General features: G+C 62.6%; 40 protein-coding genes and 1 pseudogene (1 of these 41 running past the window's edge). 27 read left to right on the top strand and 14 right to left on the bottom strand.

From position 1 onward, the window contains the following. Window positions 1–2,741: the 5' portion of a membrane-targeted effector domain-containing toxin gene (locus tag B3397_RS07395; RefSeq protein WP_296248656.1), read on the bottom strand. It extends 139 nt beyond the left edge of the window; 2,741 of the gene's 2,880 nt are visible here — the first part of the coding sequence; it begins with the start codon at window positions 2,739–2,741; the stop codon falls past the left edge of the window. A gap of 263 nt (window positions 2,742–3,004) precedes the next feature. Here B3397_RS07395 and B3397_RS07390 point away from each other — a divergent pair, with 263 nt between their 5' ends. The 4 genes from B3397_RS07390 to tadA all read left to right on the top strand — a co-directional run bounded on the left by B3397_RS07390 (window position 3,005) and on the right by tadA (window position 5,720). Then, on the top strand, window positions 3,005–3,277 hold the full coding sequence (locus B3397_RS07390) for a hypothetical protein (protein WP_296248654.1): 273 nt from the start codon (window positions 3,005–3,007) through the stop codon (window positions 3,275–3,277). Window positions 3,278–3,281: 4 nt separating this feature from the next. Continuing rightward, window positions 3,282–3,797: a helix-turn-helix transcriptional regulator gene (locus B3397_RS07385; RefSeq protein ID WP_296248653.1), complete on the top strand. Its 516-nt coding sequence runs from the start codon at window positions 3,282–3,284 to the stop codon at window positions 3,795–3,797. A gap of 66 nt (window positions 3,798–3,863) precedes the next feature. Continuing rightward, window positions 3,864–5,237 (top strand): multicopper oxidase family protein, encoded by a 1,374-nt coding sequence (locus B3397_RS07380; RefSeq protein WP_296248651.1) that lies wholly within the window; start codon window positions 3,864–3,866, stop codon window positions 5,235–5,237. A 3-nt stretch (window positions 5,238–5,240) separates the two neighbouring features. Next, window positions 5,241–5,720 (top strand): tRNA adenosine(34) deaminase TadA, encoded by a 480-nt coding sequence (tadA, locus tag B3397_RS07375; RefSeq protein ID WP_296248648.1) that lies wholly within the window; start codon window positions 5,241–5,243, stop codon window positions 5,718–5,720. A gap of 48 nt (window positions 5,721–5,768) precedes the next feature. Here tadA and mltF read toward each other — a convergent pair whose 3' ends face one another. Continuing rightward, window positions 5,769–7,229, bottom strand: a complete 1,461-nt coding sequence (gene mltF / locus B3397_RS07370) for a membrane-bound lytic murein transglycosylase MltF (RefSeq protein ID WP_296248646.1) — start codon at window positions 7,227–7,229, stop codon at window positions 5,769–5,771. Between the two features lie 209 nt (window positions 7,230–7,438). On the opposite strand from mltF, the gene purL reads away from it, so the two are divergent. Both purL and cutA read left to right on the top strand, forming a co-directional pair. Beyond that, on the top strand, window positions 7,439–11,338 hold the full coding sequence (gene purL, locus B3397_RS07365; RefSeq protein ID WP_296248644.1) for a phosphoribosylformylglycinamidine synthase: 3,900 nt from the start codon (window positions 7,439–7,441) through the stop codon (window positions 11,336–11,338). A 4-nt stretch (window positions 11,339–11,342) separates the two neighbouring features. Next, window positions 11,343–11,654: a YqfO family protein gene (cutA, locus tag B3397_RS07360; RefSeq protein ID WP_296248642.1), complete on the top strand. Its 312-nt coding sequence runs from the start codon at window positions 11,343–11,345 to the stop codon at window positions 11,652–11,654. A 16-nt stretch (window positions 11,655–11,670) separates the two neighbouring features. Here cutA and B3397_RS07355 read toward each other — a convergent pair whose 3' ends face one another. The 7 genes from B3397_RS07355 to B3397_RS07325 all read right to left on the bottom strand — a co-directional run bounded on the left by B3397_RS07355 (window position 11,671) and on the right by B3397_RS07325 (window position 29,477). Then, on the bottom strand, window positions 11,671–16,203 hold the full coding sequence (locus B3397_RS07355) for a hemagglutinin repeat-containing protein (protein ID WP_296248640.1): 4,533 nt from the start codon (window positions 16,201–16,203) through the stop codon (window positions 11,671–11,673). 193 nt (window positions 16,204–16,396) lie between these two features. Then, window positions 16,397–18,865, bottom strand: a complete 2,469-nt coding sequence (locus B3397_RS07350; RefSeq protein WP_296248638.1) for a hemagglutinin repeat-containing protein — start codon at window positions 18,863–18,865, stop codon at window positions 16,397–16,399. 239 nt (window positions 18,866–19,104) lie between these two features. After that, window positions 19,105–23,508 (bottom strand): hemagglutinin repeat-containing protein, encoded by a 4,404-nt coding sequence (locus tag B3397_RS07345; RefSeq protein ID WP_296248636.1) that lies wholly within the window; start codon window positions 23,506–23,508, stop codon window positions 19,105–19,107. Window positions 23,509–23,679: 171 nt separating this feature from the next. Continuing rightward, window positions 23,680–26,274, bottom strand: coding sequence for a hemagglutinin repeat-containing protein (locus B3397_RS07340; protein ID WP_296248634.1), 2,595 nt, complete (start codon window positions 26,272–26,274; stop codon window positions 23,680–23,682). A gap of 78 nt (window positions 26,275–26,352) precedes the next feature. Then, entirely contained in the window at window positions 26,353–28,092 is a 1,740-nt protein-coding gene (locus B3397_RS07335) for a ShlB/FhaC/HecB family hemolysin secretion/activation protein (RefSeq protein ID WP_296248632.1), read from the bottom strand. 222 nt (window positions 28,093–28,314) lie between these two features. Further along, window positions 28,315–28,872, bottom strand: coding sequence for a L,D-transpeptidase family protein (locus tag B3397_RS07330; RefSeq protein WP_296248631.1), 558 nt, complete (start codon window positions 28,870–28,872; stop codon window positions 28,315–28,317). A 50-nt stretch (window positions 28,873–28,922) separates the two neighbouring features. Then, window positions 28,923–29,477 (bottom strand): NUDIX hydrolase, encoded by a 555-nt coding sequence (locus B3397_RS07325; protein WP_296248629.1) that lies wholly within the window; start codon window positions 29,475–29,477, stop codon window positions 28,923–28,925. Between the two features lie 133 nt (window positions 29,478–29,610). Here B3397_RS07325 and B3397_RS07320 point away from each other — a divergent pair, with 133 nt between their 5' ends. From B3397_RS07320 to purT, 5 genes are all read left to right on the top strand, one after another. Then, a complete protein-coding gene (locus B3397_RS07320; RefSeq protein ID WP_296248626.1) occupies window positions 29,611–30,210 on the top strand; it encodes a CoA pyrophosphatase in 600 nt (199 codons plus the stop codon). A gap of 55 nt (window positions 30,211–30,265) precedes the next feature. Then, a complete protein-coding gene (locus tag B3397_RS07315; protein WP_296248624.1) occupies window positions 30,266–30,790 on the top strand; it encodes a gamma carbonic anhydrase family protein in 525 nt (174 codons plus the stop codon). Beyond that, window positions 30,787–30,984 (top strand): DUF1289 domain-containing protein, encoded by a 198-nt coding sequence (locus B3397_RS07310; protein WP_296248622.1) that lies wholly within the window; start codon window positions 30,787–30,789, stop codon window positions 30,982–30,984. The genes B3397_RS07315 and B3397_RS07310 overlap by 4 nt, the downstream gene beginning before the upstream one ends. A gap of 732 nt (window positions 30,985–31,716) precedes the next feature. Beyond that, window positions 31,717–32,184: a preQ0 transporter gene (locus tag B3397_RS07305; RefSeq protein WP_296248620.1), complete on the top strand. Its 468-nt coding sequence runs from the start codon at window positions 31,717–31,719 to the stop codon at window positions 32,182–32,184. A 68-nt stretch (window positions 32,185–32,252) separates the two neighbouring features. Next, entirely contained in the window at window positions 32,253–33,434 is a 1,182-nt protein-coding gene (purT, locus tag B3397_RS07300) for a formate-dependent phosphoribosylglycinamide formyltransferase (protein ID WP_296248618.1), read from the top strand. A 105-nt stretch (window positions 33,435–33,539) separates the two neighbouring features. Here purT and B3397_RS07295 read toward each other — a convergent pair whose 3' ends face one another. Both B3397_RS07295 and B3397_RS07290 read right to left on the bottom strand, forming a co-directional pair. Beyond that, window positions 33,540–34,775, bottom strand: coding sequence for a transporter associated domain-containing protein (locus B3397_RS07295; RefSeq protein ID WP_296248617.1), 1,236 nt, complete (start codon window positions 34,773–34,775; stop codon window positions 33,540–33,542). Window positions 34,776–34,785: 10 nt separating this feature from the next. Next, window positions 34,786–35,598: a cytochrome C assembly family protein gene (locus B3397_RS07290; protein WP_296248615.1), complete on the bottom strand. Its 813-nt coding sequence runs from the start codon at window positions 35,596–35,598 to the stop codon at window positions 34,786–34,788. 165 nt (window positions 35,599–35,763) lie between these two features. On the opposite strand from B3397_RS07290, the gene ffh reads away from it, so the two are divergent. From ffh to B3397_RS07235, 11 genes are all read left to right on the top strand, one after another. Then, a complete protein-coding gene (ffh, locus tag B3397_RS07285; RefSeq protein ID WP_296248614.1) occupies window positions 35,764–37,143 on the top strand; it encodes a signal recognition particle protein in 1,380 nt (459 codons plus the stop codon). A gap of 315 nt (window positions 37,144–37,458) precedes the next feature. Continuing rightward, window positions 37,459–37,710 (top strand): 30S ribosomal protein S16, encoded by a 252-nt coding sequence (gene rpsP, locus B3397_RS07280; RefSeq protein WP_008366201.1) that lies wholly within the window; start codon window positions 37,459–37,461, stop codon window positions 37,708–37,710. A 5-nt stretch (window positions 37,711–37,715) separates the two neighbouring features. Continuing rightward, complete coding sequence (gene rimM, locus B3397_RS07275; protein WP_296248611.1) at window positions 37,716–38,252, top strand: ribosome maturation factor RimM; 537 nt, start codon at window positions 37,716–37,718, stop codon at window positions 38,250–38,252. Between the two features lie 3 nt (window positions 38,253–38,255). Further along, on the top strand, window positions 38,256–39,008 hold the full coding sequence (gene trmD, locus B3397_RS07270; RefSeq protein ID WP_296248609.1) for a tRNA (guanosine(37)-N1)-methyltransferase TrmD: 753 nt from the start codon (window positions 38,256–38,258) through the stop codon (window positions 39,006–39,008). Between the two features lie 42 nt (window positions 39,009–39,050). Next, on the top strand, window positions 39,051–39,401 hold the full coding sequence (gene rplS / locus B3397_RS07265) for a 50S ribosomal protein L19 (protein WP_296248607.1): 351 nt from the start codon (window positions 39,051–39,053) through the stop codon (window positions 39,399–39,401). A gap of 233 nt (window positions 39,402–39,634) precedes the next feature. Then, window positions 39,635–40,531 (top strand): site-specific tyrosine recombinase XerD, encoded by an 897-nt coding sequence (xerD, locus tag B3397_RS07260; RefSeq protein WP_296248605.1) that lies wholly within the window; start codon window positions 39,635–39,637, stop codon window positions 40,529–40,531. A gap of 142 nt (window positions 40,532–40,673) precedes the next feature. Beyond that, window positions 40,674–41,408, top strand: a complete 735-nt coding sequence (locus B3397_RS07255) for a thioredoxin fold domain-containing protein (protein WP_296248603.1) — start codon at window positions 40,674–40,676, stop codon at window positions 41,406–41,408. 109 nt (window positions 41,409–41,517) lie between these two features. Then, window positions 41,518–42,822: a homoserine dehydrogenase gene (locus tag B3397_RS07250; RefSeq protein WP_296248601.1), complete on the top strand. Its 1,305-nt coding sequence runs from the start codon at window positions 41,518–41,520 to the stop codon at window positions 42,820–42,822. Between the two features lie 25 nt (window positions 42,823–42,847). Next, window positions 42,848–44,257, top strand: coding sequence for a threonine synthase (gene thrC / locus B3397_RS07245; RefSeq protein WP_296248599.1), 1,410 nt, complete (start codon window positions 42,848–42,850; stop codon window positions 44,255–44,257). 172 nt (window positions 44,258–44,429) lie between these two features. Then, window positions 44,430–47,969, top strand: a complete 3,540-nt coding sequence (locus B3397_RS07240; protein WP_414704358.1) for an ATP-binding protein — start codon at window positions 44,430–44,432, stop codon at window positions 47,967–47,969. A gap of 108 nt (window positions 47,970–48,077) precedes the next feature. Further along, window positions 48,078–48,593 carry a response regulator gene (locus B3397_RS07235; protein WP_296248595.1) on the top strand — a complete coding sequence of 172 codons (516 nt, stop codon included), beginning with the start codon at window positions 48,078–48,080 and terminating at the stop codon, window positions 48,591–48,593. A 20-nt stretch (window positions 48,594–48,613) separates the two neighbouring features. On the opposite strand, the gene B3397_RS07230 is transcribed toward B3397_RS07235, so the two are convergent. Then, a complete protein-coding gene (locus B3397_RS07230; protein WP_296248594.1) occupies window positions 48,614–49,276 on the bottom strand; it encodes a response regulator transcription factor in 663 nt (220 codons plus the stop codon). A gap of 249 nt (window positions 49,277–49,525) precedes the next feature. Between B3397_RS07230 and B3397_RS07225 the strand changes: the two genes are divergently transcribed. Further along, window positions 49,526–49,816, top strand: coding sequence for a DUF3509 domain-containing protein (locus B3397_RS07225; protein ID WP_296248592.1), 291 nt, complete (start codon window positions 49,526–49,528; stop codon window positions 49,814–49,816). A gap of 159 nt (window positions 49,817–49,975) precedes the next feature. Here the strand turns inward: B3397_RS07225 and B3397_RS07220 are convergent, their stop codons facing one another. Beyond that, window positions 49,976–50,887, bottom strand: coding sequence for a TIGR02285 family protein (locus tag B3397_RS07220; protein WP_296248590.1), 912 nt, complete (start codon window positions 50,885–50,887; stop codon window positions 49,976–49,978). A 176-nt stretch (window positions 50,888–51,063) separates the two neighbouring features. Here B3397_RS07220 and B3397_RS07215 point away from each other — a divergent pair, with 176 nt between their 5' ends. The 3 genes from B3397_RS07215 to B3397_RS07205 all read left to right on the top strand — a co-directional run bounded on the left by B3397_RS07215 (window position 51,064) and on the right by B3397_RS07205 (window position 54,799). Further along, window positions 51,064–51,603 (top strand): YaeQ family protein, encoded by a 540-nt coding sequence (locus B3397_RS07215; RefSeq protein ID WP_296248588.1) that lies wholly within the window; start codon window positions 51,064–51,066, stop codon window positions 51,601–51,603. A 50-nt stretch (window positions 51,604–51,653) separates the two neighbouring features. After that, complete coding sequence (gene recJ, locus B3397_RS07210) at window positions 51,654–53,363, top strand: single-stranded-DNA-specific exonuclease RecJ (protein ID WP_296248587.1); 1,710 nt, start codon at window positions 51,654–51,656, stop codon at window positions 53,361–53,363. 329 nt (window positions 53,364–53,692) lie between these two features. Then, window positions 53,693–54,799, top strand: a complete 1,107-nt coding sequence (locus B3397_RS07205) for an NADH:flavin oxidoreductase/NADH oxidase (protein ID WP_296248584.1) — start codon at window positions 53,693–53,695, stop codon at window positions 54,797–54,799. Window positions 54,800–54,954: 155 nt separating this feature from the next. Here the strand turns inward: B3397_RS07205 and B3397_RS07200 are convergent. Then, window positions 54,955–56,567 (bottom strand): annotated as a pseudogene (locus tag B3397_RS07200) (glucan biosynthesis protein D). Between the two features lie 259 nt (window positions 56,568–56,826). Here B3397_RS07200 and B3397_RS07195 point away from each other — a divergent pair. Further along, complete coding sequence (locus B3397_RS07195) at window positions 56,827–57,567, top strand: tellurite resistance TerB family protein (RefSeq protein ID WP_296248583.1); 741 nt, start codon at window positions 56,827–56,829, stop codon at window positions 57,565–57,567. Window positions 57,568–57,671: the final 104 nt, after the last annotated feature.

The following is a 57,671-nucleotide window of genomic DNA, read 5'->3' as shown; positions in this document are numbered from 1 at the left end:
ACCAGGCTGCCGTCGCCGCTGCGATGCACCAGTTGTTTGCTGCCGCGGACGGTGTCCAGGGTGAACAGGCCTGGACGATTGAGTTGCTGATCCAGGTCTCGTTCGGCGGTGAGGGTGCCCATTTCGTAATGCAGGTCACTCTTGACGAACCCGGCGCTGCCACTGATATCCAGATCGGGAAGGTGGCGTCCAGCGTCGATGCGCACACCGTGCACAGCGTTGCTGGCCACGTCTTCGACCCGAATACCGATAGCGCCTTCCAGTTCGCTGATGCCGGGCACGCGGCGGAAGGTATTGGCGTGGGTGTTGCCCACCAGCGCGACCCATTTGCTACTGCCGCGTATGGCCTGGTCGGACTGGATTACGGTGTGGGCGAAGTAATTGAGCATCTGCGTGCGCACATTGCCTTGGGCATCGCTCAATCCGGCCTGACGATAGCTGGCAGCGCAGTCCAGCGCCTGAATACGGATGTGGTGCTGGTTGGCGCTGCGGACCAGTTCCAGAAAGGTGTAGCGGCCCTGGGGGTCGGTGTGGAAGCCGCGGTCGATGCGCTCCAGGTAGGTCTGCAGTCCTTCGGGCAGGGTCCCGGTGCGGGCGTAGGTGTCCAGGTCGACCTGGTGATAGTCGGTCAGCAGGTGCTCCATGAACAGTGTGCGCACGCGCTGCTTGGCCAGCAGTGCCATGTTGTCGATGAGGAATTTCTTGCTGGCAATGCTGGCGTGGCTTTCCCCGATCACCATGCCGTTGGCCTTGCCGTACACCGCTTTGATAAGGGTGGGCTCGGAAGCGACGCTGTCCAGTAGCGGCAGGGAGGGGCGGGGTGGGAGTTGGAAACTGGCCAGAAAATCCTCTGCATCGGTGCGCAGAGTCTGGCGGATGCTGCGCATTTGCTCGTAAGGATCGATTTCACCCGGTTGCAGCAAGTTGGCTCGTTCACCACTGAGCAGCTTGTCCTCCAGGCCTTGAGCCATGTTGCGCAGGCGCTCGCGCAGGCTCACCGGCACGTCGTAGCGAAAGGTGGGGGTCAGTGCGGTAACGACTTCGGCCACGGCGCGGCCCCAGGGTTTTTTGCCGAAGATGCCACCCCCTCCCTTCAGGCCACCGGTGGCCATGGGTTGCCATACGCCGTCCACATCCAGGCGCACGGGTACGCTGCCGTAGAAGGAGAATGGGTTGGCGGGGTCCACCACGGCCCAGCAGTTGAGATCCTTGACCCAGCGCACCTGATAGGCCATTTCGTCGATCTGGATGTGGGTCTGCCCGGCTTCATTAAGGTAGACGCCGCGCATCCTGCCCTGTCCTGCACTGAGCTGGCCCTCGAGCAGTTCATTGGTTTCCAGAGGCGCCAGGGCTTCGGCGGCTTCCAGTGGTGCCAGGGGCGCGGGCAGCAAGGGTTTGATCTCGGCCAGTTCGACGCGCGCCTTGAGGGGTTCGAAAGCATCGGCCAGCGCGCTGCCGGCCGGCCACAGGAACAGGGCGTTGAACAGCGTGTCGATGGCACTGGTGATTGCGCCCAGCACGCCCGCGCGCCGTTGGGCGGTGGTATGGCCGTTGACCGCCTGATCGATGTTCAAGCCCATGTCCGACAACCCCGAACCCACCAGCGCCAGTGCCACCGGCCAGTCCAGCGCGGCCATGCCGCCGGCCACCCGGCTGAAGGCGTTGAGATAGCCGATCCACATCTGCTTGCGCAGGTCCGCGTTGGAGGTCAGCGACAGATCCATGTCGGCGTACATGCGCTGTTCGGTGCTGTGGCGCAGGAAGGTGAAAGGATCCTCGCTCAGGGCGACGGCGTACTTGTTGACTGACTTGTTGTGGCCCCAGCCGTAGAACAGCAGGTCAAGGGTGTGGTTGAGGCTGTCATCGGGGTCGGCGGTGCTATCCGACAACGGCCAGTGGGACAGGAAGCGCGCGCGGTTCTGGGCCATGTTGGTTTCCGACAACACCCACCAGTACAAGTCCTGCGGGCGTTCGAAGGCATGGAACGCCGTGACTTCCCCTGGCACGTACAGGTATTGCCAGCCGTCCTGGTCGACGATGCGCAGGATGTCGCTGGCCAGGCGGCCACTGATGTCGAACGCATACACCTTCAGCGTCTGCGAGGGCAGTACCTCGGCACGTAAGGTGGCCAAGGTCACTGGCCATTGCACCTCGCCCGCCACCGCCTTGACCACGATCTGGAACTGGCTGTCGGACAGGCGCAGCGCTTGGCGGTCTTCGAGGGCCTTGGCCAGATAGTTGGCCTTGGCCAGCAACCGAAAATCGTCGGCATGCTCGGCCCAGAAATGGTCGAGCTTGGCGCGGTATTCCTGGGCAAAGTCGATCCCCCACAGGTCATTGAGAACGTCGGCGGGCATGAGCCTCACTTCGTTGCTTTCGTTGTAGAGGTGGGCCTCCGGGCCTGCGCTGTAGAAGCCGCCCATCTGCTTGAGGTTGTCGGCGTTGTCCTGGTCGCTGGCTTCGAACCGATGCATCACCAACTGCGGCAGGGTCATGGATTGCACCGGCCTGCCCCAGTGCTCCCAGCCGGTGAAGCTGCGGGGGTTGCTGTCGGCGTTTTTCCAGCGATGCCACCAGACATCGTCCGGGTTGCCGGCCCGACCGGTGTGCTTGATCAGCAAGCGGCTGGCAATGTCGGCGGCCAGTTGGCGAACGTCCGGGCAGCGTCCGGCGATCTGAGCGGCGATGGCTTTGAGCGCGGCGAGGTCGGTGTTGTCCGGCGTGGAGTGCTCGAGGGTCATGAGGAATAGCTCCTGTTAGTGAGCCTCAAGCATCGGATGAGCGCAACATCAGACCCGTAGCACTATGTACCACCCGTACTGCGTAGCGCGGTTTGGCGCAGTGCTGCACTTGTGCCTGTGCGGGCGAGAGGATGGAGAAATGTCTGGTAGTGGGTTTCAGACTGCGCCAATGCCGTTCGGGACGGCATGCTTGTGTGCCTCGCTGGAAGCGATAAGGTTGTCAGTTGACAACCTGGCAGATCCTGAGACACTGGAGATGAGCATTGAAGCGATCCGTACACCCAAAAAAGGAAGTAGAGAAAGCGATCCAACACGCTGAGTGCCAGGGTTGGCGGATAAAAGTCGGGGGTGGTCATGCCTGGGGACAAATGTATTGCCCGTTCAACGATCAGGAGTGCCGATGTGGGGCGTTCTGTATAGCGAGCATCTGGAGCACTCCGAAAAATCCCGAGGCCCATGCCCGAAGTATCCGGCGAGTGGTCGACAATTGCGCACAACAGCAGACAAGGCAGCGAGCGCAGCCTATTGGAGATTGAAACAATGGACTATGAATTTACCCTGACGTACCAACTCGATCCGCACGATTGTGATCAGGCGGAAATAGTGGAGCGTATGGGCGCAGCGGGCTGCACGGATGCGCTGGTCGGCATCGGCAAGGTTGGCAGGCTTGCACTGCACTTCACTCGCCGGGCGGGCACTGCCCGCGAAGCTGTCTGCACTGCATTGAGGGATCTGCAGGCGATCATCCCTGGCGCCCGGTTGGTGGAGGCATCGCCTGATCTCGTCGGCTTGACCGACATCGCCGAACAGTTGGGCGTCTCGCGCCAGAACATGCGCAAACTGATGCTGGCTCACGACGCCGATTTTCCGCTGCCGGTCCATGAGGGTACGAGCAGCCTCTGGCACCTGTGCGAGGTGTTGGACTGGTTGCACGCCAGAGGCACCTATCAGATCGGTCCACCGCTTCGGGAAATGGCCTGGGCCAACTTCGCGATAAACCGGGCCAAGGAAGCTCGTCGACCGGGTCCGGAGATGTCGGATTGTTTCAAGCCTTAATCTTTCTCGTTTGCAGGTGTATCGTGTCGGCCCCCGCGCCCATGATTCAACGAGGTACCTTTATCCATGTCCTTTACACGTCGACAGATGCTCGGTGGCCTGGCCGGCCTCGCGGTGGTTGGCTTGGGTGCAGGAGGAACGGCGCGCTACTGGTTGGGTCGGCGAGACGATGATGCCGGACATGACTACGAATTGATTGCCGCGCCATTGGACGTCGAGTTGGTGGCGGGACATCAGACTCCGGCCTGGGCTTTCGGCGGCTCGGCGCCGGGTACTGAATTGCGCGTGCGCCAGGGTGAATGGCTGCGGGTGCGGTTCATCAATCACCTTCCCGTGGAAACCACTATCCATTGGCATGGCATTCGCCTGCCGCTGGAAATGGATGGCGTGCCCTATGTGTCGCAGTTACCGGTCAAGCCTGGCGAGTATTTCGACTACAGGTTCCGGGTGCCGGATGCCGGCAGCTATTGGTATCACCCCCACGTGTCCAGCAGTGAAGAACTGGGGCGTGGGCTGGTAGGGCCGCTGATCGTCGAGGAGCGCGAACCCACCGGGTTCGCCCACGAGGTAACGCTCAATCTGAAAAACTGGCACGTGGACGAAGAGGGCGCCTTCCTGCCGTTCAGCATCCCGCGAGAGGCGGCACGCAATGGGACTCTGGGACGGCTGTCGACCATCAACGGCGTACCCAAGCCCACCATCGACCTGCCCGCCGGTCAGATCGTGCGGGTGCGTTTGCTCAACGTGGACAACACCGCCACCTATCGTCTGAATTTCCGCGGCGATGCCCAGATGCGTCTCTATGCACTGGATGGCAACCCCATCGAACCGCGGCCATTGGGGAAGGATTACTGGATGGGACCGGGCATGCGTGTGTGCCTGGCCGTGAAAATGCCTGCCGCCGGCGAAGAGATTGCGGTGCGCGACGGCCCGGTACGGCTGGGTACCTTGCGCGCGGTGGCGACGGCCGATGCGCCGGGTGACTGGCCTGCGCCACTGCCGCCCAATCCTGTCGCCGAACCGGACCTGGCGAACGCCGAGAAGCTCAACTTCAACTTCGAATGGGTTGGCCAGGTGTCCGAAGACATTGGCGAAAAGCCGCCCAGCCTATGGCAAATCAACGGCGTGGCCTGGGATATTACCGACAAGACCTGCGCCGACCGACCCATTGCCCGAATGCAGCTCGGCAAGAGCTACATTCTTGAATTCAAGAACATGACGCAGTATCAGCACCCGATTCATCTGCACGGCATGAGTTTCAAGGTGATTGCATCCAATCGCCGCAAGATCATCCCGTACTTCACCGATACCTTCCTGCTCGGCAAGAACGAGCGTGCCCAGGTGGCGCTGGTAGCGGATAATCCCGGCGTCTGGATGTTCCATTGCCATGTGATCGACCACATGGAAACCGGACTCATGGCGGCTATCGAGGTGTCCTGAAGAGTGAAGCAACCCAAGATCATCGATCGCAGCCGCGATCAGTTTTTCATGGCCCAGGCGCTGGCGCTGGCGGCCCAGGGTGCTGCCCTGGGCGAGGTACCGGTAGGGGCTGTGGTGGTGCAGGATGGCGAAATCGTCGGGCAGGGTTTCAATTGCCCCATCAGCGGCAGCGATCCCAGTGCCCATGCCGAAATGGTCGCGATCCGCAATGCTGCCCAGGCGGCGCAGAACTATCGGCTGCCGGGCAGCACCCTGTACGTCACCCTTGAGCCCTGCAGCATGTGCGCCGGGTTGATCGTGCATGCGCGCATTGCCCGGGTGGTGTTCGGCGCGCTGGAGCCCAAAGCCGGCGTGGCGCAGAGCCAGGGACAGTTCTTCAGCCAGGGCTTCTTGAATCACCGGCTGCTGGTGGAGGGTGGAGTGATGGCCGAAGAGTGCGGGGCGATCTTGAGCGAGTTTTTCAGGGCGCGACGCAAGGGGTAGGCGCGATTCGTTGTGCAGGGGTTGCGGGCTCTGGCGGTCATCCCGCGCCTACAACGGCGGGGTCTGTTCGACCGGCTTGGACTTGTCCACACCCGGCACATGCAGGCTGCTCTCGGCCACCTGGCTGCCCTCCAGCTGCGGCTGGGTCACCCAGGTAAGGATGTCGTAGTAACGGCGAATGTTGGCCACGAAGTGGACCGGCTCACCGCCCCGGGCATAGCCGTAGCGGGTCTTGCTGTACCACTTCTTCTGCGACAGGCGCGGTAGCATTTTCTTCACGTCCAGCCACTTGTTCGGGTTCAAGCCCTCGCTCTCGGCCAGCTTGCGGGCGTCGTCCAGATGTCCACCGCCAACGTTATAGGCTGCCAGGGCGAACCAGGTACGATCGGGCTCTTCGATCTTTTCGTCGAGTTGGTCTTTCACGTAGGCAAAATACTTGGCGCCGCCGCTGATGCTCTGCTTAGGGTCCAGGCGATTGCTCACGCCCATGGCCTGAGCGGTGTTCTGGGTGAGCATCATCAAGCCCCGCACGCCGGTCTTGGACGTGACGCTGGCCTGCCACATGGACTCCTGATAACCAATGGCTGCCAGCAGTCGCCAGTCGACCTTTTCCGCCTTGGCCGACGACTGGAAGTTCTTTTCGAATTTGGGCAGGCGCTGTTGCAGGTGCTGGGCGAAGGTGTAGGCGCCCACATAGCCCAGCACGTCGACGTGGCCGTAGTAGCGATCCTTCAGACGCTGCAGGGTGCCATTCTTCTTGACCTTGTCGATGAAGGCATTGACCTCGTTGAGCAGGCTGGCGTCGTCGCCGCTGGCCACGGCCCAGCGCTGATCGCGGCCATCGCCCAGATCGAAGGCGACCCGCACGTTGGGAAAGTACACCTGATTCATGGCCACTTCGTTGGAGTCCACCAGGGTCAGGTCGATCTGGCCTTCGTCGACCATGCGCAGCAGGTCGACCACCTCCACCTGGTCCGATTCCTCATATTCAAGCCCGGGATACTGCTTCTTCAGCGCAGCCAGTTGCTCGGCGTGGCTGCTGCCTTTGAGCACCATGATTTTCTTGCCCACCAGATCGCCAGCGTCGGTGGGACGATTCTGGCCGTTACGGTAGATCACCTGCGGGGTGACTTCGAGGTAGGGGTGGGAGAATCGTGCCTGTTTATCGCGCGCTTCGCTGGTCACCAAGCCGGCGGCTGCCAGCACCGGCCCCTGAGGTTTGTCCAGGCCGGCAAACAGGTCATCGAGGTTGTCAGCCGTTTCTATCTTGAGCTCTACGCCGAGATCGTCGGCGAAACGCTTGACCAGCTCATATTCGAAACCGGTTTCACCATTGCGATCCTGAAAATAGGTGGCTGGGCTGTTGCGGGTAATGACGCGCAGCACACCGTCCTCCTTGACGCGCTCCAGGGTGCTGGGTTTATCAACACAGCCATTGAGCAGCAGCAGGAGTCCGGTAGCGGCGAGCCATTTGGCACAGCGCGAGCGTAAGACGGTCTGAGTGAACATGGGGAGCAGTATACGCAAAGCACTGCGTCAGCCATATCTCGACAGCATGTAGGGACTCTGCTAGAGCGCCGTAGGAAAAGTCGGCACATGGCAAAAATCCCCGCTTCAGGGCCCCGTACGTCGATTTTCCACGCGTCGGGTGCCTAGCTGAACGGTTTGCGCTAGAATGCACGGCCTCCAAGCACACCCCTTTCGAGGCTGTCCCGAAGATGTTGATCCTGCGCGGCGCTCCTGCCCTTTCTGCCTTTCGCCACGGTAAGTTACTCGAGCAACTGAGCCAGAAAGTCTCCGCTGTCAGCGGTTTGTACGCTGAATTCGCCCACTTCGCCGAAGTCAGCGGCGAGCTTGCAGAAGGCGACCAGCAAGTCCTGGCCCGCCTGCTCAAGTACGGCCCCAGCGTACCGGTCCAGGAGCCCAGCGGGCGCCTGTTTCTGGTGTTGCCGCGGTTCGGCACCATATCGCCCTGGTCAAGCAAGGCCAGCGACATCGCTCATAACTGCGGCCTGAGCCAGGTACAACGTCTGGAGCGCGGCGTTGCTTTTTATGTTGCCGGTGATTTCAGCGAAGACGATGCCCAGACCATCGCTGCCGTCCTGCACGACCGCATGACCCAGGTCGTGCTGACTCGCCTGGAGGACGCCGCCGGGCTGTTCAGCCATGCCGAGCCCAAGCCGCTGACCGCCGTCGACATCCTTGGCGGCGGCCGCGCCGCGCTGGAAAAAGCCAACGTCGAGCTGGGCCTGGCCCTGGCCGAAGACGAGATCGACTACCTGGTCACCAGCTTCCAGGGGCTTGCGCGCAACCCCCATGACATCGAACTGATGATGTTCGCCCAGGCCAACTCCGAGCACTGCCGTCACAAGATCTTCAACGCCAGTTGGGACATCGACGGCCAGAGCCAGGAAAAAAGCCTGTTCGGCATGATCAAGAACACCTACCAGATGCACAGCGAAGGCGTGCTCTCGGCCTACAAGGACAACGCTTCGGTGATTGTCGGCAGCGTCGCCGGGCGGTTCTTCCCCAACCCTGAAACCCGTCAATACGGCGCGGTGCAGGAACCTGTGCATATTCTAATGAAGGTCGAAACGCACAACCACCCGACCGCCATCGCGCCATTCCCGGGAGCCTCCACCGGTTCCGGTGGCGAGATCCGCGACGAAGGTGCTACCGGCCGTGGCGCCAAGCCCAAGGCTGGCCTGACCGGTTTCACCGTGTCCAACCTGAACATTCCAGGCTTCGTGCAGCCGTGGGAAAAGCCCTACGGCAAGCCCGAGCGCATCGTCACCGCGCTGGACATCATGATCGACGGCCCCCTGGGCGGCGCGGCGTTCAACAACGAATTCGGTCGTCCGGCCCTGACCGGTTACTTCCGTACCTTCGAGCAGAGCATCGACACCCCCCACGGCGAAGAAGTGCGCGGCTACCACAAGCCGATCATGCTGGCCGGTGGCATGGGTAACATCCGTGCCGAGCACGTCCAGAAAGGCGAGATCACCGTCGGCTCCAAGCTGATCGTGCTCGGTGGCCCGGCCATGCTCATCGGCCTGGGCGGCGGTGCGGCGTCCTCGATGGCCACCGGCACCAGCTCGGCCGACCTGGACTTCGCCTCGGTACAGCGCGAGAACCCGGAAATGGAGCGCCGTTGCCAGGAAGTCATCGACCGTTGCTGGCAATTGGGCGACAAGAACCCCATCAGCTTCATCCACGACGTCGGTGCGGGTGGGCTGTCCAACGCCTTCCCGGAGCTGGTCAACGACGGCGGCCGCGGTGGCCGTTTCGAACTGCGCAATGTGCCCAACGACGAGCCGGGCATGGCGCCGCTGGAAATCTGGAGTAACGAATCCCAGGAACGCTACGTGTTGGCAGTCGATGCCGCCGACTTCGAGCGCTTCCAGGCCATCTGCGAACGCGAGCGCTGCCCGTTCGCAGTCGTCGGCGAAGCAACGGCCGAGCCGCAACTGACCGTGACCGACAGCCACTTCGGCAACAGTCCGGTAGACATGCCGCTGGAAGTCCTGCTGGGCAAGGCGCCGCGCATGCACCGCAGCGCCGTTCGCGAGCAGGCGCTGGGGGATGATTTCGATCCGGCGCAGCTGGACCTGAGCGACTCGATCCAGCGCGTGCTGCATCACCCGGCGGTGGCCAGCAAGAGCTTCCTGATCACCATCGGCGACCGCACCATTACCGGCCTGGTGGCTCGCGACCAAATGGTCGGCCCGTGGCAGGTACCGGTGGCCGACGTCGCCGTGACCGCCACCAGCTTCGACGTCTACACCGGTGAAGCCATGGCCATGGGCGAGCGCACGCCGCTGGCACTGCTCGACGCCCCGGCCTCGGCACGCATGGCGGTAGGTGAAACCCTGACCAACATCGCGGCCTCCAGCATCGCCAGGATCTCCGACATCAAACTGTCGGCCAACTGGATGTCCGCCGCCGGTCACCCAGGTGAAGACGCTCGTCTGTACGACGCCGTCAAGGCCGTTGGCATGGAGCTGTGCCCCGAGCTGGGTATCACCATTCCGGTGGGCAAGGACTCCATGTCCATGAAAACCAAATGGAGCGAAGAGGGCGCCGAGAAGAGCGTGACGTCGCCGATGTCGCTGATCATCACCGGCTTCGCGCCTGTGGTCGATGTGCGCAAGACCTTGACCCCGCAGCTGCGCATGGACAAGGGCGAGACCGACCTGATCCTCATCGACCTGGGCCGCGGCCAGAACCGCATGGGCGCCTCGATCCTGGCCCAGGCTCACGGCAAGCTGGCCAGCCAGGCGCCGGACGTCGACGATGCCGAAGACCTCAAGGCCTTCTTCGCCGTCATCCAGGGGCTCAACGCCGACGGTCATCTGCTGGCTTACCACGATCGTTCCGACGGCGGCCTGCTGGCCAGCGTGGTCGAAATGGCCTTCGCCGGTCATTGCGGCTTGAACCTGCAACTGGCCACCGTGGCCCATAGCCGCGAAGAAGTCGCGGCCGTGCTGTTCAACGAAGAGCTGGGCGCGGTGATCCAGGTCCGCCAGGACGCCACCCCGACCATCCTTGCGCAGTTCAGCGCTGCGGGCCTGGGCAACGACTGCGTGGCGGTCATCGGCCAGCCGATCAACAACGGTGCGGTGAACATCGGCTACCACGACGAGGTGCTGTTCAGCGGCGAGCGCCGTCTGCTGCAACGTCAGTGGGCCGAGACCAGTTATCAGATCCAGCGTCTGCGCGACAACGCGGTCGGTGCCGATCAGGAGTTCGACGCGCTGCTGGAGGAAGACAATCCCGGCCTGAGCGTGAAGCTGAGCTACGACGTCAATGACGACGTGGCCGCGCCCTACATCAAGAAAGGCGTGCGCCCACAAGTGGCGGTGCTGCGCGAGCAGGGCGTCAACGGCCAGGTCGAAATGGCCGCGGCCTTCGACCGTGCCGGCTTCAATGCCATCGACGTGCACATGAGCGATATCCTTGCGGGCCGTGTGGACCTCAACGCGTTCAAGGGCCTGGTGGCCTGTGGCGGCTTCTCCTACGGTGACGTGCTCGGCGCCGGTGAAGGCTGGGCCAAGTCGGCGCTGTTCAATGCCCGCGCCCGGGATGCGTTCCAGCAATACTTCGAACGTACCGACAGCTTTACCCTGGGCGTGTGCAACGGTTGCCAGATGATGTCCAACCTGCACGAGCTGATTCCGGGCAGCGAATTCTGGCCGCACTTCGTGCGCAACCGCTCCGAGCAGTTCGAGGCGCGGGTGGCCATGGTTCAGGTACAGGAGTCCAACTCGATCTTCCTGCAGGGCATGGCGGGTTCACGCATGCCGATTGCCATCGCCCACGGCGAAGGGCACGCCGAATTTGCTTCGGCCGACGCCCTGCTCGAAGCCGATGTATCCGGCTGCGTGGCTCTGCGTTTCGTCGACAACCACGGCAAGGTCACCGAGCAGTACCCGGCCAACCCGAACGGCTCGCCGCGCGGGATCACCGGTCTGACCAGCCGCGACGGGCGTGTGACGATCATGATGCCGCACCCGGAGCGGGTGTTCCGTGCCGTGCAGAACTCCTGGCGCCCGGAAGAGTGGGATGAAGATGCGGCCTGGATGCGCATGTTCCGCAATGCTCGCGTGTGGGTGAACTAAGGGCGTGTTCAAGCTCGCCTTCTTTGTTCCCGACAGCCATGTGGAAGCAGTCAAGAGCGCCGTATTCGCCGCCGGTGGCGGGCGGATCGGCGCTTACGACTGCTGCGCCTGGCAGGTGCTGGGCCAGGGTCAGTTTCGCCCGCTGGACGGCAGCCAGCCGTTTCTTGGGCAAACCGGCCAGGTCGAGCGGGTCGAGGAATGGAAGGTGGAACTGGTGGTCAGCGATGAGCTGATCGAAGAGGTGGTGCAGGCGCTCAAGCAGGCCCACCCCTACGAAACACCGGCGTACGAGGTATGGCGACTGCACGCAATGTGAGTCGCCCAACTCGGTTTTACAGCACTATTCCCTTTGCCTGCGATGTGATGTCCTGCACCTCGAAGCCGATCACGGGTTCGCCGGCGCCGACATCGATCAAAGCCGTGTAGGGATCCTCGGCAGACAGGCCCGCCTGCAGCTGCTTGGCGATTTCCAACACGCCGTTGGCCAATTGCACATCCATGCTGACTTTCATCGAAAGATGATGCTGGTCGCTCAGAGTCACCGGGCTGTTGCCCAGTTCGACTGCGCCACTGCCGGCCGTCAACACCGCGCCATTGAGGTGCGTGCCGTTGGCAACATTCAGTCGAAAATCTGCACTCGAACTGATCGTGCTGGTTTGCGCCACGCGATCGGCGTTTTCACGAGCCAGTTTCATCGACAGTGCGAAGGGCACCGAGGTGTCGTGATTGCGAATGATCTGGCTCAGCTGCTCCTTGCCTTTTTCACCCCATTTCCCCGCCAGCCCAGCGGCCTCACCGAGGAAGCCCAAGGGGTCGCCGACCTTGAGCCGGCCGTCGAAGTCCAGGTTCAGGCTGTCAGTCCGGTCGGCAACCGAACTCACCGCGAGGGTGCCACCCACCGTGCCTTCCAGGCGCTGCGCCTGCAGCACAGCGCCGGCCAGGCTCAGGTCTTTGCTGCTATCGAGCTGCAGATGACGGGCGAGCAGCTGCGTATTGGCGTATTTGCGGCTCTCCAGCGCGTCGACCGTGATCTTCGCTTCCAGGCCGAACTCGTTCACGGCGCTCGCCGCGTTGTCGGTGCCGAGGTTGGCCTTGGCGGTAATGCTCTTGTTGTTGCGTGACGCGGTGCTTTGTCCCGCGGCGATATCGATGCCACCCCGACGAGCGCGCAAGGTGATGCTATCGGCTTCCATTTCCACGCCTTCCAGGTGCAGGGCCTGGGCGTGGTCCGCATCGGCGGTCAGCGCCAGTCCGCCTGCGACCTGCCAGCGCGCAGCGGTGTGGGTAGTGGACGATTCATCAGTTTGGCCCAACGTGAACTCGCCCCCGACGCCGATGGGGCGGTGAGTGCTTTGACTGTCGGTCACACCGACGCTGAGCTTGCCGCTGCCCCCGTAGACCTGCCCTTTGGCGGTGCGCTGCGCGTGCTCACCTTGAACAATGAGCCGCCCGCCGCTGAGCACGTCAACGCTGGCAACCTTTTGCTCGACGCTGCCGATGTGGGTGCCGCGCAACGTGATGTCCTGCCCAGAGCGCAGGTTGACGGCGCCAGGAGTCTGGAAGCGTGCCGCCGTTGCCGTGCGCTCGCTGCTGTCGAGAAAACTGTACTTGCCGCCGCCACTGGCACTGCCGAAGCCACCCGCAGGTGAGGCTCCCAGCTTGGCGGCGCCCTGACCTTCGGTGCCGTCGTCGTATTTATCGATACGGTTGAAGGCCTGGGACACCAGCAAGTCGGCGCCGGCGGTCAGGTCGATGGGACCGGTCGTGCTGCTGAAGTGGGTGCCCAGGTAGCTTCCCGAGTCCCGCAGATTCACCCGGACCCCCTCGGCGCCGCTCAGGCTGCCGCCCACTGCAGTGGTCAATTGTTGCTGGCGGTGTTGGTTATGACCCTTGCCGGCGGCATGCACGGTGATGTCCTGAAAGGCCAGCGAGGTATCGCCGCGCAACAGTGCATCCAGGCCCCAGGCGTCCAGCGAAGTGGAGGTGCGGTCGTATGCCGCTTCCAGAACATGGGAGTGGGCGTCGATGGCGACGGTGCCGAGGCGAGCGGTGTAGTGGGTGCCGGCGTCGGTCAGGTCGCCCGCCTGAACACTGATATCACTCGCGCTGAACTGATTGGTTCGCGCCACCTCCTGCACGCTATCGGTACTGCGCTGCAGGTAGCCACCTTCCACGTTCACGCCAAAGCTCCAGGGGGCCAGACCTGGCTCCAGGTCATTCTGGTGGAAGCGGGTCTGGTCTACACCGGTCCATAATTTCTGCACGAAGCGGGTGATGGCGGTGTAGTCGAAACTGCCGCCGACCGCCGTGTGAAGTTTGCTGTAGTCCAGTGTGCTTTTGGTGATATCGCTCACCGCCTGATGGTTGATCGTCCGGGCCCGCATGTGCAAGCGCTGGCCGGCGTCGACGACACTGGCTTCGCTGGTGATGGTATCGGCGTCCAGGGTCACGTTGCCCTCGGCCTTTAGCCGGGTGGGGGCATGCAGGATTTCTTCCTTGCCGTCGGTCTGGATCTGTTGCTCGGCGAAAACAGCGGCCCCGATCCGATCGATGCCGCCGGTCCATTGCATGCCCACGGTCCGATCGGTCGCGGCGTTGCTGAACCGTCGGCTGGCCTGGTTGGCGATCAGCTTCAGATCGCGGGCCTGCAAGCTGATATCGCCCTTGCTCTCCAACTGCGTGCCTTCGAGCTCGATGGCGGCGGCTCGCTGGCCAGGGTCGGATCGACGACCGCCGATGGCGATATCGGCAGCGGAGGCGGTGGTCACCTGTTGCGTGGTCAGGGTCGCCTTGTCCACCGTGTCGCTGCGGCGGATGCCCGCTCCGGCGCTCCATTGTCCATCACCTTCGCCCGTCTCCCTGGCGAACGTGCTCAGCTTCCAGCCGTCGCCGTTGAGGGTGGTGCTCTGCTGGTCGCGTGTGGCGCCCAGATGAATTCGATCGCTGGCGGTCATCTGCAGGCGATTGCCTGCCTTGAGCTGGGCGGCAGTGGCAACGATGGAAGTGTTCGCGTCCATCGACAGGTTGTTGTGGGCGGTCAGTTGCGCACCGCGATGGCTGACGCGGTGATGGTCCAGTGAGGCATTCGCCCCGGCGGTGTCGTGAATGTAGCTGTTGCGCAGGTTGCGCCTGCTCTCGGTCTGCCGGCTGGCGTCCAGCCTCAGGTCGCCCTGGCTGGTCAGGGATATGTCGGTGGCAGTCAGTGCGCTGGCATCGATGGTCAGTCGCTCGCCACGGATGTCCAGTGCGCCCTTGGCCGAAAGATAACTGCCCTCGGCACGGGCCATCTCCTCGGTGTCCTGATACTCGCCTGTGCTGAGCCACAGCAGGATTTTGTAGGCGTCGTCGGCCTGAACCCGGTCCGTGTAGAGCACCGAACCAATCCGCACCTCGGCGCCGCGTACACGGATATCGCCCGTACTGTAGATGTCGCTGGCCTGGACCACGACGTCTTTCTCGGCCTCGAGCTGCACCTGGCTGCCGTGCAGTTCGCTGCCGTTGGCGCGCACCCGCTGCTGCTCCAGGTGGCTGGTGGTGATACTGGTGTTGTGCCGCTCCTTGATCGTGGCCAGGGTGGTTTCCTGACTCATGCGCGCGAGAATCTGCAGGTTGCCGCCAGCTTTGGCGCGCAGCGCGCCTGAGGCCTTGAGCTCGGTGCCGGCCAGGGTCATGTCACCGCCTGCGTTCAGTTCCAGGCCGTCCTGGGTCACGACCTCGCTGGCGTATTGTTGGGTGGAGGTGGTGCTCGATGTTTTCGTCTGCGCGTGCAGGTAGGGTTGCCACCAGCTGCTGGCGGTGCTTTGGGTCTCGATTTGCGCTTCGCCCAGCAGCAGGGTATCGATCGTCAGGTTGCCCCCGGAGCGGGCGCTGACACTGTGTGCCTGAACCCTGACCCCCTTGAGGTCGATATGGTCCTGAGCGTCGAGCCTGATCTGCCCGGCAGAGGCCTGCAGCGTCTTGCTCGCGATGTCCTCGTTGTCCGTGTCACCCTGGATGTCGATGTCGCCCGCCGATTCCACGCTGATGCCATCGGTACCCTTCAGTCTGGCGCCGCGCATGCGCACCGCCGTGCCGTCTGCGGTGCTGACGATGCGAATACGCCCGGCGTGCATTGCGCCCCACAAGGTACCGTCATCGACGAAGGGCTGAGCGATACTTTCAAGTACCTGAGCATCACCCACGCGCACGCGGTTCTGCCCTTGCACCAGGGTGGTCGTGCCAGCACTGTGGGTGTCGCCAATGGCTTCGACAGTCGGGGCGATGAAGCTCAGCGCGCCTTCGCGGTTGCTGGCGCCACCGGCACCGATGGTCACGCTGGTATCCAGGCCGCGGGTATCGGCGAGCAGTTGTTGGTGGCCGTCGAACTCGGCAAGGCCGGCAACGAGAGTCGCCTGGTGCGTGTTCTCGAAACTCGCCCCGTCGAGCACGATCCCGTTGGGGTTGGCCAGCACATAGTCGGCGCGCGCGCCGAAGATTTCCTGTGGTCCGCGAATCGACGATTCGCTGTGGCCGAGCACCTCGTTGAGGATGATGCTCGCGGCGCGGTCTTGAAGTTGGCTGTTGCCGGGAAGCGCTCCGGCGAGTTGGGACGAGCCGTCGACGAGGCTGTTGTTCAGCACCAGCCCCTGATTGTCGACATTGTAGCGCTGGTAGCGGTTGTGGGAGAGCCCCTGAGCGTTCGGTGCGGCGATGTCGATCACCGGCGTTGCGTATTGCCGGTGGATTACCGTGCCGGAATGGAGGCCGGCAGCGGCTTGCACGCCGTCGGCGTTGGCTGACAGGCAACGGGCCATGAGTACGGCGGCGACCGCCAGGTGCAGGCGGTCAGGGGTAAAGCGCGCCGCTGTGGGAAGTGCGTTGTTCATGAGCAGATATCCGGAGGCAGGTGGGGTAACTATTTATCCGCCGCAACTGTATGGCCCAGGGGGCCAAGTTGATCGGGGAGGCTGCTACGCCTGCCTGTAGGAGGAATCTGTCCGGTGTGTGAGTTGCCACAGCAAAAGGGCTGCCTCAACCATCGGTAGGGGCGGCCTGCGCCGGGCAGGCCGCCCCTGAGCGTCAGCGGATACGTACCTGCTCGTAAAGACGCTTGGCGGTGTCCAGGCCACCTTGCTCGGTGGTGATGCGATAGGTGGTCTGCAGATCGCTGCTGCTCGAGTCGTGAGCGGCGTGGGTACTGCCTCCGGCGACCTTGAGGGTGGTGGCTTGCGTGCCAGCGGCGAGGGACGCCTGGGCGATGCCGCCGGTTTGCGAGCGGCGATCGAACTCGAAACTCGCCTGCTTGACCTGGGTGGGGCCCGCCGCAGGCGATGCATCCAGGGACTGCTGAGCGGGTTTGTTCCACTTGCCTGCCAGGGTCGACATCTCGCCGAGCAGCCCTTTGAGCGGCGCGCCTGCGATGGGTTGCGCGCTACCGGTGACCTTCAGGCTCTGCAGGCTATCGGTACGGTGGGCGACGCTGAGCTTGCCCCTGATGTCGCCGGCCAGGGTCGCGGCCTCTATGCGGGCGCCGTCCACGCGCACATCCGCAGCGCTGTCCAGGGTCACACTGGACGCTTGCAGTCGGGTGTTGCGATGGCTCTGGATGTCTTCGCGGCGATGAGTCAAGGCTACGCCGGGCGCCTGGGCGTCGCTGGCGGTGGCGCTCAGTTGCTTGCTGTCCACCTGCTTCTGACTGCTGGCGGCTTCGAGCAACATTCCGCCGGCGTTGGCGTCCAGGGTAATGCTCGCCGCCTCGGCCTCCACGCCTTGCAGGTGGATGGCCTGCGGTTTGCGCGCGCCGGCCTGCAAGGTCATGGCTTCGTTGACATACCATCGGTTGCCGAGCTGGGTCTGGCTTTGTTCATCGGTTTGGCTGAGTTGATAGAGGCCACCGGCGATGTCCGATTCGCCACCGCCTTTGATGGACGACCGGTTGATGGCGGCCAGGCTGGTCAGGCTGCCTTGGGCCGTGACTGTCAGGCTGCTGACTTTGTGCTCGGCCGAGCCGATGTTCACGGCGTTGAGTTGTACGTCACGGCCAGCGTGCAGCTTGACGGCGCCGGGAGTGGACAGTTGCCCTGCAACTGCGGTGCGCTCCACGCTGGGGCCCGCCTTGGTATGACGCTCCACGATATCGGTGGCCTGGGTGAGCACCAGGTTGCCACCGGTTTTCATATCGATGGGCCCCTGGGCCGTGCTGATACGGGTGCCTTCGTAGCGGCCGTTGCCGCCCAGGCGTACTTCGATGCCTTGAGCGGCCGTCAGGCTGCCGACCTGAGCAGTGCTGGTGGTGGCGGCTCCGGCTGCGGCCTTGAGCATGCTGGCCTTCATCTCGTGGCTATCGGCATTGATGCGGATCTTGCCCATGGTGCTGGCGTAATGGGTGCCGGCATCGGCCAACTTGCCGCGTACATCGACATTGACGTCACTGCCTTGCAGGCGGGTACCGCTGGTGTGGGTCACGGAGTCCGCACCCAGGTGCAGCGTGTCGCCGCTGACCACCTTGGCGCCTTGGCTGCGTACGCTGTCGGCGGTCAGGCGCACGTTGGCGGTTGTCTCGAGCTGAGCGCCAGCGAGGTTCAACTGGCGTGCAGCCTCCAGGTGCAGAGCACCGGCGCCACCTTGCAGTTGGGTGGGCGCCGACGGCTTGCCGGCACGCGAGGCGGTCGCCAGGTTGATGTCCCCGGCCGAAGTGATGCGTATGCCCTGGCCGGCGGTGAGTTGGCTGCCTGGCATCTTGATGCCAGCACCCGCCTCGCTGCTGACGATGTTGATGCGGTTGCCGGCCGCCATGGCACCCAGCAGGTTGGCATCGATGCGCTTGGGCAGCCGGCCGCTCTGCGCGACGGTAGTGCTGGCATAGTCCACACGGTTGTTGCCCATGATCAGGTCGAGATTGCCGGCGCTACGGACCTGACCATGGGCGGCAATACTGGGGGCGATCAGAGCCAGACCGCCGCCGTCGTTCGACACGCCACCTTGGTCGACACGCAGTTGGCCTTTGGCGCCTTGGGTATCGAACTGGCTCAATTGGCCATCGACCAGGGTTGCCGAACCCACCACGAAGCTGGCGCGCGCGGCGTTATCCAGAGTGGCACCGTTGAGCATGATGCCATTGGGATTGGCCAGCACGTAGTCGGCGGCGCTGCCAAAAATGGCCTGGGGGCCATTGATGTTGGAACGGTTGTGGCCGACCACTTCATTGAGGATGACGCGGGCAGCGGTGCCATCGAACTGGGCATTGGCCGGCAGGGCTCCGGCCAGTTCGCTGTGACCTGCGTTCAGGCTGTTGTTCAGTACCAGACCTTGCCCGCCAACGTTGAATTCATTGAAGCGGTTGTGGGACAGGCCGTCGGCGTTGGGCGCAACGATGTCGATGACCGGAACGCCTTGGTGTTCACCGATGATCGGCAATGCCCCCGGTGTGTCCGCTGCCGCAAGGCCGTTGGCCAGGGCTGGCAGGCAGGGGGCGAGGAGGGCGGCGGCAATCGCCAGGCGCAGTGGACGCAGGTGCGTGAAGACAGGTTTTTCCATGCTGTGTTGCATCGATGACTCTCCATAGGTCGAATGGTGGCCTGGCACCGGTATTCACTGCCGGGCCAGGGCTACCTACCTTAGAGAGGATGGGATGCAGGGAGAATCAGCGGGGTGATGCCCCAAATGTAGGACGGCTCCGAGCGTAATGTCGGTTGCAGGGGCGGGCGAAGGAAGGCGGTTCTTGACCGTGCCGCTCCCTTCGCGACCATGCCGCGAAGGTAGCGACCCGACTCATGCCGGGTGCGTCATCAGCTCTCGATGGCCTGCACTTGACCCTCGATAATCTGGTCTTCATCGCGGTGGGTGAAGGCGATCATGCCCGCCTCGAACACCGTGTCGTCATTCCTGACCTTGTTCAAAGCGCCCCACAGCTGGGACAGCTGATCCACCTTGCCCGTGGCCAGGTGCACGCTGGCGCCTCGATGGTAATCGTTGCCGCTCAGGCTCTGGGTGCTCAGGCTGTCCTGCGGCGGTAGTGCTGCGCCGGCGGGAATGCCCAAGGTCGCCCCCACCAGCTCGGTGTTGCCGGCAACTTGCAGGCCCCACTGGGTGATGGCGGAGATGGCCGACGTTTGCGTGACGGTATTGCGCTCGTCTTGAGTGAACTCCAGGTCGATCCGTAGCCCTGTCTTGTCGTCCATACCGCGAATCGTCTCGCTCCACTTGTCCGGCACGCTGTTGCTGAACGGCCCGGCTGGCGCGGTTTTCTTGGCGAAAGGTCCGCCCACGGCCTTTACGGCCTTGAGCATGGCCAGCGGGTTATGGCTGGCTTCGGCACGCAGGTCCAGGTCGACTTTCATGCCCTGGACGTCGTCCTGCACACTGGCGATTCGCAGGTCTCCCTCTACGGAGCCGTTCACCGTATCGGCCTGCAGCACTGTACCCTGCAGCTGCAGATCGGCGCCTGTATTGATGTTCACTTCGCGGGCCTTGAGCTGAGCATTGGCATACGTGGTGCTGTCCAGCTGGTCATACTTGACCTTGACCCGGGCATGTACGCTGGCCGTGTCGTCGGCCGGCTTGGTCGCAGATACCCGACCAATGCCGAAGCCGGCCGCAGCTTCGCGGTTGTCGCGGTCGATGGTGGACCTGGCGGCGGCGACCCTGATGCCGCCGGCGTCAGCCTTGAGGTCAATGCGGCCCGCTTCGATGGCCAAGCCCTCGAGGTCTATGGCCTGGCTGGCGCCGCTCAGGGAACTCAGGCTGACGTCCGATACGGCAAGCCATTGCGCCCCAACACGCTGGTGCTCGGTTTCGTCGGTCTGGCCGATCTGAAACGAGCCGCCGACCTCCAGTGTCGCGCTTTTGCCCAAGTCGCGCCCAAGCTTGAAGTTACCCCCTCCGGCGTAGACATCGCCGTATTGGCGTCTGCTGCTGGACGTGGCTGCCACACTCAGGCGGCCCCCCGCGGAGACATCGATGGCGGCCACGCTGCGCTCGGCGTTGCCGATGTCCGTGCCTTGCATGAGCAGATCGCGATCGGCCTGGATCGTCACCTTCCCTGGGGTGGTGAAGCGAGCGCCGCGACCGTCGCTGTCGCGGCTCTGCAGCATGCTGTAGCGCCCATTGCCGCTGGCGCTGCCGGCTACACCGACTGTTTCGCCGAAGGCCAGCTTCAAGGTGCCCTTGCCTTGCCCGGTGTAGTCAACCAGCTCGTGGGTGTCCTGTGCCTGGGTGATGCTCAGGTTGCCCTCGGTGCGCAAGCTGATATCGCCGTCCTCGCTGCCGAACGGGCCGCTGCCTTCGCTGCTGAACACGGTGCCTTCGTAGAGGCCATTGGTGCCCAGCTGGATCTGTACGCCGCGCTTGCCGTGAACGTGGCCCACGACTGCGGTGCTGACCACGTCGGTGCGGTCATTCTGATACCCGGCGGCCGCGAGCTTCACGCCAAAATCCACGGGGGTGAAGGCCTCCAGGCGCGCCAGGGTTTCGATGTCCAGACGATTGAGGCTGGTGGTCAAGGTATTGGCTGCCGCTTCGAGGGTGTGCTCCATGGCCTTGAGCGTGGTGATGCCTGCATGGCTGCTGTACTGGGTACCCTGGTCCTGGATTGCGCCGGTCACTTTCAGGGTCACTTCACCGCCCTCGATCCGGGTGACCTTGGCGTAGTTGGCCAGTGCCTGAGTGGCACGATCCTGATAGTCCACAGCCACATCCAGCCCCACGCTCCAAGGCACCAGGTTGTCGTCGATGTTCTGCTGGTGGAAGCGGGGCTGCTCGGCCTGGGTGGCGGCCTTGTAGATGGCGTTGGCGATATCGCCGTAATCCAGCGTGGCTCCTACGCTACCCCTGACCCGGTCATGATCGATCTGGGTGCTGACCACATCGATCGCAGCGCGGTTATCCACCCTGTCGGCGGTGATTGATAGCAGCTTCTCGGCAAACATCTGCGTACCGACGTTGGTCAGGTTCTTGGCGTTGATGTTCAGGTCGTGCCCGGCCGTCAGTCGGGTGCCGGTGTGGATGCGTTGCTCGTTGCCATCGGTGTGCACCTGGTGCTCGACAAACAGGGCGCTACCTGCCTTGTTCAGGCCCCCGGTCCACTGCATGCCTACGGTGTCGCCGGTGATGCTGTTGCTGAACACCTGTTTGTCGACGCTGGCCAATAGCCTGATGTCGTTGGCGTTCAGGTCCAGGGTGCCTTGGCTCTTCACACTGGCGCCTTCGCTCAGGATCGACTCGCCACCGTCAAGCTGCACGTAGCCGCCCTTGACCTTGGTTTCCCGCTCCCAGTAGTTGGTTTTGGTATCGATAACCTTTTCCCGCTTGACCCCGGCACCCGCCGCCCATTGCATGGAGCCGGGACGGTTATCCTCGGCTGGCCTGGTCTCATCGGCAAACGCGGACAGCACCCAGTCCTTGCCGGTGAGGGTTGTGATGGAATTCGCCTGGCCGGTCAGCAGCTCGATCCCAGCGGTTGCTTTGAGCCGGGTGGTCCCCTCTTTGCCGTCGATGTTCGAGCCGCGCACGTTCAGCTTCTGGGCGGCCTTGAGGTCCAGGGCGTCATCGGCACCGATGTGACTGCCGAAGTAGTGGCTCACCGACGTATCACGCGTCAGATCCTTGGTTGTGGCGAACAGTAGGCTGTCGGCCTGGGCATTCTTGAGCGAGGACTCGAGGACGATGCCTGTGACCTGCAGGTCGCCTTGCGTCGCCTCTACGTCGACCTCGCGGCCTCGCACTTCACTGCCCCGCACTTCTACCGCCCTGGCCCTGACGCTGACCTTGCCACCGGCAGCGACATTGCTGGCAACGGCGCTGCGGCTGATCTTCTCGATGGTATCCAGCGCGGTGGTCAGCGGCCGCTTATCGTTGACGCTAAGGGTTTGCGTGGTTGTTTCGATGCCAGCATCGAGAGTCAGGCGGTGGTCGGCAGTCAGGCTGATGTCCTGCTCGGCGCTGAGCCTGGCCGCTTGCAGGTCCAGGTTGCCTTGCGCACTCAAGGCAATCTGTTGTGCGTCGATCTGTGTGCCGAACAGTTGCTCTTCGGTCCGTTGTTCATGGGTCTTGGTCACGCCGCCAGGCAGGACCTGCCAAGGGTTGGCAACCTGGGACAGGCGCGAGCTTTGAGTCACCTTGGTCAGCGTATCGAGCTTGAGGTCAGTACCTGCGTGGGCGGTAACGGTCTGTGCTTGCAACTTCAGGCCGGATAGCTGCATACGTTCCGCCGATTCAAGCAGAATGTCGCCGCTGGTGCTCTCCAGTACGCCTGGTTGCAGCTGATCCGGGCTGTATTGTCTGGCAGCGATGACCAGCTTGCCGGCAGACGAGATATCAATGCCTTGCCGGCCCGATACCTTGCGTGTCGGCATATGGATACCCACGCCTTGCTGGGAGGTGACGATGCGAATTCGCTGCGCCTGCATGGCCCCCACCAGCCTGGCGTCCACGGCAGGGAAGCGGTTGTCGACGTCGCTGATGTCGCCTGTGCTGGCGTCGACGTGATGGCGACCGATCAATACGTCCAGGGCGCCAGACGCCCAGAGCTCGCCTTTCATGTCGATGCGTGGCGCGATCAATCGCAGCCCGCCGCCGTTGACGGTCAAGCTGCCAGGTCCGGCGATTTCTCCAGCGTCTTGGCCCTGCCCGGCGGTGCGGCTATCGAACCCGGTGAGCTGGCCGTCCTGTATCACCGGCGTGCCGACCAGAAGAGTGGCCGTGGTATCGGATTTGGTAGCGATCCAGCCGCCATTCACCCACAGTCCATTGGGGTTGCTGAGAACGTAGTCGGCCTTGTCGCCGAAGATTTCCTGGCGACCATTGATGATCGAGCGATTGCTGCCGATCACTTCGTTGAGGATGGTGCTGGCGCTTCGGTTGTCGACGAACTGCGGGTTGGCCTGCACCTGCAGGGACTGGGTGGCGCTGCCATCGACCAGGCTGTTGTTGATGATCAGCCCCGGGCTGCCAACGTTGTATTCTTGATACTGGTTATGGGAAAGGCCGCTGTGGTTGGGCTTGACGATATTGATGACCGGCACGCCGTGGGTTTCAACGACGTTGGCCATGCCACCGACGCCCGCAATGGGAGCTATGCCATGGCGCAGGATATCGGCGCTGGCGGTAAAGGTCTGCCCCAACAACATGGCGGACACGGCAAGGCCCAGCTTGCTCGGCGCAAAACGGCCGGCACTGCGGTGGAAAAGTTTCACGGGATGTTCCTCTTGAGATTGGAAAGGGTGCGCAAGGTCGATCAGCCGCATGTCCGGTTCGCTGCCGGCGCTGCGTCGACCTGCGGTGGTATTCGGGCAGGCCAAGGCGACACGTTCGTCGCCTTGGCCGGATTGAGCCGCCGTATTGCACGGCGGCCGGAAGGCAACGGGTCAGCGGGTCAGCACGGTTAACGGCATGCCGAGGCGCTTCATCAGCGCGGCATTCTCAGGGTCGACCAACCCGGCAACGAACTGTGAGGCAAAGGTCTGGTCAGCTTCTGCGTCGGTCTGTCCGGCTTCGCGTTTGGGTCGCCCTTGGCTCAGCGCGAGGAAACCGGGGCGGTCAGCGCTCATCTCCTCCTGATCACCGACAGCGCTGGCAGAGGTGGCAAGAACGTTGTCTCGGGCTACGACTGGCGTGTCCTTGAACTGATACAGCGTGGGCGATACGGTCAGTTTCTCCGCAGCCGTTATCACCGCTGCGTGGGTAGCCAGTCTTTGCGCGACCAGCTCGACGTCATTCAGGCTTTCGAGGGTGACCCCGTGGTGAACGGTCAGGTGGTTACCATCCGCTTCGCGCTCGCTGTAGAAAGAAGGGTGATAGTCGTCGTCCAGCCATATCTCGCGCAGGCGGGGGCTACGGTCATCGAGACTGGCCGTGAGCTGAATATCGGGGGCGACCAGCTTCATGGCTCCCTTGGCGCTCAAAGTCGAGCCGGCAATGTTCAGCAGGCTGCCTGAGGTCAGCCCGATGCTGCCCGTGCTGGACAGGGTGCTCTGTACATGGGTGGTGGCGCCGCCGCCCATCTGCTGGCCGGCGCTGACGGAAAGTTGGCCTGCAGCGTCGATGTCGAGGCGCTCGGCGGCGTTGATCGCTACCCCTTGCAAAATCACATCACCTTTGGCGAATGGGTTCACTCCCACATCGCTTGCCCGGATGGACACGGTCGCCGCACTCAGCTGACTTGGCGTGTAGCGGACCTGGGCCTGATCTTGCGGGTTCGCCGATTCCCCATCGGTGTCGTTCTGAATGTGCTCGCGGCGAGTCTCTTGCAAGGCGCCCCTGACGATCACATCGCCGTTCATGGCACGGATGTCGAGCCCATGGGTTTCAACGGTGCTGGCCATGATGTCCACTTCGCGGTTGCCGAAGGAAACGCGGCCTCGGTCAAGACCGGTCTTCAGGAGTGTGCCTCGTTGAACGGTGGTGACCGTGCTCGTCTGCTCTGGCGGCTCGTCACGCAGCCGCACCCCGCCATGCTCGCTGCCCTGTAGCCGGGTGCTGACCAGCGCCTGTGGTTTGACAACCGCACGGCTACCAAAGATGTCGATGCTCTGCTCGCCGTGGACGTCAACACCTTGCAGCGTCACGGGGTGGCCGCTGAGGGTGATGCTCTGAGCATTGAGGCTGGTGGTACTGGCCTGTTGTTCACGGATGGCTGCGGCGCTCACCAGTGTGCCGGTGGCGTCTGATGCGCGAACGTTCCTGTCCCGCTCATCGACCTTGGCGATGACATCCAGCCGCCGCTCGGACTTGAGGTCGATGGTGTGGGCGGTCATGTCCGTGGCGGCGACCAGCATGTCATTGCCGGACTTCAGGGTGATCGCACCGGTCGCGGCCACGATGTTCTTGACGTGGGTCAGTTCCCGTTCGCTGACGGCCGCGTTGGCGAAGCCTTCGCCCAGCACGAACTCGTCCTGGGGCGCCTCAGGGTCGGTATGTCGAGTCACCTCGTTCTTCTGTGCATCCAGGGTCAGCTTGCCCTGGGCCTGAGCGACAACGTTGCGCCCGCCCAGATTCAGGGATTCGAGATGCATGTCGTCGCCAGCGGCCAAGTTCAGATCGCCAGCGCCGGCATTCAACGTCCCGGCCACGCGTCGGCCATCGGCCGTGCTCACTGATGTGGCGATCAAGACCCCATCGGCGGCGATATCGATACCCTGATCGGCCTGGATATTGGTGACCTCCATGTTCACGCCGGCGCCTTTGCCGCTGCTGACGATATCGATGCGATGGGCACGCATGGCTCCCAACAGTTGAGCATCGATACCGGTGATAGCGTCGGAGTCGGCGCGCTGCAGCGAGCGTCCACTGGCGGTATCCAGTATGTAGGCGCCAGCGCGAATGGCCAGATTGGCCGTGGCTGTCGTCGCGCCCTTCACCTTCAACACGGGGGCGATCAGCGCGATGCCACCTTCTACGTCGAGTCCTCGCTCACCCACCTCAAGACGGCCGGGGCCTGCGGCAACCTGCGCGTCGCCCCTGTGGCCGACGATGAACGTAGCGGTCTTGCCGCTGCCCAGTTGCATGTTCGAGCCGTTGATGTCGATGCCGTTGGGGTTGCTCAGTACGTAGTCGGCGGCATCACCGAAAATAGCCTGCGGGCCATGGATCGTGGATTTGTGCGTTCCCACCACTTCGTTGAGAATGACCCTGGCGGTGCCCTGGGCCAGTTGCGGATTGGCGGCGACAGCCTGGCTCTGGCTGCCGATCTGGGCGCTGCCGGACACTGCGCTGTTGTTGAAGATCACGCCCGCCGCGCCGACGTTGAAGTCTTGAAAGCGGTTATGGGAAACATCCCCTTGGGGCGCGACGATGTCGATGACCGGGCTCGCCCCCGCGCTGGTGATGATGTTCGGAACATTCAGGCCGTCGTCCGCCGCCCTCAGTGCGTACTCGTCGGCGGTACCGGCGGCGCTGAACAAGGCTGTGGAAATCATCAGTCCCAATGTATGCGGTTTGAAGCGCGAGAACGAACGAGTCATGCAATGCATCCTGTGTGAGGGGTCTGTTGTTATGTCGCGTGAGCGCTCATGTGGCGCAAGCGATGCCGGCTGAAGCCATCAGAACTGTTGCGTGGCCTCGATCATCCACAGGCCGGGTTCGGTGCCGGTCTTGGAGCGCCGTTGCAACCCTTGCTGGTAATCCATACGCAGGTGCCCGCTGCGCCATCCCAGGCTTGCACCCAGGCTTGCGCCCATGGCGCTCTGCGTTTGGCGCTGGCCATAGCTGTGCTGGCCCCAACCCGCATCCAGGCCCGCGGAGGGCGTCAGGCTAAGTTGCGATGTCAGCCGCAGGGGCGTCTGCAAGGTGTTGCGCAGCACCGCCCCCTTGGACACCGATTGGCCGTCGAGGCGGTAGCCGCGCACGCTGCTGTTACCCGCCAGGCGCAGTTGCTCCAGGTCGGGGAGGCGGTCGGGGCTGTATTGCAGGTTCAGATCGCTACGCCATTGGAGGGGCATCCCGGGCAGGGCGAACCAGGTCGTCTGGCTCAGGCTGGCAAGGTATTTTTCGAAGCGCGGCTGGACCGCCGCAGTGCGCTCGAGCCTTCGGTCGGCATCCATCAAGCCCAGGCCTTGGGCGTACCCCAGATAGCCGCTCCATTGGCTGCGGCCCATGCGCGTGAAGCTCAGCCCGGCCTCCGCTACGGTCAGGGTGCTGCCGGCCAGGTTCAGTGGTCGCTGCTGGAAGGTGGTTTGCGAACTTTTGTGATCCAGCCGCACGCTGGCGTTGACCAGGGTGAACTGGTCGCGCCACAGGCTGCGGTCGAGCTTGAAGCCGTAGGTTTCGACGTTCTGGGTATGCACGTAGCGCTGCGTGCCGAGAATCGAGCGGGTCCTGATGTCGCTGAACGAGGCGTCCAACGTCCAGCTGCCGTAGGGCACCTGGTAGAAGACATTAGCCTGCTGGCTGTAGCCTGGGCTGCCATCCAGGGTGTGGACATAGGTCAGGGACAGCAGGTCGTTGATGTGCAGCGGGCTGTCGAGGCTCAGGTTCAGCAGCCCGCTATGGCGCCCCGAAGTGTCGCTGCCGCTGTTGCTCAGCCGGCTTGCGATACGCCAGCGCGGACCTCCCTGGCGCGGTCTGATCACCAGTTGCGAAGCGCCGGTACGGGTGCCGGCGACAATGTCCACGGTGAAGTCGTTGGAACCGAGCCGGTTGAGTTGGTCCAGCCCCTGTTCCAGATCCGGCAGGTACAACGCACGGCCGATCATGCCGGGGAAGGCGCCGGCCAGGGATACAGGCAGAGTGGCGTCAGTGATCTCGATGGATTCGACGAAGCCTTCGATCATCTGGATGTCCAGGGTTCCGCCGTCATCCGGCATGTCCGCCAGATAGGGTCGGGCCGTGATGTAGCCGGCCTTGACGTAGGCGCCAGTCAGGGCCGCGAGCACGCGGTTGACGGCGTCGACCGACATGCATTCGCTCATCAGAGGGTCGACCTGGGCGCGCAGGGCGGCAGTGCCCAGCAGGCTGTTGCCGGTCAGGGCCAGCCCGGCCACCGGCCAGCAGGTGCTGTCGTCCCTGGCGGTTGGCGTCTGGTCCGCCCGACGCGGGTCGGGTTGACGCTGCAGTTGCCGCAAGCGCTGCTCGTTCTGTGTTTCCAGGTCGCGGCGGCGTTGTTCGTCCAGCAGGCGCAGGGCTTCGTTGCCGACGCTTTGCGGGTCGCTCAGGGAGCGCTCGACCTTGGCCGGCAGCATGAGCGAGGGATTTTGTGCAGTGTCAGGCGTGCTGCCCAGCGCCAGCGCGGGGCACAGCCCCGCAGCGGCGAGCCAGAGGGTGTTAGGTCGAAAAGCCAGCATCGGGCGCAGTCCCTATCCAGTAGGTAACAAGGTGTGCGCCGTACTCTAGGGATCTGGAAACGTTATCGAATGGAGAGGATGAGCAGGGGTTTGTAGGAAAGGGATGACAGACGGCGCGACATGGCCCGCCTGAAGAGTCCTATTTCGTAGGAATTTTCGGCGTACGCCGCCTGCGCTGGGCAAGCAGTGCATCACTGCGCCGATGTTCGGGTGGGAGGGGGGCTACGGACGGATCTCGATCATGGTGCCGTCCTTGACCAGGCTCCAGACCTCGCGCATGTCGTCGTTCTTCATGGCAATGCAACCGTCGGTCCAGTCCAGGGTGGCGAAATACCACTCGGGGTACTCCTCATTCAGTGGCGTACCGTGGATCATGATCATGCTGCCCGGCGGCACGCCATCGCGGCGGGCGCGGGCGGCGTCGCTGACATTGGGGTAGGACACGTGCATGGCCAGATTGAAACGGTCGCTGACCTTGCGCCAGTCCAGCCAATAGAAGCCTTCGGGGGTGCGTTTGTCGCCTTCGCGTTCCTTCGCCCCGCGCGGCTGCTTGCCCAGGGAGATGCGATAGGTCTTGAGCGGTTCGCCACGGCTCATCAGTTGCAACTGGCGGGTGGATTTGACCACCAGCACCTTATCGATGGGGTCCACGCCCAGCTGCTTGTTCACCGGTGCAGGGGTGACAATCTCGTCGACCGGCTTGCTTTGCACGGTGACGGTGAAGGCAGCCTGGGACAGCGAGGCAAAGCACAGACAGAAAACGGCGAGCAAACAGCGCATGTCTTGATTGATCCTGGAGTGAAGCGCGCCGCCTGTGCCGGTGCGGGAAGTCAGGTTTTCGGCAGCCGTCCGATCAGCGGGCCGAGGAACTCGTTGCGGACCGGGAAGTGACGATCCAGTCGGTCAGTGAAGAAGTATTCTAGGGTACGCCCGACGGTGGGGAAAGCCAGCTCCGACCAGGGAATCTGGTTTTGCGCGAACAGTCGCACTTCCAGGCTCTCTTCGCCCACCGCGAAATTCAGATCGGCGAGTTGGGCGCGGAAGAACACGTGCACCTGGTTGATGTGGGGCAGATCGAAGAGGGTGTACAGCTCAAGGTTGTCGACCCTGGCGCAGGCTTCTTCATCGGTTTCGCGGCTGGCCGCCTGTTCCAGCGTCTCGCCGTTTTCCATGAAGCCCGCCGGTAGCGTCCAGAAACCCCGACGCGGCTCGATGGCACGGCGGCAGAGCAGAATCTGGTCTTCCCAGATCGGCACGCAGCCGGCCACGATATTCGGGTTCTGGTAGTGAATGACGCCGCAGTGCCCACACACGAATCGTGGGCGCGTGTCCCCTTCGGGAACGCGTTGGGTAACGGGGTGGCCGCACTGGCTGCAGAATTTCATGCTCGGATCCTTGATGGCTGAGCCTATCTTGGCCGCGGCGCTGAAGCCCTGCAACCCCGCGGCCGGCAAATGGGGGTTGGGCGGCCCGCGGCTTTGGTGCATCATGCCAGCAGGCAACGGATCGAGAGAAGCCATGCTGGACGAGCTACTGCGCCGAGTGAGCAACCATACGCCACGCACCTTCGAAACGGATCGCCGTTTCCCAGAGGCTGCCGTGCTGCTGCCCATCACTCGCAGCGACGAGCCCGAGCTGGTGCTGACGTTGCGCGCTTCCGGGCTCTCGACCCATGGCGGCGAAGTGGCTTTCCCCGGCGGACGCCGCGATCCCGAAGACCCCGACCTGGTGTTCACTGCGCTGCGTGAAGCCGAGGAAGAAATCGGTTTGCCACCGGGCCTGGTGGAGATCGTCGGGCCGCTCAGCCCGCTGGTGTCCAAGCATGGTCTGAAGGTCACGCCTTTCGTCGGCATCATTCCCGATTACGTTGAGTACCGCGCCAACGATGCCGAAATTGCCGCGGTGTTTTCGGTGCCGCTCGAGTTTTTCCGTCAGGACCCGCGCGAGCACACCCATCGCATCGACTATCAGGGCCAGAGCTGGTACGTGCCCAGTTATCGTTTCGGCGAATACAAGATCTGGGGGCTATCGGCAATCATGATCGTCGAGCTGGTGAACCTGGTCTACGACGCGCGCATCAGCCTGCATCGCCCGCCGCAACACCATACGTCGAGCTGATTACCCATTGCCTCGGGCGGCCGGCCTGCCCAGGCCTAGCCTTGAGGACAACAATATGAAATACCGCCTGGGCGACTTTCGCGTCGAGACCCACCCCGACAGCTGGACCGCACCCAACGCCACCTTGATCGGCAAGGTCCGCCTGCAGGCCGGTGCCAGTGTCTGGTTCAACGCCGTACTGCGCGGTGACAACGAGCTGATCGACATTGGTGAGCACAGCAACGTTCAGGACGGGACGGTGATGCACACCGATGCAGGCGTGCCCTTGACCATCGGCCGGGGTGTGACCATTGGCCATAACGCCATGTTGCACGGCTGCACCGTGGACGATTTCAGCTTGATCGGTATCAACGCGGTCATCCTCAACGGGGCTAGAATCGGCAAACATTGCATCATCGGTGCCAATTCCCTGATCGCCGAGGGCAAGGAGATTCCCGACGGATCGCTGGTCATGGGTTCGCCGGGCAAGGTGGTGCGGCAATTGACCGAGGCGCAGAAACGCATGCTCGAAGCCAGTGCGGCGCACTATGTTCACAATGCTCAGCGCTATGGGCGGGATCTGGTAGAGCAGGAAGAATGACTGAAGTCGAGAAACCGGTACGGTCACCTTGCATCAGTGTGTGCGCGCTGGATGAGCAGGACATCTGCACCGGATGCCAGCGCACGGCAGCAGAGATCACCCGCTGGGGACGGATGAGCAACGATGAGCGGCGGGCAGTGTTGAAGTTGACCCATGAGCGCGCGGTGGCACAAGGATTGATGCTGCCAGGCTGACACCGAGGCGGCCCCATCGCGGGTAGAACCCGCTCCCACAGGGAACCGTGCAGCCTTGCAGATTTCCAGCAGGGCCTGGATCTGTGCAGCCCAGAAGATTCCCAGCAGGGGCTGGATCTGTGCAGCCCTGCAGATTTCCAGCAGGGACTGGATCTGTGCAGCCCTGCAGATTCCCAGCAGGGACTGGATCTGTGCAGCCCTGCAAATTCCCAGTAGAGCCTGGATCTGTGCAGCCCTGCAGATTTCCAGCAGGGCCTGGATCTGTGCAGCCCTGCAGATTTCCAGCAGGGCCTGGATCTGTGAAGCCCTGCAGATTCCCAGCAGGGGCTGGGTCTGTGCAGCCCTGCAGATTCCCAGCAGGGGCTGGATGTGTGAAGCCTGCAAATTCCCAGTAGGGACTGGACCTGTGCAGCCCTGCAGATTTCCAGCAGGGCCTGGATCTGTGCAGCCCTGCAGATTCCCAGCAGGGCCTGGATCTGTGAAGCCCTGCAAATTCCCAGTAGGGACTGGACCTGTGCAGCCCTGCAGATTTCCAGCAAGGGCTGGGTCTGTGAATCCCTGCAGATTCCAGCGGGAGCCTGGATCTGTGTATCGGAGGTGATCCCTGTGGGAGCGGGTTCTACCCGCGATGGGGCCGGGATGGGCAAGCGCAAACCTGCGGCATCACACCTTTTGCAGCCATCCCCAGGCTCAAGTACCCTGTCCACCCCGATTCTCCCAGCGACCCTCATCATGTTCTTCCTGATCAGTTACATCGCCAGCGTAGTGCTGATCAACTACGCCTTTTCCGCTGCGCCGCACCTGGACATCATCTGGTCGGCCTGGGGCGGGCTGGTGTTTATCCTGCGTGACATGGTGCAAACCCGCTTCGGCCACGGTGCCATCCTGGCCATGCTGGCGGCGTTGGTGCTGTCCTACATCACATCCGATCCGTCCATCGCCCTGGCCAGTGCAACCGCTTTCGGGGTTTCCGAGCTGATCGACTGGATCGTCTTCACCATCACCAAGCGCCCCCTGCACGACCGCCTGTGGATAAGCTCGGCGTTGAGCATCCCGCTGGACACCTTCATCTTCTTCGGCATGATCGACGCCCTGACGCCGGGCGTGATCATCACCGCGCTGCTGTCCAAATTTGCCGGGGTCACCGCCGTGTGGCTGGCAATGGCCTGGCGTGCACGCAGGAATGCAGCCGTCAATTGATGTAAAATGCCCGTCTTTATCGGGCGCCCTGCGCTGCCCTCGATCCTACGTTCCCCTGAGGACCTGAAATGACCCGTATCGGAACCCCCCTGTCGCCCACCGCAACCCGCGTACTCATGTGTGGCTGCGGCGAACTGGGCAAGGAAGTCGTGATCGAGTTGCAACGCCTGGGCGTTGAAGTGATTGCCGTCGACCGCTACGCCAACGCACCGGCCATGCAGGTGGCTCATCGCAGCCACGTGATCAACATGCTCGACGGCGCCGCCTTGCGCGCCGTGATCGAAGCGGAAAAGCCGCACTACATCGTTCCGGAAATCGAAGCCATCGCCACCGCGACCCTGGTGGAGTTGGAGGCCGAAGGCTTCAATGTGGTGCCTACCGCCCGGGCCGCGCAGTTGACCATGAACCGCGAAGGCATCCGCCGTCTGGCGGCTGAGGAGCTGGACCTGCCGACCTCGCCCTACCATTTTGCCGACACCTTCGAGGCCTACCGCGAAGCCGTGCTGGATCTGGGGTTCCCATGCGTGGTGAAACCGGTGATGAGTTCGTCGGGCAAGGGCCAGAGCCTGCTCAAGTCCGAAGCCGACGTGCAAAGCGCCTGGGACTATGCCCAGGAAGGCGGTCGCGCGGGCAAGGGGCGAGTGATCATCGAAGGCTTCATCGACTTCGACTACGAAATCACCTTGCTGACCGTACGCCACATCGGCGGCACCACATTCTGCGCACCGGTCGGTCATCGCCAGGAAAAGGGCGACTACCAGGAGTCCTGGCAGCCCCAGGCCATGAGTCCGGCGGCACTGGCCGAATCGGAGCGCGTGGCCAAGGCGGTCACCGAAGCCCTGGGCGGGCGCGGGATGTTCGGCGTCGAGCTGTTCATCAAGGGCGATCAGGTGTGGTTCAGCGAAGTTTCACCGCGACCTCATGACACCGGTCTGGTGACCCTGATTTCCCAGGACCTGTCGCAGTTCGCGTTGCACGCCCGCGCTATCCTGGGCCTGCCGATTCCATTGATTCGCCAGTTCGGCCCTTCGGCGTCCGCGGTGATTCTGGTGGAAGGCACGTCGCAACAGACCGCATTCGATAACCTGGGCGCGGCATTGGCCGAGCCGGATACGGCGTTGCGTCTGTTCGGCAAGCCCGAGGTCAATGGCCAGCGCCGGATGGGTGTGGCACTGGCGCGCGATGAGTCGATCGAGGCGGCGCGGGCGAAGGCGACGCGGGCTGCGCAGGCGGTGAAGGTCGAGTTGTAAAAGGGGGACTGCTAGGGCGGGGGGATCGGATGTGGATGGTCCCCTCACCTCAGCCCTCTCCCTGGGGGAGAGGAAGCGGTACATGGGTGTCACGGACACCACCCATCACATCGCTGGCGGCAAGCTGCTCATGTGCCAGATCAAAACCCGTGAAGCCCGATTCTCTTCGGTCTCCAGGATCTCCATTCGATAACGCCCGATCTTCAGGCACACCGCACTGGCCGGAATACTTTCCAGGGCCTCGGTCACCAAGCCGTTCAGAGTCTTGGGCCCATCGCTGGGCAGATGCCAGCCCAAGCTCTTGTTGATATCCCGAATCGAGGCCTGGCCCTCGACCACATAGCGGCCATCGAGTTGCGGATGGATATGAGGGTTGTCGATCGTATCCTCCTCGAACTCGCCAACGATTTCCTCCAGGATGTCTTCCAGGGTCACGATGCCCTGCACCTCGCCGTACTCATCCACCACGATGCCCAGGCGACGCTGCTGCTTGTGAAAGTTGAGCAGCTGCATTTGCAGTGGCGTGCTTTCAGGGACGAAGTAGGCTTCGTAGCAGGCGGCCAGCAGGGCCTCGACCGTCAGTTCGCGATTGGGCAGCAAATGACTGATCTGGCGGGTGTTGAGCACCCGTTCCACCTGGTTGATATCGTTGTGATACACCGGCAGGCGCGTGTGGCGGCTGATCATCAGCTGATTGGTGATCTCCTCCAACGAGTCATCGAGGTTGATGCCATCGATCTCGTTGCGCGGTACCAGAATGTCGTTGACCGTGATCTTGTCCAGCGCATGGATGCCGCTGACCAGGTGCGGCTTGTTGCTGCGAGCCTCGAAGGCCAGATCCCTCAGCAGGTTGCGCGCAGGCTCGGATTCTTGCTGTTGATTGACTGGGCTGGCCTTGGGGCCGAACGGCTTGACCATCAGGCGAGTGGCGCCATCGAGCAGCCAGGCCAGCGGCCAGACCAGCTTCAAGGGCAGCGGCAGCAGGGCATTGGCCATGCCGATGAAGGTGTCGGGAAAGCGTCGGGCCCACTGACGCGGCAGGTAGTCGGCAAACACCAGCAGCGCTGCCGCGACGGCGATGCCGCCCAGCCACGCGCCTTGCTGGCCGCGCAGGTAGATACCCAGCGTGACGCTCAGGGTGACTGCCAGCACTCGGCTCAGGGTATTGAGCAGCACCAGGCTCTGCAGCGGCACGTTCAGTGTCGGACGATCACCGGCGCGGCTGCTTGGGCGCTGAGCGGCCAGGGTGTGCTGCGCCGCTTCCACGGCACTGAACAGCGCGGCCCAGAGTATCGCCAGTGCCAGTACGCCCAGTATCGGCCCCAGGGGCAGAGTGTCCATGTATGACCTGTCAGATGTGCAGAATGTATTCGCGAACCAGCTTGCTGCCGAAATAGGCCAGCATCAGCAGGCAGAAACCGGCCAGTGTCCAGCGGATAGCCTTGTGTCCGCGCCAGCCGAGGCGGTTGCGCCCCCACAGCAGCACGCTGAAGACGATCCAGGCCAGGCACGCCAGCAGCGTCTTGTGCACCAGATGCTGAGCGAACAGGTTCTCGACGAACAGCCAGCCGGAAATCAGCGACAGCGACAGCAGCGCCCAGCCGGCCCAGATGAAGCCGAACAGCAGGCTTTCCATGGTTTGCAGTGGCGGGAAGTTCTTGATCAGCCCAGCCGGATGCTTGTGCTTGAGCTGATGGTTCTGCAACAGCAGCAGCAGCGACTGGAACACCGCGATGGTGAACATCCCGTAGGCCAGGATCGACAGCAGGATGTGGGTCAGGATGCCCGGTTCTTCTTGAATCAGCGGCGCGGTGCCGCCGGGCGCGAACTGGGCGATCAGGATGGTCGCCAGGCCCAGGGGGAACAGCAACACCAGCAGGTTTTCCACCGGGATCTGGCTGGTCGCGATCAGGGTCAGGGCGATCACCGCCACGGCAATCAGACTGGCGGCGCTGAAGAAGTCCAGGCTCAGCCCCAGCGGGGTCAACAGCTGAGAGAAGAGGGCGGTGCCATGGGCAATGACGGCCAGGAAGCCGAGCACATAAAGCAGGCGTTTGTCGGCCTTGCCTCCCTGGCCAATGCGGGTTCCCTGATAGGCGGTCGCTGCGGCGTACAGGCAGGCGGCGGCGAGGGTGGGTAGTAAACTGGGTGACAAGGGGAGCATAAGTCCTGTGCAGCGAGCCCGAAAGTGGCTGAGTTTGGCATCAAATGCCCGCCGACGAAAGACTGCATGCGGCGTGGTGTCCGTGGCACCCACACTTCGCTATAATCGCCGACCTGCTCTTGCCGCCACAACCTCGGCTCAACCAGAGCCAGAAAGGATCGCGACATGTTTGAAAACCTGACAGACCGCCTCTCGCAGACGCTGCGCCACGTTACCGGCAAGGCCAAGCTGACCGAGGACAACATCAAAGACACCCTGCGTGAAGTGCGCATGGCGTTGCTTGAAGCCGACGTCGCCCTGCCGGTGGTGAAAGACTTCGTCAACAAGGTCAAGGAACGTGCCGTCGGAACCGAGGTTTCGCGCAGCCTGACCCCTGGCCAGGCGTTCGTGAAGATCGTTCAGGCCGAGCTCGTCGAAATGATGGGTGCCGCCAATGAAGAGCTGAGCCTGGCCGTTACCCCGCCCGCCGTGATTCTGATGGCCGGCCTGCAGGGTGCGGGCAAGACCACCACCGCCGGCAAGCTGGCGCGCTTCCTTAAAGAGCGCAAGAAGAAAACCGTGATGGTGGTGTCGGCCGACGTCTACCGTCCGGCCGCCATCAAGCAACTGGAAACCCTGGCCAGCGACATCGGCGTGACCTTCTTCCCGTCCGACATCAGCCAGAAACCGGTGGCGATCGCCGAAGCGGCGATTCGCGAAGCCAAGCTCAAGTTCATCGACGTGGTCATCCTCGACACCGCCGGCCGCCTGCACATCGACGCCGAGATGATGGGCGAGATCCAGCAGCTGCATGCTGCCGTCAAGCCTGCCGAGACGCTGTTCGTGGTCGACGCCATGACCGGTCAGGACGCGGCCAACACGGCCAAGGCCTTTGGCGATGCGCTGCCGCTGACCGGCGTGGTGCTGACCAAGGTCGACGGCGATGCCCGCGGCGGTGCCGCGCTGTCGGTGCGAGCCATCACCGGCAAGCCGATCAAGTTCATCGGCATGGGCGAGAAGAGCGAAGCGCTCGAGCCGTTCCACCCCGACCGCATCGCCTCACGCATCCTGGGCATGGGTGACGTGCTCAGCCTGATCGAGCAGGCCGAGCAGTCGCTGGACAAGGACAAGGCCGATAAGCTGGCCAAGAAGCTGAAGAAGGGCAAGGGCTTCGATCTCGAAGACTTCCGCGATCAGCTCGTGCAGATGAAGACCATGGGCGGCCTCGGCGGCCTGATGGACAAGCTGCCGAGCATCGGCGGGGTCAACCTGTCGCAGATGGGCAATGCTCAGAACGTTGCCGAGAAGCAGTTCAAGCAGATGGAAGCCATCATCAACTCCATGACCCCGGCCGAGCGCCGCGATCCCGAGTTGATCAGCGGTTCGCGCAAGCGCCGCATCGCCATGGGTTCGGGCACCCAGGTGCAGGACATCGGCCGCTTGATCAAGCAGCACAAGCAGATGCAGAAGATGATGAAGAAGTTTTCCACCAAAGGTGGCATGGCCAAGATGATGCGCGGCATGGGCGGCATGCTGCCCGGCGGTGGCGGCATGCCCAAGATGTAACGCATTCCTTCGGTACGCGGACCTGTGGCAGCGGGCGCTGCCTGCGAAGAGGGCACCTGGATGTATCAGGCCTGTTGCTTCGCAGGCAAGGCCCGCCCCACAAGCACTCCCCGCGTACCGATGAATACCCCGGCCATCCGGCCAAACTCCGTTGCTTGCAACGGCTTATAGGCAAAATCGCGCTGCAAGCCTTTACCTATCGGAAAAAGGCATTTGCAAATGTCCGTGTATTCCTTGAGAATATGCGGCCTTTCGGGCACCCGTGTGCCCGCTGTGCATTATGATTTGCAGCACCGACTACAGGAACGATGTTCAATGCTAACCATCCGTCTTGCCCGTGGCGGCTCCAAAAAGCGCCCGTTTTACCAACTGACCGTGACCGACTCGCGTAACCCGCGTGACGGCTCGCACAAAGAGCACGTGGGTTTCTTCAACCCTGTTGCCCGTGGTCAGGAAATCCGTCTGTCCGTGAACCAAGAGCGCGTCAACCACTGGTTGAGCGTTGGTGCACAGCCTTCTGAGCGTGTTGCTCAGTTGCTGAAGGAAGCTGCCAAGGCCGCGGCCTGAGCAATATGAACGCGACGCCAGATTCCGCTGATGACTTGATCGTCGTCGGCAAGATTTTCTCGGTACACGGCGTTCGCGGCGAGGTGAAGGTCTTTTCCTTTACCGATCCGATTGAAAACCTGCTGCAGTACAAGTCCTGGACGCTTCGGCGCGAAGGCGTGACCAAGCAGGTAGAGCTGGTCAGCGGCCGATCCACTCAAAAGGATCTGGTTGCCAAGTTGAAAGGCCTGGATGATCGCGACGAAGCCCGTCTTCTGTCCGGTTACGAGATTTGCATCTCGCGCAGCCTTTTGCCCGACCTGGCCGAAGATGACTACTACTGGTATCAGCTTCAGGGCCTGAAGGTCATCGATCTGCAAGAGCAATTGCTCGGCACCATCGATCACCTGTTGGAGACCGGTGCCAACGATGTAATGGTGGTGAAGCCCTGCGCGGGCAGTCTGGATGATCGTGAACGCCTGTTGCCCTATACGGCGCAATGCGTGTTGAAGGTCGACCTGGCCGCTGGCGAGATGAGGGTGGATTGGGACGCGGACTTCTAAGCGATGGCCAGCCTTCGCGTAGAGGTGATCACCCTGTTCCCCGAGATGTTCTCGGCCATCAGTGAGTACGGCATTACCAGCCGCGCGGTAAAACAGGGGTTGCTGCAACTGACCTGCTGGAACCCGCGGGACTACACCACGGACCGTCACCACACGGTGGATGACAGGCCCTTTGGCGGTGGTCCGGGAATGGTAATGAAGATCAAGCCCCTGGAAGATGCTCTGGTTCAGGCCAAGGCAGCGGCAGGGGACAAGGCGAAGGTCATTTACCTGTCGCCGCAAGGCCAGCCGTTGGTACAAGGCGCGGTCAAGCAACTGGCGACCTGTGAATCATTGATTCTGATCGCCGGGCGATATGAAGGCATCGACGAGCGCTTTATTGAGGCTCATGTCGATGAAGAGTGGTCTGTTGGCGACTATGTGCTGTCTGGCGGTGAGCTGCCTGCCATGGTCCTGATCGATGCGGTTACACGACTGCTGCCCGGAGCTTTGGGGCATGCAGACTCCGCGGAGGAAGATTCCTTCACGGACGGTCTGCTGGATTGCCCGCACTACACCCGACCGGAGGTGTATGCGGATCAGCGTGTTCCCGACGTATTGCTTAGCGGCAATCATGCACACATCCGGCGCTGGCGTTTGCAGCAGTCCCTTGGGCGGACCTACGAACGACGTGCCGATCTTCTGGAAAGACGCTCGCTTTCTGGAGAAGAGAACAAGCTGCTGGCGGAGTATCTCCGCGAGCGGAACGATAGTTAACGTATCGATGGTAAATCCGACGATTTGCCTTAGGAGCACAGCATGACCAACAAAATCATTCTGCAACTCGAAGCCGAGCAGATGACCAAAGAGATCCCTCCCTTTGCCCCGGGCGACACCGTTGTCGTTCAGGTGAAAGTGAAGGAAGGTGATCGTTCCCGTCTGCAGGCGTTCGAAGGCGTTGTTATCGCCAAGCGCAACCGCGGCGTGAACAGTGCCTTCACCGTTCGTAAAATCTCCAACGGTGTAGGTGTAGAGCGTACTTTCCAGACCTACAGCCCGCAGATCGACAGCATGGCCGTGAAACGTCGTGGTGACGTGCGTAAAGCCAAGCTGTACTACCTGCGCGACCTGTCTGGTAAAGCAGCACGTATCAAGGAAAAACTGTCCTGAGTACAGTTTGTTTCTGATGCAGGAAAAGGCAGCCTTCGGGCTGCCTTTTTTGTGGGCGAGGGTTTTGTGGCGGCAGGTCTGGCCTCATCGCGGGTAGAACCCGCTCCCACAGGAATTTTCGCGGGCTCCAGTACGGCGAAGAGACTCTGTGGGAGCGGGTTCTACCCGCGATAGCGTCACCCTGCTCCAGCGCCCTGTTATTATCTACGCACCCCCGCCTACCATGACCCCCAATGCCTGCCCTAGACCACCCCCTGATCGACCAATTCCTTGATGCCCTGTGGTTGGAGAAAGGCTTGTCGCAGAACAGCCGGGATTCCTATCGCAGCGACCTGGCCCTGTTCAACGGCTGGCTGCAAGAGCGGGGGATCGTCCTGGAGAGTGCCGGACGCGATACGCTGCTCGATCATCTGGCCTGGCGTGTCGACCAGGCCTACAAGGCCCGCTCAACGGCCCGCTTTCTGTCCGGGGCACGGGGGTTCTATCGCTACCTGCTGCGCGAAAAACTGATTGCCGTCGATCCGACCCTTCAAGTCGACATGCCGCAACTGGGCAAACCGTTGCCCAAGTCACTCTCCGAAGCCGACGTCGAAGCGCTGCTGCAAGCCCCGGACCTGAGCGAGCCGATCGGCCAGCGCGATCGCGCCATGCTTGAAGTGCTGTATGCCTGTGGGCTGCGTGTCACCGAGCTGGTGAGCTTGACCCTGGATCAGGTCAATTTGCGCCAGGGCGTACTGCGCGTGATGGGCAAGGGCAACAAGGAGCGCCTGGTGCCCATGGGCGAGGAAGCGGTTGTATGGGTGGAGCGGTACCTGCGTGATGGCCGGGTAGAGCTGCTCAACGGCCGCGTCAGCGATGTGATGTTTCCCAGCCAGCGCGGCGAACAGATGACCCGACAGACCTTTTGGCATCGCATCAAGCATCAGGCCCAGGTCGCCGGTATCTCCAAGGCGCTGTCTCCGCACACACTCCGACACGCTTTTGCCACCCACCTGCTGAACCACGGCGCCGATCTTCGGGTGGTGCAGATGCTGCTCGGTCACAGCGACCTGTCGACCACGCAGATCTACACCCACGTGGCGCGCGCACGCTTGCAGGACCTGCACGCCAAACACCATCCGCGGGGATGAAATCTGACGATCAGCGCCTGTCGGTCGCGATGCGCGCAGTCGGCCTGCGGGGGCGAATGTGGTAGGCTTGCCCGGTTTACGCAGCGGGCCGTGGTTATCCAGTTGTCCACCGCCCCTCAAGTCCGTCGCCTCAGGAGTTCCCATGCGCGTGACCCGCATTTTCGCCGCCGCAGCCATTGCGTTGGTCAGTACCTTTGCCGTCGCCGATCAGGCCGCCGAGCAAGCGATTCGCAAGACCCTGGATACCCTGAAACTCGATGTCCCGGTGGAAAGCGTGGCCAGCAGTCCGCTCAATGGCCTGTATGAAGTCAAGCTCAAGGGCGGCCGCGTGCTCTACGCCAGCGCCGATGGCCAGTTCGTGATGCAGGGCTACCTGTTCCAGATCCAGGACGGCAAGCCGGTCAACCTTACCGAAAAGACCGAACGTCAGGCCATTGCCAAGACCGTCAACGCCATTCCGGTGGCCGAAACCGTGGTCTACCCTGCCGTGGGTGAGACCAAGTCCCATATCACCGTGTTCACCGACACCACCTGCCCGTACTGCCACAAGCTGCACGCCGAAGTGCCCGAGCTGAACCGTCTGGGTATCGAAGTGCGCTACGTCGCCTTCCCGCGCCAGGGACTGGGATCGCCGGGCGACGAGCAGTTGCAGGCCGTGTGGTGCTCCAAGGATCGCAAGGCGTCCATGGACAAGATGGTGGCTGGCGACACCATCAAGGCGCCCAAGTGCGCCAACCCGGTGACCAAGCAATTCGAGCTGGGCCAGTCGATCGGCGTGAGCGGTACGCCGGCCATCGTGCTGGAAAACGGCCAGATGATTCCAGGTTATCAACCAGCGGCCAATGTGGCCAAGCTGGCGCTCGACGCCAAGGGCTGAGCGCCATCGCGCCAACCGATGGTATAAAACAGTATCAATCGCCCCGGCCCATGGCCGGTGGTCAGCATCACGGCCGACAGCGAGTCGGCCGTTTCATGGGGAGTTCAGAGTGAAACCGGTCAAAGTAGGCATCTGTGGGTTAGGTACCGTCGGTGGCGGCACCTTCAACGTACTTCAGCGCAACGCCGAGGAGATTGCCCGCCGCGCCGGGCGCGGTATTGAAGTTGCGCAGATCGCGATGCGGTCGCAGAACCCCAGCTGCCAAATCACCGGTACCCCCATTACCAACGATGTATTCGCGGTCGCCAGCAACCCCGAGATCGACATCGTCATCGAGCTGATCGGCGGCTACAGCATCGCCCGCGAGCTGGTGCTCAAAGCCATCGAGAACGGCAAGCACGTGGTTACCGCGAACAAGGCGCTGATTGCCGTGCACGGCAATGAAATCTTCGCCAAGGCCCGCGAAAAAGGTGTGATCGTGGCGTTCGAAGCCGCTGTGGCCGGTGGCATCCCGGTGATCAAGGCCATCCGCGAGGGCTTGTCGGCCAACCGCATCAACTGGGTCGCGGGGATCATCAACGGTACCGGCAACTTCATTCTCACCGAGATGCGCGAGAAGGGTCGCACCTTCGAAGACGTGCTGGCCGAGGCCCAGGCGCTGGGCTATGCCGAAGCGGACCCGACCTTCGACGTCGAAGGCATCGACGCTGCGCACAAGCTGACCATCCTGGCCTCCATCGCCTTTGGCATTCCGCTGCAATTCGACAAGGCCTACACCGAGGGCATTACTCGCCTGACCACGGCCGACGTCAACTACGCCGAAGCCCTGGGCTATCGCATCAAGCACCTGGGCGTGGCGCGCAGCACCGAGCGCGGCATCGAGCTGCGCGTTCATCCGACCCTGATTCCGGCCGATCGGCTGATCGCCAATGTCAACGGCGTGATGAACGCCGTGATGGTCAACGGTGATGCCGCAGGCTCCACGCTGTTCTACGGAGCCGGTGCCGGCATGGAGCCAACCGCTTCGTCGGTGGTGGCAGACCTGGTGGACGTGGTCCGTGCCATGACCTCGGACCCGGAAAACCGTGTGCCCCACCTGGCCTTCCAGCCCGACTCGCTGTCCGCACACCCAATCCTGCCGATCGAAGAGTGCGAGAGTGCCTATTACCTGCGTATCCAGGCCAAGGATCACCCTGGGGTGCTGGCCCAGGTGGCGAGCATCCTCTCGGAGCGTGGCATCAACATCGAATCGATCATGCAGAAGGAAGTGGAGGAGCACGATGGCCTGGTGCCCATGATCCTCCTGACTCACCGCGTGCTCGAACAGCACATCAACGACGCCATCAAGGCGTTGGAAGCCTTGCAGGGCGTGGTCGGGCCGGTGGTTCGCATCCGTGTCGAGCACTTGAACTAAGCGACAGCTGCCAGAGGAATTCGTAATGCGTTATATCAGTACTCGCGGTCAGGCTCCGGCGCTGAACTTCGAAGAGGTGCTGCTCGCCGGGTTGGCCAGCGACGGCGGCCTGTATGTGCCGGAGAACCTGCCACGTTTCACTCAGGAAGAAATCGCTTCGTGGGCCGGCCTGCCGTACCACGAACTGGCGTTCCGGGTCATGCGCCCGTTCGTTACCGGCAGCATTCCGGATGCCGATTTCAAGAAGATCCTGGAGGAGACCTACGGCGTTTTCACCCATGCTTCCATCGCGCCACTGCGCCAGCTGCGGGGCAATGAGTGGGTAATGGAGCTGTTCCACGGCCCGACCCTGGCGTTCAAGGACTTCGCCCTGCAGCTGTTGGGCCGTCTGCTCGATTACGTGTTGGCCAAGCGTGGTGAGCGCGTGGTGATCATCGGCGCTACCAGTGGCGACACGGGCTCGGCGGCCATTGAAGGCTGCAAGCATTGCGAGAACGTCGACATCTTCATCCTGCATCCGCACGAGCGTGTCTCGGCGGTGCAGCGTCGGCAGATGACCACGCTGTTCGGTGACAACGTCCATAACATCGCCATCGAAGGCAACTTCGACGATTGCCAGGAGATGGTCAAGAACAGCTTCGCCGACCAGAGCTTCCTCAAAGGCACTCGCCTGGTAGCGGTGAATTCGATCAACTGGGCGCGGATCATGGCCCAGATCGTCTACTACTTCCATGCGTCCCTGCAGTTGGGCGGCCCGGCGCGCTCCGTGGCGTTCTCTGTGCCGACCGGCAATTTCGGCGATATTTTCGCCGGCTATCTGGCGCGTAACATGGGCTTGCCGATCAACCAGTTGATCGTGGCCACCAACCGCAACGACATCCTGCACCGCTTCATGAGCGGCAACCAGTACGTCAAGGAAACCTTGCACGCGACCTTGTCGCCATCGATGGACATCATGGTGTCGTCGAACTTCGAGCGCCTGCTGTTCGACCTGCACGGTCGCAGCGGTGCGGCGATTGCGGGGCTGATGGACAGCTTCAGGCAGGGCGGCGGTTTCAGCGTCGAAGAAGAGCGTTGGGTGGAAGCGCGCAGGTTGTTCGATTCGCTGGCCGTCGACGACGAACAGACCTGCGAGACGATTGCAGAGGTCTTCGCCGAATGTGCCGAAGTGCTCGATCCGCACACCGCGATTGGCGTGCGCGCGGCGCGTGAGTGCCGTCGCAGCCTTGACACCCCAATGGTGGTGCTGGGAACGGCTCATCCGGTCAAGTTCCCGGAAGCGGTGCAGAAGGCCGGCATCGGCAAGGCCTTGGAGCTGCCGGCGCATCTGGTGGATCTGTTCGAGCGCGAAGAGAAATGCACCGTGCTGCCCAACGATCTCGCCGCTGTGCAGAACTTTGTCGCCCAGCACGGCAATCGCGGCAAGCCGCTGTGATTGTCGTGATCTGAAACATATAAAGCCCGTCTTGTACGGGCTTTATGCTTTTTACAGTGCCAAGCTTATGCAACTTTTTCCCAGGCCTGCGAATGGCCGGTTGGCAAGGATGCAAGGCATGAATCCCATACTCACCTCGTTCTTCACGCTGGCGCTGTCGGTTGCCTCGGCGATGACGCTCTGTGTGGGTCTCGCGCAGCCAGCGTTGGCAGCACAAAGCTTGCCGTTCAACGTTGTGCCGCCGTTCGTGCAACTGGCGCCGATCCCGCTCTCCAGCGCCGAGAAACAGTGGTTGCAGCAGCATGGGACGATCAGGGTCGGGGTTTCTCTGGCCGATCATGAGCCGATCGACATCACCAGTGATCGCAACCGCTATCAGGGCGTCAGCGCCGATTACCTCAGTTTGGTGGGCAGTCGCCTCGGCGTGTCCCTGCAGGTGCTCGGTTTCGCCCAACGCAGCGAAGCGGTGCAAGCGCTAAAGGACGGCGAGATCGACCTGCTGACCAGCGCCAATGCGTTCGAGCAGGCCATCGGCGGCCTGCAATTCTCCGCCGAATACATGCCCGACCGCGGCGTGGTCGTTCGGCGTGCCGGCAGTGTCGCGAATCCGACGCTGGCGGGTGAAAGGGTCGCCCTGATCGACGGTTACGCGGACGACAGCATGGTCCACCGGGTCTACCCGGACAGCCGGGTGGTCATTGCCCCGAGCCTGGGCAGTGGGTTGCAGGCGCTGCACCAGGGCGATGTGGATGCGCTGATCAGCAACGAGGTGATCGTACGTGCCTACAATGCATTGCGCCCTTATATCGCGCTGGAGATCGTTGGTCCGAGCGCCTTGCCACCGGTGGGATATACCTTCGCCAGCCGTATCAGCGACCCGCTGCTGGGGCAAATGGTCGAGCGCGCCCTGGGCAGCATCGACGACAGCCTGCGCCGGGAGATCCTCACCCGTTGGACGACCGGGCTGGGTTCCGAGATCGGTCATCACCGCGTACCGCTGGAGCCCAGCGAGCAAGCCTGGATCGACGCCCACCCGCAGGTTCGTGTGGTGGCGACGCAATACCCGCCGTATATCTACAAGGACCGTCAAGGCAGTTGGGTCGGGCTCAACAGCGAGGTACTGGCCACCCTGTCGCACATGACCGGCCTGGAGTTCGTCTTCGTACCGTCCAATTCCATGGCCCAGAGCCTGGACATGCTCAGGCATGGCCAGGCCGACATGAACACCACGTTGTCGGAAACCCCGGATCGCAAGAAATTCCTCAGCTTCAGCCATTCCTTCGGCGGGCAGGGCTGGGTGTTCATCCTGCGCGCCGAAGACCTCCCGGTCGGCAACTTCGACGAGCTGGCGGGCAAGACCCTGGCGCTGCCCGCCGAGCATGCGCTGGAAAGCGCCATTCGCATGGAATATCCGCAGATCAAGCTGCGCCTGGTGAGCACCTACGACAAGGCTCGTGAGCTGGTGGCCAATGGTGAGGCCGATGCCACCATCGACAGCGAAGTCGGCGCCTACCGTGCGGTGGGGCGTTATCCGCCGGGCGTTCTGAAGGTGGGTCGCAACGTCGATGGCCGATGGTCGCCGGACCGGTTTGCGGTGCGGGCCGATCAGCCCGAGCTGGTTTCCATCATCAACAAGGCGCTGGAAGCCTACCCGGTTGCCGAACTGCGTGCGGCGCGTCTGAAGTGGCTGGGCGCAGTGGTGCCGGCCGAGCCCATGTGGCAGCGCATAGCCACGTGGGTCTACTGGGCGCTGGCGGCGGCATTGGTGCTGGGCGCCGTATCGTTGATTTGGAGTGGCCGGCTGAAAGTGCAGATCCGCCAGCGCGAACAGGCCGAACAGGCGCTCAACGACCAGTTGGCCTTTCAGCGTGCCTTGCTGGACGGCATACCCAGCCCCATCTACGTGCGCGATCTGGAAGCGCGCATGCTGTCCTGCAACAAAAGCTACGAGCAATGCTTTGGCCTGACTCTGGATGAAGTGCGCGGTCGTACCCTGCCAGAGGTCAACCTGCTGGCGGGGAGCAAGGCGCAGCAGGTGCATCGGGACTATCTCAAGATGTTGGCCGACCAGCAGCCGGTCTTCGCCGACCGCCAGATCGAGATGGCAGGTCGCCAGGTTGACGCCTGGCAATGGATTGTTCCGTTCTACAATGCCGAAGGCCAGTTGCAGGGGTTGCTGGGTGGCTGGATCGACATCTCCGAGCGCAAGCGTCTCGAAGACCAATTGGTCGATGCCCGCTACATCGCCGAGCAGGCCAGCCAGGCCAAGAGTGCTTTCCTGGCAACCATGAGCCATGAAATCCGTACGCCGATGGCCGCGATCATAGGCTTGCTGGAACTCGAGCGCGAGCATCGCAGCCGGGATGGCCAGCCGATTTCCGAGGCACTGGACGTCGCCTGGCACTCGGCACAGGACCTGATTGCCCTGATCGGCGACAGCCTGGACCTGGCCAAGATCGAATCAGGCAGTCTGCAGTTGGCCGAGCAGGCCACCGAGCTGGTGCCCTTCTTCGAAGGGATGCTGGGATTGTTCTCTGCCCAGGCGTCGCGCAAGGGTGTGGCGCTCAAACTCCAGGTGGCCCCGGCGCTGCGCAGAGAGTTCTGGTTCGACCCCTTGCGCCTTCGCCAAGTGGTGCACAACTTGCTGAGCAACGCGCTGAAATTCACTCATCAGGGTAGCGTTGCGCTTACGGTGGAGGGGCAGGTGGCCGACAGCGGTCGCTGTACGCTGCACATCGTGGTCACCGACACCGGGGTGGGTATCAGCCCGGCGCAACAGGCGCGACTGTTCAAGCCTTTCGTTCAGGGCGGCGTGGATGTGTTGCAGGAGTCCACGGGCACCGGGCTCGGGCTGACCATCTGCCGGCAGTTGGTGGAACTCATGGGCGGCAGCATCGAGCTTTCCAGCGAGGAGGGCCGGGGGACCCGAGTGCACATCGTGCTTGAAGTCAGAAGCCATGGTGCCGAGGAGCGCCCGGTGCTGCAAACGTCCCAGCGACCCCTGACCCGTGCCTTGCAGGTACTGGTGGTCGACGACCTGTCGGCCAATCGGATGGTGCTTTGCCAACAGCTGGAGCTGCTGGGTCATCAGGTGCAGGAGGCCAGTGACGGCCTGGTGGCGCTGGAGCTGTGGAACAGCGGGGCGTTCGATCTGGTGTTCACGGACTGCAACATGCCGGGCATGAGTGGCTACGCGTTGTGCCAGGCCATCCGCGAGCATGAAGCCCAGACGGGTCAGGAGCGGGTAAGGCTGGTCGGTTGTACCGCCAATGCCATGGCCGATGAGCGGTTGCGTTGCGAAGAGGCGGGTATGGACGAATTGCTGGTCAAACCGGTTGCTCTGGACAAGCTGGCGCAGATCATTGCCAGCCTGCTGGAAGAGCCTGCGTTCGACATGGCGACCCTGCAACGGTTGACCCAGGCCAACGCGCCCATGATGCAGCGCATGCTCGACGAGCTGGCGCGCAACCTGCTGACCGAAGCCGGTGCCCTGAACAGTGCGCGGCAGGCGCAGGACTGGCAGCGCCTGGATGAGATCCTGCATCGACTCAAAGGCATTGCCAGCTTGATCGACGCCATGCCCCTGGCGCGAGCAACCGCCGGCGTTGCCGCCAGTTGCCGTGAGCGTTCCGTGACAAGCCTGAGCGCAAGTTGGCCTCACCTGGAAAGCGCCATTGCCCAGCTGCAATTGGCCATCACTCGCGCTGCCTAGGAAAATTCCTCAATCACTTTCAGACTCGTCCTATCGGCGATGCCTTGACCGGTCTCTACAGTGGCGTCCAACGCGCAGATTCGCCGCGTCCACTTGGAGAAATAGCTCATGCATTCCCTCAAAGTTCTGGTTCTGGAAGACAGTCCCTTCCAGTTGATGGCCATGCACCAGATGCTCAATGCTTGTGGCGTGTTCGACGTGTTGACGGCCGAAAGTGTCGATTCGGCGTGCCAGTCGCTGCATAAACGCGGCGCGGTGGACGTCGCCATCTGCGACCTGCACATGGACGGTCCCGATGGCCTGGAGCTGATCCGTCACCTGGCACTCAACGATCTGGCTCAGGCGTTGGTGGTGTGCAGCAGTGCCGCCCCCGAGGTAATCGCCGAAGCGGTACAACTGGCACGTGAGCAGAATGTGCCGGTACTGGGCGCGTTACCGAAGCCCGCGACCGCCAATGCCATTCACGAGCTATTGAGCGAATACCTGGAGCCCGCCGGCCCGGACGACCAGTTGCCCCTGGCTGAAGTTCGCGAAATCGGCAGCCTGGACGAGGCGGTGCCTGAGCATGTGCATGCTGTCTGCGCGGCATGGCAGGCCCGGCAGACCCGGCAGGCGCGCAAATAAGAGCCTTTGGTCCCGAAGTTTCAGTTCAGTCCCTGCTCTTGCAGATAAATGAACAGCGCCGCGTCATTGCTGATACCCAGCTTGCGCATGGCGCTGACTTTCTGCGCGCTGATGGTCTGTTTGCTGCGGTTGAGCCGCTGCGCGATTTCATTCACCGACAGACCATCGGCTAGTAGTCGCGTGATTTCCATCTCCCGAGGTGACAGGGCATCCTGACTCAACATGCGCGAGCGGTTCACTTCGCCGCTCTGCGCCAGAATCTGTTCCACCGATTGGGCAATATACGGCTTGTTACGCTTGAGTTGCGCAATCGCCAGGGGCAGTTCGCTGACGAGGCTCGCCTTACCCAATACGCCCGCCACCCCCAGGCCGAGGATCGAGCGCAGCAAGCCGGGATTGGTCAGCATTGTCACCACCAGCACGGGAAGTGTTGGCCAGTGGCGCCGTACGTACTCTATCAGCCTCAAGCCGTCGGCCTGCTCCTGCGAAGGCATCATGAAGTCTGTGATCAGCAAATCGCACGCTGTACTGTTCAGGCACCGGGTCAGTTCCTCGGGGGAGCTGGCCTCGGCGGCGACCCGCAGCCCTGGATCCTGTTCAAGCACTGCCCGCAGGCCGATGCGAAAGATCGGATGGTCGTCGGCGAGCACGATCCGCAACGGGTCTTTTCGAAAGTCGTTCAAAGCGCGCTCCGGCTGCTGGTATGTCAGGTGACGGATTCTTGCACAGCCGTTGTACGCCACCGACGGGTTTTGTAGTCCATTTCCACTGCGAGCGCCTTCGAGCTGCACAATCAGAAACGTCCTACAGTGATTCTGTCATCTTTCGTAGCCATTCTCGTAACAGGTCTGACATTCGTGGTTAGAACTTTTCTCGATCACCGCGGGTCATTGTCATGCACCTTTAGAATTTGAACAGTGAGTGGTGATGCGATGGAAACTATCAGCCTGTTGCTTAACGAAGCTCTGACGCCTTACCTCGTACACCTCGAAGGTCACGATAGCGCTGGCAACCGCCAATTGGTGGTGAGCACCGCGTCAGGGGCGCCGGTGTTGCAGCGCAGTGTCAACCAAAGCCAGTTCGAAGATCTGCGCTCGTTCACCGACGTGGTCGATGGGCTGCACCGGGATATCCTGGTTGCCGAAGGTCGGCTCGAGCCCTGCATGATCGCGGCCCTGCGCAGCGCTGCACAGGCACCGAGGTTCGCCGTTCCGAGCGTCTAAGCCGGGAACCTTGAGCGTGGCTTACGCTCTCATTCAGTAATGGCGGTGCGAATTCATTGTGCTCCGGTGTCTCTCGCCTGCCGTACATGGCTCAGATCGGGCCATGCTTGACCCCCTCAGGACTCCCCACCTGTGGGGGTTTCTTTTATGGAGCGCAGCTCAGCGTTGGCTGCTCAGTCCGGCATCTTTCCTGGAGTTGAAGAACGCGGCTGACTCGCGCACATATTCCTTGCGGCTGACCGGGTCCAACCACTGGGCGTAATAGCCGATCAATTCGCCTGTGCGCAGCGTGCGCAGGCTTTCATTGATCTTCTCCAGCACCACTCTGCTGGCAGTGGTATCGGAGCAGCCCACGTAGATGTACTGATACTTCGCCGCGCCGGCGACGGGCAGATACTGCAGTTGCTCCGGATCCAGCCCTTCCTCCCGCGCGTGATACAGCGTCTCCGGCAAATACCCCAGCACAGCCTTGATACGCCCCAGTCTTTCCATGCGCAGCAGGCTTCCCACCGCGTTATTGCCATGATGCTGGAGGAGTTGGGCCTGCGGGGCATCGCCGACGATCTTGTCGATGACCGCGCCATAGCTGCGTTCGGCGACCATGCCCACGCGCGTGACACCGCTGGCGAGCAGGGCACGCAGATCGAGTGCACCGTCGGTGATGAAGGGTGAAAACAGCGGCTGGTCACGGCGCTGGATGACCACGCCATTGCTGATGGTATTCATGCTGGGTACCGAATACAGGATGGTCTTGGCCCGTTCGGCGGTCCAGAGCAGGGTAGGGTCGCAGGTCAGGCCCGGCTCATTGAGCATCTGCATGGCCCGGGCGCGGTTGACCTGCATCAGCACGTGATCGTATTCCGGCAAGGCGGCGGTCAACAGGGGCAGCATTCTGTCGACCGCGCCGCGGCCTTTGTCGGGGCCATTATTGATGGTCAGGGGTACCAGGTCGCGGACCAGCCATGTCACCGTTTCACGGGCGCTGCTCACGTTCGGCAATGTCAGGCACCCTACCGTCAACACAGGCAGTACCCATCTTTTCAGCCAGTCGGGTTTGCAGCACGAATCCATGGCGTTCCTTGCGCGACAGCGGGGGTCGGGTCGATCCGCGACGCGATGGGCCATCTTTATCACACGCGCTGCTGCGATCAAACACCCGATGGCACCCGCACCGGCGCTGGGCGTTCGTTGATCGCCGCCGCATGGGGTAGACTAGCGGCCTTTCAACATCCCAAGAAGCCCGCCCAATGGCCCAGCCATCAACGACTTACAAATTCGAATTGAACCTGACCGATCTCGATCGCAGCGTGTACGAAAGCGTCAAGCAAACCATCGCCCGCCATCCGTCGGAAACCGAGGAACGGATGACCGTGCGATTGCTTGCCTACGCGCTCTGGTACAGCGAGCAGCTGTCGTTTGGCCGGGGCTTGTCGGATGTGGACGAACCGGCGTTGTGGGAAAAAAGCCTGGATGACCGGGTATTGCACTGGATCGAGGTAGGCCAGCCCGACGTCGATCGGCTCACCTGGTGTTCGCGTCGCACCGAGCGTACCAGCCTGCTGGCCTATGGCAGCCTGCGGGTATGGCAAACCAAGGTGGTGGATGCGGTAAAGAATCTGAAGAACGTCAACATCGCCGCCGTCCCTCAGGAGGTGCTGGAAACCTTGGCCAAGGACATGCCGCGCGTGATCAAGTGGGACGTCATGATCAGCGAAGGCACGGTGTTCGTCACCGATGATCGCGGTCAACACGAAGTCCAGTTGGAATGGCTGATGGGCGAGCGTTGAGCCACCTGTTTTCCTTTCATTTCTACCTATAGAGAAGCCTGCACAGCCCCATGCGCATCGAACCCCGCACCTTGCCCGATACCCTGCCGTTTCTCGGTGAAATGCCCGCTCTCCTGACCCGCCTGTACGCGGCGCGTGGCGTGCAGAGCGCCGAGGAACTGGACAAGGGTCTGGCCCGACTGATCCCCTACCAGCGGCTCAAGGGAATCGACGCCGCGGTGACCTTGCTGGTCAAGGCCATCGAAACCCGCCAGCGCATTCTGGTGGTCGGCGACTTCGATGCGGACGGTGCCACGGCCAGTACGGTCGGCGTATTGGGGTTGCGGCTGCTGGGCGCTGCTCACGTCGATTACCTGGTGCCCAACCGCTTCGAGTACGGCTATGGCCTGACGCCGGAGATCGTTGCCGTGGCGCTGCAGCGCGAGCCGCAGTTGCTGGTCACTGTGGACAACGGCATTTCCAGTGTCGAAGGGGTCGCAGCGGCCAAGGCGGCCGGGCTCGATGTGCTGGTGACCGACCACCACTTGCCCGGCCATGAGTTGCCCGCGGCCGATGCCATCGTCAATCCCAACCAGCCGGGCTGTGAGTTTCCCAGCAAAGCCCTGGCCGGGGTTGGGGTGATCTTCTATGTGCTGATGGCCCTGCGCGCGCGTCTGCGTGAAATGGGTTGGTATGCCGACCGGCCGCAGCCCAACATCGGCGAGCTTCTGGATCTGGTGGCATTGGGCAGTGTCGCCGACGTGGTGCCGCTGGACGCCAACAACCGTATCCTGGTGCATCAGGGCCTGGAGCGTATCCGTGCCGGGCGTGCGCGGCCTGGTATCAAGGCGATCCTGGAAGTGGCGCGCCGCGAAGCCGCTCGCCTCACGTCCACGGACCTGGGCTTCATCCTCGGCCCTCGGCTCAATGCCGCCGGGCGTCTGGACGACATGAGCCTGGGCATCGAATGTCTGCTCAGCGACGACATGGCGGCGGCTCAGGCCATGGCCGCTGAGCTCGATGCACTGAATCAGGATCGCAAGTCCATCGAGCAGGGCATGCAGCGCGAAGCCCTGGCGCAGCTCAAGGACCTGCCCGTGGAATCCATGCCGTTCGGCCTGTGTCTGTTCGATGCCGACTGGCACCAGGGTGTGATCGGCATTCTGGCGTCGCGCCTGAAGGAACGTTATCACCGGCCCACCATTGCCTTCGCCGATGCCGGTGATGGGCTGCTCAAGGGCTCGGCGCGCTCGGTGCCCGGTTTCCACATTCGCGATGCGCTCGATGCCGTTGCGGCGGGCAACCCGCAGTTGATCAGCAAGTTCGGCGGCCACGCCATGGCGGCAGGGTTGACGTTGCCCGAGGCGAATTTCGCGCCGTTCTGCGAGGCATTCGATGCTCAGGTGCGTAGCCAGCTGTGCGAGGAAGATCTGACCGGCAGGTTGCTGTCCGACGGCAGCCTGGCCGCTGAAGAGTTTCACCTGGAACTGGCGCGCGCATTGCGCAATGCCGGGCCTTGGGGGCAGCACTTCCCCGAGCCGTTGTTTCATGGTGTTTTTCAGTTGGTCGAACAGCGGGTGGTCGGGGAGCGGCACCTCAAAGTGGTGCTCAAGACCGAATGCGGCAGCGTGAGCCTGGATGGCATTGCGTTCGGCATCGATCGGGAGGTGTGGCCCAACCCTACGGTGCGTTGGGTGCAACTGGCGTACAAGCTGGACCTCAATGAGTTTCGTGGGCGTGAGACCGTGCAGTTGATGATCGCGCACATCGAGGCGCGCTGAGCTGCACCGGTTGGAACGGGTGGGGCAGGGGATTGTCGACTAATCTCTGGTGAGTCGTATGTGTCCGTTGTGGATGTGTGCGAGGGCGTGACGCGGCTTACGCCGCTGCTACGGGTTTGTCGTATTGATGGGGCGGGCTTGACGCGGCTTACGCCGCTGCTACGGGTTTGTCGTATTGATGGGGCGGGCTTGACGCGGCTTACGCCGCTGCTACGGGTCTGTCGTATTGATGGGGCGGGCTTGACGCGGCTTACGCCGCTGCTACGGGTTTGTCATATTGATGTGGCGTCCGCCAGCACCAACTTATCCACTGCCAACCGAGGTGCTCAATGAGTCTGCTGCTCGAACCCTACACCCTGCGTCAACTGACCTTGCGCAATCGCATCGCGGTGTCGCCGATGTGCCAATACTCCAGCGTCGACGGTCTGGCCAACGACTGGCATCTGGTACACCTGGGCAGTCGCGCCAGTGGTGGTGCCGGTCTGGTGTTCACCGAGGCCACGGCAGTCACCGCCGAGGGTCGCATCACCCCTGAAGATCTTGGCCTGTGGAACGATGAGCAGATCGAGCCGCTGCAGCGCATCACCCGTTTCATCACCTCGCAAGGCGCCGTGCCGGGTATTCAGCTGGCCCACGCCGGTCGCAAGGCCAGCACCTGGCGGCCGTGGCTGGGCAAGCATGGCAGCATTGCAGTCAACGAGGGCGGCTGGGTTCCGGTAGGCCCTTCCAGAATCGCCTTCGACCCGCAGCACACTGCACCTGTGGCGCTGGACGAAGCCGGCATCAAAGCCATCATTCAGGCCTTCGTCGATTCGGCCAAACGTGCCTTGACCGCCAACTTCAAGGTGGTGGAAGTGCATGCGGCCCATGGCTACCTGCTGCATCAGTTCCTGTCTCCGATCAGCAACCAGCGTCAGGACCAGTACGGCGGTAGCTTCGACAACCGCATCCGTCTGACCCTTGAGGTCACCCAGGCGATTCGCGAGGTCTGGCCAGAAGAGTTGCCTGTATTCGTGCGCGTGTCGGCCACTGATTGGGTTGAAGATGGCTGGAACCCGGACGAGACGGTGGAGTTGGCCAAGCGCCTGAAAGGCTTGGGCGTGGATCTGATCGATGTGTCGTCGGGCGGCACCTCGGCCAATGCCGAGATTCCAACTGGCCCTGGCTACCAGACACGGTTCGCCGAACGCGTGCGCAAGGAGTCGGACATTGCCACAGGCACCGTGGGGATGATTACCGATCCAGCCCAGGCCGAACATATCCTGCGTACCTGTCAGGCCGATATCATTCTGTTGGCGCGAGAACTGTTGCGTGACCCGTACTGGCCACTGCATGCCGATGATGATCTGGGTGGACGCAAAGCCACGTGGCCGGCGCAGTACCAGCGTGCGACCCATCGGGATCAGCCGATTCTGGAATCCGATCTGCGGGATTGATCGGCTGCTGGCTTCATCGCGGGTAGAACCCGCTCCCACAGAGGAACTCGGATGAACTGAAAATCCCCCGGTTGGCCGGGGGATTTGATCTACTCAGCTGATCCTATGTGGGAGCGGGTTCTACCCGCGATGAGGCCCACACTGACACCCCACCATCAAACGTACTTGCGCCTCTCCGGCGCTGGCGGGAAGTACTGGTACAGCCAGGTCTCGCTGAGGGTACGCCCCTGGGTCTTGATGAACAGGCGCATGTCCACCGGATCGACGCTGTCGCTGGTCGGGTACGAGTCGAACAGCACGCGAAAACCCTTGATGTCCGGCAGTTCCAGCACCTGGAAGTCCTGTACCTTGCCGCCGGATGCGGTGATCACCGGTTCGATCGGTGTCTTCAGGGTTTCGAGACCGCCGCCGGCAAAGTCCACGGCGAAGCGCCGTGCCCAGACGTCCGGGTAATGCTCGCCCGGCGCCCAGCCTTCGGTAAAGCCACCCATGCCCGAGCGGGTCGCCGCAACCCGAGCCAAGGGTGTGCCCACCGGCGCCAGGGCGCTCCAGTACAGCTTGTAGCCAAAGTTCAGGTAATCACCCGCTTTGACAGGCTTCTTCGGCGTCCAGAAAGCCACGATGTTATCCATGGTCTCGCCCGTGGTGGGCAGCTCCACCAGATCCACCGACCCCTCGCCCCATTGAGTGGTCGGCTCGACCCAAAGGCTTGGGCGCTTGTGGTACCAGTCCACGGTGTCCTGGTAGTTGGCGAAGTTGTGGTCGGTCTGGATCAGCCCGAAGCCCTTGGGGTTGTTGTCGGCAAAGGCGTTGAAGCGGACCCGGTCCGGGTTGTTCAGGGGGCGGCAGATCCACTCGCCATTGCCGCGCCACATGGCCAGGCGATCGGAATCGTGAATCTGCGGATGAATGGTGTCGCACATGCGGCGTTCGTGTTGCCGCAACTGAACATACTGGTCATCGGCGAAATGCCCAGTTGCTCGATGTCCTTGCGCGCATTGACGTGAGCATCGATGTCCATCACCACGCGCTCGGCCTGACAGTCGATGTCGAAGCGGTAGGCACCGGTTGCACTGGGCGAATCCAGCAGCGCATAGACCACAAAGCGGGTGCTGTCCTTGCTCGGCGTCTCGAACCAGAACTTGGTGAAGTCGGGGAACTCTTCCTGTTGATGGGCATAGGTATCGATGGCCAGACCACGTGCCGAGAGCCCGTATTGGCCGGTCCCATCGACCGCGCGGAAATAGCTGGCGCCCAGGAACGAGACGATGTCGTGTCGATCGATTTCCGGGGCCTTGAACAGCTTGAAGCCAGCGAAGCCCAGGTCACCCTTGAGCTGGGACTTGTCCACCGTGGTGTTCTTGTAGTCGAACAGCGGCGGGTGGAAATGCACCTCGCGAGCCTGGCTCTTGGCCGCGTCTACACTGTACATGCGTACGGGGGTGCGGAAGCCCATGCCGACATGGAAGAACTGCACGTCCAGCTGACCTTTCAGATCGTTCCACAGGGAGTGGTTGGCATCGTACTGGATGGCGTTGAACTGTTGCGGGGTCATGGTCGCCAAGGTGGGCGGCAGGGTTTGCTTGTTGCTCACATACGCTTGCCCGGCCAGGGTTTTGGCCTGGGCCTTGAGCATGTCGAAACTGAAGGGCTCGACGTCGCCGTCGGCGGTAGCTGCAAAGGCCTGGGCAGCGAACAGCCCGGTGCCGGACAAGCCGGTGTAAGCCGCAAGGGCCATCGACGCTTTCAGAAGGTTCCTGCGGTGCATAGATAACCCGTTCTGGATGAAACCCGGCCACTCCCAGCGGCTGTAAGGGTTCAAGTAGGTAGGCTTGGCCATGCCTTGGCCAAACGCATCGAACTTTACACAGATACTCGAATGGGCGATGGGTTCGCAAACATCTGTAAAAAAATAATCAGCGGATGGCCAGGTGCGCAACATCTGGAAGCACATCCCTGCTCCGGGCTCGCAACCGAATGCTCGTACTCTCGTCTAAACCGTTACCTACTCAATGAGGCCCATTTCGATGAACACTCGCGGTTTGCTCGACCAATTGTTCAAATCCGGCCAGGAACTGCTGAAGAATAAAAGCGGCGGTGGCCAATCGCCGTTGGGTGGCGCAGGCGGTGCCCTCGGCGGGTTGTTGTCCGGTGGCAAAGGCGGGGCGGCAGGGGCGCTTGGCGGCCTGCTGTCGGGCGGTAAGGGGGCGATGGCCGGTGGTGCCATGGGCCTGCTGCTGGGCAACAAAAGTGCGCGCAAGTACGGCGGCAAGGCACTGGCCTACGGCGGCCTTGCGGCCTTGGGCGTGATTGCCTACAAAGCCTATGGCAACTGGCAGGCGCAGCAGCAGAATGCCCCGCAAGGCGAACCGCAGACGATTGACCGCTTGCCGCCGCAGCAGGTCGAGGAACACAGCCAGGGGATTCTCAGGGCGTTGGTTGCCGCGGCCAAGGCCGACGGCCATGTCGATGCGCGCGAACGTGAGTTGATCGAGGGTGAGTTTTCACGGCTCGATTCCGATACCGAACTGCAGCAGTGGCTGCACAGCGAGCTGAACAAGCCGCTGGATCCGGCCGACGTCGCGCGTGCGGCGAAGACGCCCGAGATGGCCGCCGAAATGTACATCGCCAGCGTGATGCTGGTGGACGAAGAGCATTTCATGGAGCGTGCGTATCTGGACGAGCTGGCCAAACAGTTGTCGCTCGAACCGGGTTTGAAAGCGGAGCTGGAGAAGCAAGTACGCGAGGCGAATCTGGCAGCGGTGTAGGGCCCACCCGTGATGGCGGCAGGCCCGACGCCTTCGCGGCTTCACGCCGCTCCTACAAACACCCCATCCCCCCTGTAGGAGCGGCGTCCAGCCGCGAAGACGCC

The sequence above is a fragment of the Pseudomonas sp. UBA4194 genome (assembly GCF_002379585.1).
Classification (GTDB): Bacteria; Pseudomonadota; Gammaproteobacteria; order Pseudomonadales; family Pseudomonadaceae; genus Aquipseudomonas.
Note: the sequence above shows the minus strand (reverse complement) of the source record. Positions and strands in the feature narration are given on the sequence as shown.

Excerpts from the sequence above, each read along its gene's own strand:
- B3397_RS07385 (WP_296248653.1), top strand. The coding sequence starts at position 3,282 with ATGGACTATGAATTTACCCTGACGTACCAACTCGATCCGCACGATTGT.
- B3397_RS07380 (WP_296248651.1), top strand. The coding sequence starts at position 3,864 with ATGTCCTTTACACGTCGACAGATGCTCGGTGGCCTGGCCGGCCTCGCG.
- mltF (WP_296248646.1), bottom strand. The coding sequence starts at position 7,229 with ATGTTCACTCAGACCGTCTTACGCTCGCGCTGTGCCAAATGGCTCGCC.
- purL (WP_296248644.1), top strand. The coding sequence starts at position 7,439 with ATGTTGATCCTGCGCGGCGCTCCTGCCCTTTCTGCCTTTCGCCACGGT.
- B3397_RS07355 (WP_296248640.1), bottom strand. The coding sequence starts at position 16,203 with ATGAACAACGCACTTCCCACAGCGGCGCGCTTTACCCCTGACCGCCTG.
- B3397_RS07350 (WP_296248638.1), bottom strand. The coding sequence starts at position 18,865 with ATGCAACACAGCATGGAAAAACCTGTCTTCACGCACCTGCGTCCACTG.
- B3397_RS07340 (WP_296248634.1), bottom strand. The coding sequence starts at position 26,274 with ATGACTCGTTCGTTCTCGCGCTTCAAACCGCATACATTGGGACTGATG.
- B3397_RS07335 (WP_296248632.1), bottom strand. The coding sequence starts at position 28,092 with ATGCTGGCTTTTCGACCTAACACCCTCTGGCTCGCCGCTGCGGGGCTG.
- B3397_RS07330 (WP_296248631.1), bottom strand. The coding sequence starts at position 28,872 with ATGCGCTGTTTGCTCGCCGTTTTCTGTCTGTGCTTTGCCTCGCTGTCC.
- B3397_RS07325 (WP_296248629.1), bottom strand. The coding sequence starts at position 29,477 with ATGAAATTCTGCAGCCAGTGCGGCCACCCCGTTACCCAACGCGTTCCC.
- B3397_RS07320 (WP_296248626.1), top strand. The coding sequence starts at position 29,611 with ATGCTGGACGAGCTACTGCGCCGAGTGAGCAACCATACGCCACGCACC.
- B3397_RS07315 (WP_296248624.1), top strand. The coding sequence starts at position 30,266 with ATGAAATACCGCCTGGGCGACTTTCGCGTCGAGACCCACCCCGACAGC.
- B3397_RS07310 (WP_296248622.1), top strand. The coding sequence starts at position 30,787 with ATGACTGAAGTCGAGAAACCGGTACGGTCACCTTGCATCAGTGTGTGC.
- B3397_RS07305 (WP_296248620.1), top strand. The coding sequence starts at position 31,717 with ATGTTCTTCCTGATCAGTTACATCGCCAGCGTAGTGCTGATCAACTAC.
- purT (WP_296248618.1), top strand. The coding sequence starts at position 32,253 with ATGACCCGTATCGGAACCCCCCTGTCGCCCACCGCAACCCGCGTACTC.
- B3397_RS07295 (WP_296248617.1), bottom strand. The coding sequence starts at position 34,775 with ATGGACACTCTGCCCCTGGGGCCGATACTGGGCGTACTGGCACTGGCG.
- B3397_RS07290 (WP_296248615.1), bottom strand. The coding sequence starts at position 35,598 with ATGCTCCCCTTGTCACCCAGTTTACTACCCACCCTCGCCGCCGCCTGC.
- ffh (WP_296248614.1), top strand. The coding sequence starts at position 35,764 with ATGTTTGAAAACCTGACAGACCGCCTCTCGCAGACGCTGCGCCACGTT.
- rpsP (WP_008366201.1), top strand. The coding sequence starts at position 37,459 with ATGCTAACCATCCGTCTTGCCCGTGGCGGCTCCAAAAAGCGCCCGTTT.
- rimM (WP_296248611.1), top strand. The coding sequence starts at position 37,716 with ATGAACGCGACGCCAGATTCCGCTGATGACTTGATCGTCGTCGGCAAG.
- trmD (WP_296248609.1), top strand. The coding sequence starts at position 38,256 with ATGGCCAGCCTTCGCGTAGAGGTGATCACCCTGTTCCCCGAGATGTTC.
- rplS (WP_296248607.1), top strand. The coding sequence starts at position 39,051 with ATGACCAACAAAATCATTCTGCAACTCGAAGCCGAGCAGATGACCAAA.
- xerD (WP_296248605.1), top strand. The coding sequence starts at position 39,635 with ATGCCTGCCCTAGACCACCCCCTGATCGACCAATTCCTTGATGCCCTG.
- B3397_RS07255 (WP_296248603.1), top strand. The coding sequence starts at position 40,674 with ATGCGCGTGACCCGCATTTTCGCCGCCGCAGCCATTGCGTTGGTCAGT.
- thrC (WP_296248599.1), top strand. The coding sequence starts at position 42,848 with ATGCGTTATATCAGTACTCGCGGTCAGGCTCCGGCGCTGAACTTCGAA.
- B3397_RS07240 (WP_414704358.1), top strand. The coding sequence starts at position 44,430 with ATGACGCTCTGTGTGGGTCTCGCGCAGCCAGCGTTGGCAGCACAAAGC.
- B3397_RS07235 (WP_296248595.1), top strand. The coding sequence starts at position 48,078 with ATGCATTCCCTCAAAGTTCTGGTTCTGGAAGACAGTCCCTTCCAGTTG.
- B3397_RS07225 (WP_296248592.1), top strand. The coding sequence starts at position 49,526 with ATGGAAACTATCAGCCTGTTGCTTAACGAAGCTCTGACGCCTTACCTC.
- B3397_RS07220 (WP_296248590.1), bottom strand. The coding sequence starts at position 50,887 with ATGGATTCGTGCTGCAAACCCGACTGGCTGAAAAGATGGGTACTGCCT.
- B3397_RS07215 (WP_296248588.1), top strand. The coding sequence starts at position 51,064 with ATGGCCCAGCCATCAACGACTTACAAATTCGAATTGAACCTGACCGAT.
- recJ (WP_296248587.1), top strand. The coding sequence starts at position 51,654 with ATGCGCATCGAACCCCGCACCTTGCCCGATACCCTGCCGTTTCTCGGT.
- B3397_RS07205 (WP_296248584.1), top strand. The coding sequence starts at position 53,693 with ATGAGTCTGCTGCTCGAACCCTACACCCTGCGTCAACTGACCTTGCGC.
- B3397_RS07195 (WP_296248583.1), top strand. The coding sequence starts at position 56,827 with ATGAACACTCGCGGTTTGCTCGACCAATTGTTCAAATCCGGCCAGGAA.